53 protein-coding genes and 1 tRNA gene (1 of these 54 only partly in view) are annotated in these 51,899 nt (G+C 56.3%); 22 read left to right on the top strand and 32 right to left on the bottom strand.

Going from position 1 to position 51,899, the window contains the following annotated elements; translation table 11 throughout:
• The first annotated feature begins 404 nt into the window (after positions 1-404).
• A complete protein-coding gene (locus tag K5845_RS03730) occupies positions 405-665 on the top strand; it encodes a nucleotidyltransferase family protein (protein WP_287958408.1) in 261 nt (86 codons plus the stop codon).
• A gap of 1 nt (position 666) precedes the next feature.
• Complete coding sequence (locus K5845_RS03725) at positions 667-1,038, top strand: HepT-like ribonuclease domain-containing protein (RefSeq protein WP_287958407.1); 372 nt, start codon at positions 667-669, stop codon at positions 1,036-1,038.
• Positions 1,039-1,040: 2 nt separating this feature from the next.
• Here the strand turns inward: K5845_RS03725 and K5845_RS03720 are convergent, their stop codons facing one another.
• From K5845_RS03720 to K5845_RS03710, 3 genes are all read right to left on the bottom strand, one after another.
• The gene (locus K5845_RS03720; RefSeq protein WP_287958406.1) at positions 1,041-2,114 is read right to left on the bottom strand and encodes a hypothetical protein; all 1,074 of its coding nucleotides are present in this window, start codon (positions 2,112-2,114) and stop codon (positions 1,041-1,043) included.
• The gene (locus K5845_RS03715) at positions 2,107-2,412 is read right to left on the bottom strand and encodes a hypothetical protein (RefSeq protein ID WP_287958405.1); all 306 of its coding nucleotides are present in this window, start codon (positions 2,410-2,412) and stop codon (positions 2,107-2,109) included. The genes K5845_RS03720 and K5845_RS03715 overlap by 8 nt, the downstream gene beginning before the upstream one ends.
• A gap of 194 nt (positions 2,413-2,606) precedes the next feature.
• Positions 2,607-2,683 (bottom strand) — tRNA-Arg (locus K5845_RS03710).
• A 379-nt stretch (positions 2,684-3,062) separates the two neighbouring features.
• Between K5845_RS03710 and K5845_RS03705 the strand changes: the two genes are divergently transcribed.
• Positions 3,063-4,505, top strand: a complete 1,443-nt coding sequence (locus K5845_RS03705) for a mannose-1-phosphate guanylyltransferase/mannose-6-phosphate isomerase (protein ID WP_046477085.1) — start codon at positions 3,063-3,065, stop codon at positions 4,503-4,505.
• A gap of 17 nt (positions 4,506-4,522) precedes the next feature.
• Here K5845_RS03705 and K5845_RS03700 read toward each other — a convergent pair whose 3' ends face one another.
• On the bottom strand, positions 4,523-5,209 hold the full coding sequence (locus tag K5845_RS03700; RefSeq protein WP_046477087.1) for a response regulator transcription factor: 687 nt from the start codon (positions 5,207-5,209) through the stop codon (positions 4,523-4,525).
• 341 nt (positions 5,210-5,550) lie between these two features.
• Here K5845_RS03700 and K5845_RS03695 point away from each other — a divergent pair, with 341 nt between their 5' ends.
• On the top strand, positions 5,551-5,967 hold the full coding sequence (locus K5845_RS03695) for a L,D-transpeptidase family protein (RefSeq protein ID WP_244465008.1): 417 nt from the start codon (positions 5,551-5,553) through the stop codon (positions 5,965-5,967).
• 122 nt (positions 5,968-6,089) lie between these two features.
• Here K5845_RS03695 and K5845_RS03690 read toward each other — a convergent pair whose 3' ends face one another.
• The 3 genes from K5845_RS03690 to tesB all read right to left on the bottom strand — a co-directional run bounded on the left by K5845_RS03690 (position 6,090) and on the right by tesB (position 8,969).
• Positions 6,090-7,451 (bottom strand): ammonium transporter AmtB, encoded by a 1,362-nt coding sequence (locus tag K5845_RS03690; protein WP_046477089.1) that lies wholly within the window; start codon positions 7,449-7,451, stop codon positions 6,090-6,092.
• 19 nt (positions 7,452-7,470) lie between these two features.
• Positions 7,471-7,809 carry a P-II family nitrogen regulator gene (locus tag K5845_RS03685; protein ID WP_046477090.1) on the bottom strand — a complete coding sequence of 113 codons (339 nt, stop codon included), beginning with the start codon at positions 7,807-7,809 and terminating at the stop codon, positions 7,471-7,473.
• A 269-nt stretch (positions 7,810-8,078) separates the two neighbouring features.
• Positions 8,079-8,969, bottom strand: coding sequence for an acyl-CoA thioesterase II (gene tesB, locus K5845_RS03680; RefSeq protein WP_287958425.1), 891 nt, complete (start codon positions 8,967-8,969; stop codon positions 8,079-8,081).
• A gap of 133 nt (positions 8,970-9,102) precedes the next feature.
• On the opposite strand from tesB, the gene K5845_RS03675 reads away from it, so the two are divergent.
• Positions 9,103-10,341, top strand: coding sequence for an FAD-dependent monooxygenase (locus K5845_RS03675; protein ID WP_287958404.1), 1,239 nt, complete (start codon positions 9,103-9,105; stop codon positions 10,339-10,341).
• 26 nt (positions 10,342-10,367) lie between these two features.
• Here the strand turns inward: K5845_RS03675 and rimM are convergent, their stop codons facing one another.
• The 12 genes from rimM to mnmE all read right to left on the bottom strand — a co-directional run bounded on the left by rimM (position 10,368) and on the right by mnmE (position 21,837).
• Positions 10,368-10,916, bottom strand: a complete 549-nt coding sequence (rimM, locus tag K5845_RS03670; protein WP_287958403.1) for a ribosome maturation factor RimM — start codon at positions 10,914-10,916, stop codon at positions 10,368-10,370.
• Positions 10,917-10,956: 40 nt separating this feature from the next.
• On the bottom strand, positions 10,957-11,532 hold the full coding sequence (locus tag K5845_RS03665; protein WP_046477098.1) for a helix-turn-helix domain-containing protein: 576 nt from the start codon (positions 11,530-11,532) through the stop codon (positions 10,957-10,959).
• 1,300 nt (positions 11,533-12,832) lie between these two features.
• On the bottom strand, positions 12,833-13,783 hold the full coding sequence (gene coaA, locus K5845_RS03660) for a type I pantothenate kinase (RefSeq protein WP_046477112.1): 951 nt from the start codon (positions 13,781-13,783) through the stop codon (positions 12,833-12,835).
• Between the two features lie 35 nt (positions 13,784-13,818).
• On the bottom strand, positions 13,819-14,142 hold the full coding sequence (locus tag K5845_RS03655) for a phosphoribosyl-ATP diphosphatase (protein WP_046477115.1): 324 nt from the start codon (positions 14,140-14,142) through the stop codon (positions 13,819-13,821).
• Between the two features lie 160 nt (positions 14,143-14,302).
• The gene (locus K5845_RS03650) at positions 14,303-15,217 is read right to left on the bottom strand and encodes a ParB/RepB/Spo0J family partition protein (RefSeq protein WP_046477118.1); all 915 of its coding nucleotides are present in this window, start codon (positions 15,215-15,217) and stop codon (positions 14,303-14,305) included.
• Between the two features lie 42 nt (positions 15,218-15,259).
• Positions 15,260-16,093: a ParA family protein gene (locus K5845_RS03645; protein WP_046477121.1), complete on the bottom strand. Its 834-nt coding sequence runs from the start codon at positions 16,091-16,093 to the stop codon at positions 15,260-15,262.
• A gap of 5 nt (positions 16,094-16,098) precedes the next feature.
• A complete protein-coding gene (gene rsmG, locus K5845_RS03640; RefSeq protein WP_287958402.1) occupies positions 16,099-16,782 on the bottom strand; it encodes a 16S rRNA (guanine(527)-N(7))-methyltransferase RsmG in 684 nt (227 codons plus the stop codon).
• On the bottom strand, positions 16,779-18,650 hold the full coding sequence (gene mnmG / locus K5845_RS03635) for a tRNA uridine-5-carboxymethylaminomethyl(34) synthesis enzyme MnmG (RefSeq protein WP_046477123.1): 1,872 nt from the start codon (positions 18,648-18,650) through the stop codon (positions 16,779-16,781). The genes rsmG and mnmG overlap by 4 nt, the downstream gene beginning before the upstream one ends.
• A 304-nt stretch (positions 18,651-18,954) precedes the next feature.
• The gene (locus K5845_RS03630; RefSeq protein WP_280140611.1) at positions 18,955-19,209 is read right to left on the bottom strand and encodes a GrpB family protein; all 255 of its coding nucleotides are present in this window, start codon (positions 19,207-19,209) and stop codon (positions 18,955-18,957) included.
• 47 nt (positions 19,210-19,256) lie between these two features.
• Entirely contained in the window at positions 19,257-19,493 is a 237-nt protein-coding gene (locus K5845_RS03625; protein ID WP_287958401.1) for a GrpB family protein, read from the bottom strand.
• 77 nt (positions 19,494-19,570) lie between these two features.
• Positions 19,571-20,299 carry a 5,6-dimethylbenzimidazole synthase gene (gene bluB / locus K5845_RS03620; protein WP_046477125.1) on the bottom strand — a complete coding sequence of 243 codons (729 nt, stop codon included), beginning with the start codon at positions 20,297-20,299 and terminating at the stop codon, positions 19,571-19,573.
• Between the two features lie 182 nt (positions 20,300-20,481).
• Positions 20,482-21,837 carry a tRNA uridine-5-carboxymethylaminomethyl(34) synthesis GTPase MnmE gene (gene mnmE, locus K5845_RS03615; protein WP_046477127.1) on the bottom strand — a complete coding sequence of 452 codons (1,356 nt, stop codon included), beginning with the start codon at positions 21,835-21,837 and terminating at the stop codon, positions 20,482-20,484.
• A 69-nt stretch (positions 21,838-21,906) separates the two neighbouring features.
• Here mnmE and K5845_RS03610 point away from each other — a divergent pair, with 69 nt between their 5' ends.
• Complete coding sequence (locus K5845_RS03610; RefSeq protein ID WP_287958400.1) at positions 21,907-23,934, top strand: thioredoxin domain-containing protein; 2,028 nt, start codon at positions 21,907-21,909, stop codon at positions 23,932-23,934.
• Positions 23,935-24,057: 123 nt separating this feature from the next.
• On the opposite strand, the gene rho is transcribed toward K5845_RS03610, so the two are convergent.
• The 3 genes from rho to hemE form a co-directional block, all read right to left on the bottom strand.
• Positions 24,058-25,323 carry a transcription termination factor Rho gene (rho, locus tag K5845_RS03605; protein WP_046477132.1) on the bottom strand — a complete coding sequence of 422 codons (1,266 nt, stop codon included), beginning with the start codon at positions 25,321-25,323 and terminating at the stop codon, positions 24,058-24,060.
• Positions 25,324-25,573: 250 nt separating this feature from the next.
• Positions 25,574-26,110 (bottom strand): protoporphyrinogen oxidase HemJ, encoded by a 537-nt coding sequence (gene hemJ, locus K5845_RS03600; RefSeq protein WP_287958399.1) that lies wholly within the window; start codon positions 26,108-26,110, stop codon positions 25,574-25,576.
• Positions 26,110-27,171, bottom strand: a complete 1,062-nt coding sequence (hemE, locus tag K5845_RS03595; RefSeq protein WP_287958398.1) for a uroporphyrinogen decarboxylase — start codon at positions 27,169-27,171, stop codon at positions 26,110-26,112. The genes hemJ and hemE overlap by 1 nt, the downstream gene beginning before the upstream one ends.
• Before the next feature lie 414 nt (positions 27,172-27,585).
• Between hemE and K5845_RS03590 the strand changes: the two genes are divergently transcribed.
• The 5 genes from K5845_RS03590 to dnaQ are packed head-to-tail and all read left to right on the top strand — an operon-like array spanning position 27,586 to position 31,323.
• On the top strand, positions 27,586-28,440 hold the full coding sequence (locus K5845_RS03590; protein WP_046479983.1) for a pyruvate, water dikinase regulatory protein: 855 nt from the start codon (positions 27,586-27,588) through the stop codon (positions 28,438-28,440).
• Positions 28,433-29,044, top strand: a complete 612-nt coding sequence (locus K5845_RS03585; protein WP_287958397.1) for a Maf family nucleotide pyrophosphatase — start codon at positions 28,433-28,435, stop codon at positions 29,042-29,044. Before K5845_RS03590 ends, K5845_RS03585 begins: the two co-directional genes overlap by 8 nt.
• A gap of 53 nt (positions 29,045-29,097) precedes the next feature.
• Positions 29,098-29,928, top strand: a complete 831-nt coding sequence (locus tag K5845_RS03580) for a shikimate dehydrogenase (protein ID WP_287958396.1) — start codon at positions 29,098-29,100, stop codon at positions 29,926-29,928.
• Positions 29,928-30,557 (top strand): dephospho-CoA kinase, encoded by a 630-nt coding sequence (coaE, locus tag K5845_RS03575; protein WP_090227077.1) that lies wholly within the window; start codon positions 29,928-29,930, stop codon positions 30,555-30,557. Before K5845_RS03580 ends, coaE begins: the two co-directional genes overlap by 1 nt.
• Before the next feature lie 46 nt (positions 30,558-30,603).
• Complete coding sequence (gene dnaQ / locus K5845_RS03570; protein ID WP_090227074.1) at positions 30,604-31,323, top strand: DNA polymerase III subunit epsilon; 720 nt, start codon at positions 30,604-30,606, stop codon at positions 31,321-31,323.
• 19 nt (positions 31,324-31,342) lie between these two features.
• Here the strand turns inward: dnaQ and secB are convergent, their stop codons facing one another.
• Positions 31,343-31,861 (bottom strand): protein-export chaperone SecB, encoded by a 519-nt coding sequence (secB, locus tag K5845_RS03565; RefSeq protein ID WP_052743710.1) that lies wholly within the window; start codon positions 31,859-31,861, stop codon positions 31,343-31,345.
• A 144-nt stretch (positions 31,862-32,005) separates the two neighbouring features.
• Complete coding sequence (locus tag K5845_RS03560) at positions 32,006-32,530, bottom strand: FxsA family protein (RefSeq protein WP_046477148.1); 525 nt, start codon at positions 32,528-32,530, stop codon at positions 32,006-32,008.
• Positions 32,531-32,779: 249 nt separating this feature from the next.
• Between K5845_RS03560 and K5845_RS03555 the strand changes: the two genes are divergently transcribed.
• The 4 genes from K5845_RS03555 to K5845_RS03540 all read left to right on the top strand — a co-directional run bounded on the left by K5845_RS03555 (position 32,780) and on the right by K5845_RS03540 (position 35,810).
• Positions 32,780-33,526, top strand: coding sequence for a Tim44/TimA family putative adaptor protein (locus K5845_RS03555; protein ID WP_046477150.1), 747 nt, complete (start codon positions 32,780-32,782; stop codon positions 33,524-33,526).
• Between the two features lie 101 nt (positions 33,527-33,627).
• Entirely contained in the window at positions 33,628-34,779 is a 1,152-nt protein-coding gene (gene mltA, locus K5845_RS03550) for a murein transglycosylase A (protein WP_287958395.1), read from the top strand.
• Positions 34,780-35,427 (top strand): Smr/MutS family protein, encoded by a 648-nt coding sequence (locus K5845_RS03545; protein WP_287958394.1) that lies wholly within the window; start codon positions 34,780-34,782, stop codon positions 35,425-35,427. It abuts the gene before it with no gap.
• A gap of 92 nt (positions 35,428-35,519) precedes the next feature.
• Positions 35,520-35,810: a TFIIB-type zinc ribbon-containing protein gene (locus K5845_RS03540; protein ID WP_046477159.1), complete on the top strand. Its 291-nt coding sequence runs from the start codon at positions 35,520-35,522 to the stop codon at positions 35,808-35,810.
• A 105-nt stretch (positions 35,811-35,915) separates the two neighbouring features.
• On the opposite strand, the gene K5845_RS03535 is transcribed toward K5845_RS03540, so the two are convergent.
• Together K5845_RS03535 and K5845_RS03530 are read right to left on the bottom strand one after the other, a co-directional pair.
• Positions 35,916-36,434: an invasion associated locus B family protein gene (locus K5845_RS03535; RefSeq protein ID WP_090227065.1), complete on the bottom strand. Its 519-nt coding sequence runs from the start codon at positions 36,432-36,434 to the stop codon at positions 35,916-35,918.
• A 68-nt stretch (positions 36,435-36,502) separates the two neighbouring features.
• The gene (locus tag K5845_RS03530; protein ID WP_244465010.1) at positions 36,503-37,054 is read right to left on the bottom strand and encodes an RNA methyltransferase; all 552 of its coding nucleotides are present in this window, start codon (positions 37,052-37,054) and stop codon (positions 36,503-36,505) included.
• Positions 37,055-37,155: 101 nt separating this feature from the next.
• Here K5845_RS03530 and K5845_RS03525 point away from each other — a divergent pair, with 101 nt between their 5' ends.
• The 3 genes from K5845_RS03525 to K5845_RS03515 all read left to right on the top strand — a co-directional run bounded on the left by K5845_RS03525 (position 37,156) and on the right by K5845_RS03515 (position 39,632).
• The gene (locus K5845_RS03525) at positions 37,156-38,130 is read left to right on the top strand and encodes an NADPH:quinone oxidoreductase family protein (RefSeq protein ID WP_287958393.1); all 975 of its coding nucleotides are present in this window, start codon (positions 37,156-37,158) and stop codon (positions 38,128-38,130) included.
• Between the two features lie 199 nt (positions 38,131-38,329).
• On the top strand, positions 38,330-38,632 hold the full coding sequence (locus K5845_RS03520) for a hypothetical protein (RefSeq protein ID WP_139165291.1): 303 nt from the start codon (positions 38,330-38,332) through the stop codon (positions 38,630-38,632).
• 145 nt (positions 38,633-38,777) lie between these two features.
• Entirely contained in the window at positions 38,778-39,632 is an 855-nt protein-coding gene (locus K5845_RS03515) for a DUF2865 domain-containing protein (protein ID WP_076605283.1), read from the top strand.
• 11 nt (positions 39,633-39,643) lie between these two features.
• Here the strand turns inward: K5845_RS03515 and thpR are convergent, their stop codons facing one another.
• Together thpR and K5845_RS03505 are read right to left on the bottom strand one after the other, a co-directional pair.
• Positions 39,644-40,219, bottom strand: coding sequence for an RNA 2',3'-cyclic phosphodiesterase (thpR, locus tag K5845_RS03510; protein WP_046477168.1), 576 nt, complete (start codon positions 40,217-40,219; stop codon positions 39,644-39,646).
• A 100-nt stretch (positions 40,220-40,319) separates the two neighbouring features.
• Positions 40,320-40,982: an arylesterase gene (locus tag K5845_RS03505; RefSeq protein ID WP_287958423.1), complete on the bottom strand. Its 663-nt coding sequence runs from the start codon at positions 40,980-40,982 to the stop codon at positions 40,320-40,322.
• A gap of 156 nt (positions 40,983-41,138) precedes the next feature.
• On the opposite strand from K5845_RS03505, the gene K5845_RS03500 reads away from it, so the two are divergent.
• The 3 genes from K5845_RS03500 to K5845_RS03490 all read left to right on the top strand — a co-directional run bounded on the left by K5845_RS03500 (position 41,139) and on the right by K5845_RS03490 (position 45,374).
• Positions 41,139-41,831 (top strand): ABC transporter ATP-binding protein, encoded by a 693-nt coding sequence (locus K5845_RS03500; protein WP_082101020.1) that lies wholly within the window; start codon positions 41,139-41,141, stop codon positions 41,829-41,831.
• Between the two features lie 43 nt (positions 41,832-41,874).
• Positions 41,875-44,451, top strand: a complete 2,577-nt coding sequence (locus K5845_RS03495; protein ID WP_287958392.1) for an ABC transporter permease — start codon at positions 41,875-41,877, stop codon at positions 44,449-44,451.
• Positions 44,452-44,609: 158 nt separating this feature from the next.
• A complete protein-coding gene (locus K5845_RS03490) occupies positions 44,610-45,374 on the top strand; it encodes a Bax inhibitor-1/YccA family protein (RefSeq protein WP_046477173.1) in 765 nt (254 codons plus the stop codon).
• Between the two features lie 100 nt (positions 45,375-45,474).
• On the opposite strand, the gene K5845_RS03485 is transcribed toward K5845_RS03490, so the two are convergent.
• Positions 45,475-45,864, bottom strand: a complete 390-nt coding sequence (locus K5845_RS03485; protein WP_052743712.1) for a DUF2794 domain-containing protein — start codon at positions 45,862-45,864, stop codon at positions 45,475-45,477.
• A gap of 473 nt (positions 45,865-46,337) precedes the next feature.
• On the opposite strand from K5845_RS03485, the gene K5845_RS03480 reads away from it, so the two are divergent.
• The gene (locus K5845_RS03480) at positions 46,338-48,455 is read left to right on the top strand and encodes a M3 family metallopeptidase (protein WP_287958391.1); all 2,118 of its coding nucleotides are present in this window, start codon (positions 46,338-46,340) and stop codon (positions 48,453-48,455) included.
• A 60-nt stretch (positions 48,456-48,515) separates the two neighbouring features.
• Here the strand turns inward: K5845_RS03480 and K5845_RS03475 are convergent, their stop codons facing one another.
• The 3 genes from K5845_RS03475 to acnA form a co-directional block, all read right to left on the bottom strand.
• Positions 48,516-49,217, bottom strand: a complete 702-nt coding sequence (locus tag K5845_RS03475) for an adenylate/guanylate cyclase domain-containing protein (RefSeq protein WP_287958390.1) — start codon at positions 49,215-49,217, stop codon at positions 48,516-48,518.
• 233 nt (positions 49,218-49,450) lie between these two features.
• Positions 49,451-50,206, bottom strand: coding sequence for a DUF1223 domain-containing protein (locus K5845_RS03470; protein WP_090227047.1), 756 nt, complete (start codon positions 50,204-50,206; stop codon positions 49,451-49,453).
• 196 nt (positions 50,207-50,402) lie between these two features.
• On the bottom strand, positions 50,403-51,899 hold the 3' portion of the coding sequence (gene acnA / locus K5845_RS03465) for an aconitate hydratase AcnA (protein ID WP_090227439.1). Its footprint extends 1,212 nt past the window's final position; only the last 1,497 of its 2,709 coding nucleotides appear in the window; its start codon lies off the right edge, out of view; the stop codon is at positions 50,403-50,405.

Raw genomic sequence — 51,899 nt, 5'->3', positions numbered from 1 at the left:
CATGAGGCCCAGCGCCGCATTCAAAGCCGCCGACGTAGGATCGGTAGCGGCACCACGTAGGATCGGTAGCAAGAGAGCTTCCATCAACGTAGGTTCGGTAGCAGGCCTGCGTGCGTTCGGTAGCAATGCCAACGTAGGTTCGGTAGCAACGTTCACGTAGGATCGGTAGTCGCTCTATATAGAACAGAACATCTCAGAACACCGTCCGAACATTTTCCGGAACATTCTTCCAGAACCTTTTCCAGAATCCAGAACAGGCGCTGCGCGGCTTTCAATGAAAAATAAGGGAAGGGGATATTAGCCGCTCAAATGCTCAGCATGCTGAATTCTTCTGGACAGGCAGCCTAACTCCCCTCAAGATTCGAGACATGGACTCCCGCGAAGCCATCCGCAGACTGAGAACATTGGAACCCATCCTCAAGGCCGAAGGAGCGTCCGCCCTCTACCTATTCGGCTCCACCGCCCGCAATACTGCGCGCCACGATTCCGACGTCGATATCCTGCTCGAAACCCCGCCGCGCAAACGCATATCGCTGCTTGCGATCGCCCGCCTCACCCGCTTGGCCAGCGAAGCCATTCATGCCCGCGTCGACCTTATCCCAAAACAAGCGATCAAGCCGCACATCATGAAACGGATAGAGCCCACGCTCAAAAAAGTATTCTGACGTGATCGCCCGCCTACCCAATGAAGCCATTACCGACATCCTTCATGCCATCCGTACCCTGACCGCTATCACCGCCAAGCACGACCTAGGCACTTTCTCCAAAAACCAACAGCTCCGCTGGGCAGTCGAACGAGGCCTTCAAATCATATCCGAAGCTGCACGAAACATTCCGGCCGCACTTACCGACCGACATCCGCACGTCCCCTGGGCCGACATCCGAGGCATGGGCAATATCCTGAGGCACGATTACATGGAGATATCACAAACCGAACTCTGGAAAACGGTTCGCCAAGACCTCAAGCCCCTTCAAAAGGCGTGCGAAAGCCTTCACCGGACGACCATCTCTCCTCCCCGCAGCACCAAAAAAAAATAACCTCACCCTTTCATCGGAAGCCCAACATCCCGGAACTCGAGGTTCGACCCGCTCTGTTCCATCGGTATGCCAACCTCATGGGCCAGCGCCATCAGCTGCTCAACAAACACGCCCGCGCGCATCGCCACAAAGTTGTGGTCGCTGCACCAGGCCTCATAATCGTTGAACACCACATTGGCCGTCAGGCGTCCGCCGCGCACCGCCTCCAACCGTTCATCAGCCCAAACCGCGGCATCGCCCAGCGTCGTCATCCTGCGCCCAACATCCCTGTCACGGTGCCGCCACGGCGTCGTCACCGTGTAAAGCCCCAACCCACTTCCCAGCTCAAGCAATAATCCAAGCCCAAGCAGCAGCCCCGTCCGGATGTCGGCCTGCTCCACGGGAGCATCGAACCAGCGGAACACCCGGTCAAGGACATCCAGCTGCGGGTCCGCGCTTTGCACAGAGAAATCCAGCCCTCCCAGCGCCGCCTGCACCTCTCTAAGCCTTCCCCATGAAGCTTCTGCTTCCCGGGCCTGTTCCAGCGTCACCTGCATCCGCGCAATCTTCGCGCAGGCCACCCGCGTGGCGATCATGTTCTTCCGGCAGCGGTCCGAATGCACCTCCACGGTCCGCTTCCCCCGGCCGTAGGGTTGCGCATACGCAGCCTCAATCGCGTTTTCGACCTCCAGAGGGGTTCCGACCTGCCCGATAGCATCCAACCGCCCTTGAAGGCGTTTCTGTTCGGCCTGAAGGTTGTTGCGCCGGTCAATGATGCTTTGATTGTTCCCCGCGTTCGCAAGGCGGTGTTCGGCGGCAAGTCCGATCCCCGCATAAAAGGAACTCACGCTGGCCACCACAAGGAACACCCCCGCGCCCAAGGCTGCCAGCCAATCACGCTTGCCAACGGCCAAGGCGAAGCAGAACGGCATCAGGGCCTTCACGATGTCCGCGAGCCCCAATCCGAACCCGTAAAGGTGCCGTTCCACCTCATCCTGCCCGCCAAGGCGAATACCGAAGCGGTAGTTGAGCACCGCCGACACCGCCACCAGTCCAAGACTACCCACGACGCCCGCGAAAATCAGGCCATCAATCACCAGCGCCTTCGCGCCAGCCGCCGTGGGCCGAGGCCACGATCGCCTCCCAGGTGTCGACCCTGAAGCGCAACTTAAGCTCCGCGATCCTCTTGGCCGCGCCCTCTGCAATTTGTCCCTCACAGAATTTGTTGGTTGAACCTCCTTCCGCCAACTTGATCACCGCCAGCTGCAGCAGCAGCTCGTCCGGCACTCGCAGTTGTAGACGCTTCGATTTGCCCCGCTCCGAGACGACCGGAGGCGCGCGCTGTTCAACGCTGGCCCTCAGGGCCGCGAAACGTTCGCGAAGTGTTTTGGCCATGCTGCACCTCCACGGCCAACACAACCCCACGAACAGAACGCTTGCAACGCAGGCAGGCCGTAACCTACATTTCGACTGCAAACCACGGTAAGAGTACGGATTGTTACGGTAGGAAGGCGCTTCGTCCTGGTAGCCCGTTGGTAGCCCGAGCCCAGCGCCCACAAAATTGGCCAGCAAATTAGCCAATGAAATCATGGTGACCCCGACAGGATTCGAACCTGTGACCCTCAGATTAGGAATCTGATGCTCTATCCTGCTGAGCTACGGGGCCTGACCACGTCCTCGCCAAGATGACCAGATCTATGCGAGGTTCTCCAGCTCGATTAACCGTCTCACGCTGAGAACGTCAATAGAGCCAACAAACGTTAAACTAACATGCTTCGGTCTCGATCAAACAACCGTGGCTGCAAATGCTCGAAAAGTTCTCTAACTTCAGCGGTAATGGGTCCCGCTCTACCCACGCGCGTGGCCAAACCATCGCTCTGAACAAACGGAAATTAACTGCGCTCACACATTCGCGGTCATGTTCACCATCGTGTTAGAGAATTTTTTTCAGCTCGGTAATGTCAGGCCTGTAGAGTGGGCGTAGGGCTCGGTCACTCACCGCCCCTGCGGTTCCCCCAAATCTTAATCGGAAGGTGTTGAACGGTATGGCGACGATTACGCCAGTGATCCTATCGGGCGGTTCCGGCACGCGCCTATGGCCACGCTCGCGGTCCATGTACCCCAAGCAGTTCATCCGCTTCCTCAATGATCAAGAAACGAGTTTCCTCGGGGCAACCCTGCGCCGCCTTCCCGCGGAAGAAGGATTCGGCGCACCCATTCTCTCGTGCAACAACGACCATCGATTTCTGATCAAGGAAGAACTTGAATCTGCCGGGATAGAAGCCCAGGCCATCGTTCTCGAACCTGCTGCCCGCAATACGGCGCCAGCGATCGCCGCCGCGGCCCTTATCGCAATGAAGAATGATCCCGAGGCCATTCTCGCGGTCATGCCATCCGACCACATCATCGGCAATGAGACCGCTTTCCGTGAAAGTATATTGGCTGCGGCCAAGGTCGCCAAATCCGGTCGCCTCGTTCTTTTCGGAATTACGCCGTCCGAAGCGAATACGGGATACGGTTACATCCGCCGAGGCTCACCGTTCACGGAGTTCAACGGCGTGTTTCACGTCGACGCCTTCTTTGAAAAACCCGATAAAAAGACCGCAGAACAATACCTCGCTTCCGGCGACTACTTTTGGAACAGCGGCATCTTCGTTCTGCGGGCCGGGACGTTCATCAACGAACTCGCAAACCTCGAACCCGGCATTCTCAAAGCGGCAACCGCAGCTGTCCAGAATGCCGAAACCGATCTCGGCTTCCTCCGCCTTGAGGCAAAGGCATTCGCTTCGGCGCCCAGTATTTCGATCGACTATGCCGTCATGGAGAAAACCGATCGCGCCGCCATGCTGCCCATCGACGTCGGCTGGAACGACGTCGGCTCATGGTCGTCTCTGTGGGACGTCGCGCAACACGATGCCGACGACAACTACATCAATGGCAACGCCGTAACGGAAGGAACGCAAGGCTGCTTTATCCATTCCGACAAACCGATCGTGGCCACCCTCGGCGTTGAAAATCTCATCATCGTCGATACGCCGGACGCATTGCTCGTCGCTGATCGCACACGCGCTCAGGATGTATCGGGCATTGTCAAACGCTTGAAAGATGAAGGCCGCAAAGAGCACGAACAACACGTCCGCAACTACCGCCCTTGGGGTTTTTTCGAAACCCTGAGCTTAGCGCCACGGTTTCAGGTCAAGAAACTGCACGTCAAACCGGGCGGCAAGCTTTCCATGCAAATGCACCACCATCGCTCCGAACACTGGATCGTGGTGCAAGGCACAGCCAAGGTCGTTATCGGCGACAAGGAATCGCTGGTTCGGGAAAACGAGAGCGTCTACATCGTCGCCACGCAATGGCATCGCCTGGAGAATCCCGGAAAGGTCCCGCTGGAACTGATAGAAGTGCAGATGGGTAGCTATCTGGGCGAAGACGACATCATCCGTTCGGACGACATTTACAAGCGCTCTGCTGAGGAAACCAAATAGAGGGGGAAGCTCGTACCTCAGGGCACGAGCTTGTAACCGCCTGTTTCCGTCACGAGAAGCTCCGCATTGGACGGATCCGTCTCGATCTTCTGACGCAAACGATAGATATGCGTTTCGAGCGTATGCGTCGTAACGCCGGCATTGTAACCCCAAACTTCGTGCAGCAGCACATCACGGGTCACCACTTTCTCCCCGGCCCGATAGAGATACTTCAAAATCGAAGTTTCTTTTTCGGTTAGCCGGATCTTCGATCCCTTCGCGTCGAGCAGCAGCTTGGACGCAGGCTTGAAGGAATACGGCCCGATCGTAAACACCGCATCTTCGCTCTGCTCGTGCTGACGAAGCTGGGCGCGAATCCGCGCGAGAAGCACCGCGAATTTGAAGGGCTTCGTCACATAGTCGTTCGCACCCGCATCGAGACCAAGGATTTGATCCGCATCGGAATCATTTGCCGTCAGCATAACGATGGGGCTTTTAAAGCCGGTCTTGCGCAGTTGCTTAACCGCTTCGCGCCCATCCATATCCGGAAGACCAACGTCGAACAGCACAAGATCGTGGTGTTCGAACTTGGCAATTTCTATTCCGCGTGCCGCAGTCTCAGCGACACTAACCTCGAATTCATCGTGGAGTGACAGCTGATCTCTTAAGGAATCGCGAAGGTCATCATCGTCATCGACAATGAGGATCTTGCGGGCCGTGCTCATAATGAATGCTCCATATCAATGGATTGCTTCTATAAATTCTATCACCTGTCGTGCTGATACCATAGGGTTCAACCGCCGCATGCGTCCTGCGCCAATGCCGCAGGTTGTTGTCACTGTACGTAACCGGACAACCTGGGAAAACAATGGTTCGCCGTCGAATAGCTGGTTATCAGCCAACAGATCCAAGGCGCTGAAAATACCTGAAAGGATGGAACATCGAACCACATTTCCGTCAATTGACCGTGAACGTTAAGAATGCACATGCAGCAGTCGGCGTAGTTCAATTCGATAGTCGGCAATTTCCGTGTGCATTAGGCCGCAGCGGCCTCTCAAGCATAAAGATGGAAGGCGACGGTGCGACTCCGATAGGACGCTGGGCGCTACGCCGAGCCTATTATCGCGCCGATCGGATTCAACGCCCTATAACAGGCTTACCTTTGCAGGCAATTCGTCCAACCGACGGTTGGTGCGACGCTCCCTGTGACCCGAACTACAATCGCCCCGTATCCCACCCCTACAGGGCGAGCGCAGAACGTCTTTGGCGCCACGACCACCTGTACGACCTCATCATCGTCGTGGGCTACAATGACGTCCAACGAAGCCGTCGTCGAGGCAGCGCTATATTCATACACGTCGCGACACCGGACTTCGCGCCCACTGAGGGTTGCATCGCGCTCCGCCGGAACGACCTGATCCAACTCGTTGGCATGATGCGGCCGGGACAGGATCTTCACATCGGCCCTTATCACTGGCGCTAACTCCCAATCTTCGAAATGGCGATGTTGGGATGTTATAAAAAAATGACCCGGCATCGTCATGCCGGGTCAAGGCTAGAGCAGGATCGGGGAGGTCCCTGCCCATCAGTCTAGTGAAAGAGCACTTAGAGTCGTTGGCTGCCGACCCCAAACTCAGGGTACGCTTCCAGACCAATTTCCGCCTTGTCGAGCCCTTGCATCTCTTCCTCGAGCGATGCGCGGATGCCAATCGTGAATTTCAGGATTACCCAAATCACGAAGGACGCCAGGAAGACGAAGGCACCGATAGCAGCGACGCCGAGACCCTGAACGGCGAGGTTTGCTTCAGCGTTGGTCCAAGCGACGATCAGCGTACCCCAGATACCTGCGCAGAGGTGAACAGGGATCGCACCAACAACGTCATCGATGCGCAATTTGTCGAGCAGCGGAACCGTAAGAACGACAATCACACCGCCGACGGCGCCGATAACAACCGCCTGCCAGATAGCAGGAGCCAGTGGCTCAGCGGTGATGGACACCAAGCCAGCCAGGGCACCGTTCAGGCCCATGGTCAGATCGACTTTGCCGTAGATGATCTGCGTCATGAGAAGAGCAACCATGACACCCGCAGCCGCAGCCATGTTGGTGTTCACAAAGATGCGCGAAACGGCCGAAGCATTCTCAAGCGAACCAAGAGCAAGCTGAGAACCGCCGTTAAAGCCGAACCAGCCAAGCCACAGGATCAACGTACCAAGCGTCGCCAATGGCATGGAGGAACCAGGCATTGGGTTGACCTGACCGTCAGGTCCGTACTTGCCGTGCCGTGCGCCGAGCAGAAGAGCACCGGCCAGAGCGGCCCAGCCACCGGTAGAGTGAACAAGCGTCGAGCCTGCGAAGTCAGAAAAGCCCATGTCATCGAGCCAGCCTGCACCCCACTCCCAGGAACCCTGAATTGGGTAGATGAATCCCGTCAGGACCACGATGAAGATAAGAAACGGCCAAAGCTTGATGCGTTCTGCCAGCGTACCAGACACGATCGATGCCGTGGTGGCGCAGAACACCATCTGGAAGAACCAGTCGGATCCGGTGGCATAAGCGTTGGCGGTATCCGCGGCCGGATCAGGCAAGGAAACCGGCGCAATCGCACCAATGTAATTTGCAATGATCCATGACTCGCCAGGATACATCAGGTTGTAGCCGACGAGCCAAAACATGATACCGCCGATCGAGTACAGCGCGATGTTCTTGGTGCACTGCATAGCGACGTTCTTGGAACGGACAAGACCGGCTTCGAGCATTGCGAAACCAGCCGCCATGAACATCACGAGGAAACCGGCCATAAGGAAGAGCAGCGTGTTGAAGACGTAGTCAACGTTTGCCGCCGTAGCAGCAGTCTTAGGATCAGCGGCCGCAGCTGCGGCCTCTTGAGCCACACTTGGTTCGATCATCAGGCCCAGCAATCCGGCTCCGAGCAGTCCGGCTCCGAGCTTAGATTTAAAGAAGTTCATTCAGATTCCCTCCTGCTACTCAAAGCGCCGTCACATCGATCTCGCCAGTACGAACGCGAACGGTGTGATCGATGGGTGAAATGAAGATTTTGCCGTCGCCGATCTGACCGGTCTTGGCTGCGGTCTGCACAGCCTCAACCGCCTTCTCAACTTGGTCGGATGGGATAACGATTTCGATTTTGATTTTGGGAAGGAAACTCACAGCGTACTCAGCGCCGCGGTAGATCTCTGTATGACCCTTTTGTCGACCGTAACCCTTGACCTCGGTTACCGTCATTCCCTGAAGTCCAAGGTCGGTGAGCGCGGTACGCACCTCTTCCAGCTTGAACGGTTTTATTATCGCAGTCAGTAATTTCATGCTCGACCCCGTTTAACGGTTCTGAACCAGCAATATGAAATTGCGGTACGACGGTCGCACCCGCCGCGGACGACCGAAAGCCCAAGGGCCCTCAGCTACCGGATCGTTAAGACTCAAGAGCTGTGCCAGATTCGAAATTTCGATCTAAAGCGATGAAATCGTGTGATAATATTTGAGGCGCGCCCCGGGTGATGACGGATTGGCCACCACCATTATGATTAAATTTTACGCAAATGACCTAGATTGCATAAAATTTATGCACCACTTGATCACCGGATCGAGAAATTAGTTGATCGCCGGCGCATCAGACCTTCCTGCGCACTCGATGCAACTAAGACGCCTTCACGCGTGAACACCTGCCCTCTGCAGAAACCGCGAGCACCTGAAGCATTCGGGCTATCCTGCACATACAGAAGCCATTCGTCTGCGCGAAGCGGTCTATGAAACCAAAGCGCGTGATCCAGACTCGCTAACTGGACATCTGTATCAAACAAGGTTTTGCCATGCGCGATCAAAGCCGTATCGAGCAGGGTAAAATCAGATGCGTAAGCGAGCACCACCTGATGGGCCGCCGGATCTTCCGGCAGCGCCTCTGTCGACTTAATCCAAATCGACTGTTGCGGCGGCCGGGCGGTCTGATCGAGATAGCGGGAAATATCGACCGGACGCATGTCAAATGGCTGCGGCCGACTCCAATAATCTCGCATGGAATCAGGAATTTCGTTGATTCTGTCTGCGACTAACTCACTGGCGCTCAACAGCCTTTCGGGGCCAGGCACATCCGGCATTTCGGCGGCATGTTCAAAACCGTCCTCCGCCTTGTGGAAGGAAGCGCTCATTATGAAGATAACGGCGCCATGCTGTATGGCTTTGACTCTGCGTGTCGAGAAACTCCCACCTTCACGCAGCCGCTCGACATCATAGATGATGGGATGTTGCGGATCACCAGCCAGAAGAAAATAGCTATGTAATGAATGTACCTGCCGGGCAGGCTCAACTGTCCGGATAGCTGCGGTTAGCGCTTGCGCGAGCACTTGGCCGCCATAAACCCGTTGCCATCCCTCCCATAGACTCACGCCCCGGAAGAGATTGTCTTCAAGCCGCTCAAGATCGAGAATGGAAAGCAGCTCAGTCGTAATCGACCCTACGTCTTTGCTCATTGCGTCGGAATGGCTTACCCAAGGGGCAGAAGAGAGACAATATTCAGGTACCACAACCCTTTCGCACACGCCGGAACACGGGGCAAGCACGCCCTCACCAGAGACATCTAACACTGCGAACCTACGAGTCCCTATGACCCAACGCTACGACATCGTCATTTCCGGTGCCAACTACACCGCGCTGAGCCTTGCCTGCGCTCTCTCCCAAGCGCTGCGTGGGGACCTCTCTATCGCCATTCTCGATCGCAACCCGGGATCCGAAGATCCTGCGCGCCCCAACACGAGTCCACGCGCGTTTGCGTTGTCATCCGCTTCGAAACGCATGCTGGAGACACTCGGCATTTGGAGCAGCATCGCCGACAACGCACAGCCCGTCAGCGAAATTGAAATCACGGATTCAAGCCTCGAAGCCGGCATTCGCCCCGTCCTACTCACATATGACAACCACCTCGATGACGGTGAACCTGCCTCGTTCATTGTGCCCGACGCGTTAATCGCAGCATCGCTGCGCCAAGCGACAAAGGAAGCCAGGAACGTCGACTGGATATCTGGAGCTGAAGCAGCGTCGTTCGATGAAATTCCGGGCGGCCTCACTGTGACGCTCGCAGATGGCCGCACCTTTAACTGCAGCCTCCTGGTGGCAGCGGACGGACGGCGCTCGAAAATCCGCGACTTAGCGGGCATCGGGCTGATCTCGTGGGATTATAAACAGTCCGGTATCTGCACGACCGTCGCCCATGAAGACCCGCACAATGGCCGCGCCGTCCAACATTTCCTGCCGTCGGGGCCCTTCGCAATTCTCCCATTACCCGGCAATCGCAGCTGCGTGACCTGGACTGAGGAACGCCAGGAAGCCGATCGCCTCATGGGCATGGACGACACGTCTTTCTTGGATGAGCTTACCCGGCGTTTTGGTCACAAGCTCGGTGAACTCTCTTTAGTCGGAACCCGGGCTTCATGGCCGCTTTCGATGCATTTAGCCCGAGGTTTTATCGCACCTCGACTGGCGCTTGTCGGCGACACGGCGCGAGGTGTTCACCCGATTGCCGGACAAGGTTTAAATCTTGGACTTCGCGACGTGGCCGCTTTGGCTGAAACAATAACGGAAAGCGTCCGCGTAGGTCTCGACGCGGGTGACCAACAAGCGCTCGAGCGCTACGAACGCTGGCGTCGGTTTGATTCAACGCTCTCCACCGCAGCATTTGACGGCCTTAACCGCCTCTTCTCAAACGATACAACGCTGCTGCGATCTTTGCGTGAAGCCGGCCTCGGCCTCGTCGACCGTTTGCCTATTGCAAAAGCCGCCTTCGTCAAAGAAGCCGCCGGACTGACCGGCAATCCACCTCGACTCTTACAGGGCCAACCCCTTTAAGGTCACACGGGGCCGGAAATACGCACCTATTCGTTTTCGTCCGAATCCTTCGCCTCATTGGCGATCTCGAACTCCAACGGCCACGCGACGATAACTTTTCCGGCCGAAATATCGACTTCGGGTACAAAAGCCTCGCTGAAAGGGACGAGCTCCGTCCGACGCACGCCATTCAGCCGAATCTCCAGAAGATCGCCGGCTCCATAGTTTTCGACACCGACGACCTCGCCAAACTGAGCACCGTCGCGGTCGAACGCCTTCAGTCCCGCGAGATCCTCATAATAAAACTCGCCTGGCTCAGCATCGGGTAATTGCCCGCGATCAATCCACAGCTCGGCGCCTTTGAGGGCATCGGCGGCCGTCCGATCGCTCACGCCTGTCACACGCGCGATAACTCCTTTCGGCGTCACCCGCTGCACCTTGAGGCGTAATGCACGACCACCGTCGCAATCTGTGAGTTCGCCATAGTCCCCGATGGCTTCCGGCAGCTCCGTAAAAGAGTGAACCAGTACGTCACCGCGAATTCCATGTGCTCCGCGTATTCGCCCGAGCAACACTCGGCCAGCACTTTTCGTCATATCTCAATCTGCATTCTGAACCTTGTTCTGCCCCCGCACGCTAATTGGGCAGAGGCCCCAGGTACGTCAATTGCAATTCGACTTGTTCGCCCCTGACATCCACGATGGCATGTGAGGCTGGGGCCGCGCGATCAAACGCCCCGACAATATCGACCACGGCACCTCCTGGACCAGCACCGCCTCCCGTAAACAAAACTCCGTTGGGCGGCACCTGTAACCGAACGTGCATTTTATTCCGCTGCGTAGCCGCATCATATTCGTACGAGCCCGTAAATAATCCCCCTTGCCGGTCGGACCCTAGAATTTTCCCGTTCCTTAAAACAGCAAGCGCCGCGTCACTTTCCGCGATCTGGCAATCGTTTACCCGGCAGGTAAGGCTATAAATTCCTTCATCCAACATGCGCTTCCTCCCTTCCAGACGGGCAAACTCTTCCGCGAGGAGTTCCGGCGGCAATGCTAGTAGGACCCTAAGATACGCAGCCACCGGCCCTGGCAGCGAAACATCTCCCGTCGCCCACTGACTAACGGTGCGCGCGCTGACATCAATCAAACGAGCCAACTCGCTTTGGCGCAGACCAAGACGTTCCAGGATCGCCTTCAGGCCAGACTCAGACATACGACCACCGATAGATTAAATATCAATTATAGAGAAAACCTCTAATAAGATTGTGGCTCCAGGCCCTCGCAATTCGGGTCATAGCGAGATCGTTTCGGGCGAATAACGAACACCGACAACGAACTGCACAATATATCGGCAAAAATAAAACGTATAAGGATAAATGGACCTAGCTTGGCGTGCTCGCTATGTGTCTTCCGTCCCCCGGGCGGGATCTGCTCAACAATCACGAACCGAAGTTGCATATAGATTTTCGCCAGAGTTTCAGAGGCCTATCAATTTCGGATGCTATTTGGTCACAATTGTAGATGCGTTAAATGCGTTTTTTCTATTTAACGATTTATTTTCCTTGGTCCGAATTAGATTTTACGTGACGATCCGATAAACCGAATCGAAACACTGCACTCAAAAAGGTCTATCTATGTCCACGACAAAGACCCGACGCGGTCGACCGAAGGGGACTGGTATCGACGATCGCGTGCCTCTAATCCAGATCGCCGCACTAATTGCTGCGGATCCTGAACTGAAACCGACAACTGCAATTCGCCGAATTGGGGTTACGGAGCCATCCGTAATTCGGCGTCTTCGCGATAAGTTTAAAGTGTTTCTGGCTCAACAGAACGCTGAGTTAAATATCGCGAATAGCCAAACGGCGGCCGCACCTGCAGTAGCGGAAAGAACCGACGCACGATTGGCACACGATAAGCCCACACAGAAACAGGATAGTGAAAAGCAGTCGCTTTCAGCGACCGGCTCTAAAAAAAAGCCAGCTCTCCGGAAATCCATTCGATTCACATCGAAAACAAAACCACAAATGGGATTGGAAATCAGAGCCTGACACAGAACGTAGATTTCTGGGTTCCGGTGAAATCTACATCCCCATTCAATGGGTTTGCTGGTTATCTTCAGATGCTATCAAAAACCTTGGCGGCCCAAGCCGCTGTCACAACTTTCATCCTGCATAGCCCGTATGCACGTGCCGCGTTGCGCTATCAGGCAGCATATATGGAAGCACTAGCGAATACTCTTGCACCCCTTGTTGAAGGACAGTCCCTACGGCAACGGAATGCGCTTATTTCCGGCTGAGCATTTAATTACGGACATACTCTCATGCTCATCCAAGTCAGACCGCCGCGATGCGTTTCAGTTCACAGGCGTACGACGGTCTTTGATGGTGGAGGCGAAAGCTAAGCCATCTGTAACCAGTATCGAATAATCATCGCTGTGATGATATTCGATCCTCAGTCCCTTCTCTCGAAACTTAGGCCGTCCCCCAAGGCGGCCTATTTTCTTTTATGGGTCAGAGCTTCCTGAGAGCCACCGTTTCAATCCGATGGTCTGCAGCCTTTCGCAAAATTAATCGCGCCCGCGGGCGCGTTGGCAAAATGTTCTCTTCCAGGTTTTTCAGGTTGATGTTTCGCCAGATCATGAGGGCCCGTTCTTTAGCCTCTTCCTGACTCAACTGCGCGTAACGGTGAAAATAAGCACCAGGATCGCGAAACGCGGTCGCACGAAGCCGCATAAAACGTTTCACATACCAATGCTGAATCACATCAACGTCAGCATCGAGATAAATCGAGAAGTCAAAGAAGTCCGAAACGAACGGAATTGCAGATCCGTTCTTAGGCAACACAGCGGGCTGCAGAACATTCAATCCTTCAACGATCAGGATATCCGGGCGATCGACGATGATGTTCTGCCCGGGCAAAATATCATAGTGAAAGTGCGAATAAACCGGCGCCTCCACATGGGCCACGCCAGACTTCACTTCAGCCAAAAAGTTAAGGAGCAGCGGCAGATCGAAGCTTTCTGGAAAACCCTTTCGGTCCATCAGACCTAGCCGCTCCAGCTCGGCATTGGTTTTCAGAAAGCCGTCCGTCGTGACAAGATCGACGCGCGGATGGTGAGGCCAGCGCGCAAGCAACGCCTTCAACACACGCGCCGTAGTGCTTTTGCCGATAGCAACAGAACCGCCGACCCCGATAATAAAGGGAACCCGTGAGGCCTGCCGGCCCAAGAACGTGGTCGTGACGGAATCCAGTTCCTGCTGGGCGGCGACATACAGATTCAGCAGGCGCGACAACGGAAGATAAATCTCTTCCACCTCGTCCATCGACAGTTCTTCGATGAGACCCGAAAGCTGCGTAACCTCATGCGGCGCCAACGTCATCGGCGTATCCGCGCGCAGTCTTGCCCAATCATCCCTGGTAAAAGTCAGGTAAGGCGAAAACTGCACATCTGTATACGGCATCGGCTTGCTACTCGGAGACGTTTGGCGGCCTGAAATCAATTGCCTTTACGGCGCGCCTTTTCTTCGACGCCAGACATTCCCATACGGCCCTCAAGGACCGCCAAGACGTCCGCAATCGCCACCGATCGGCTCTCGAGGAGCACCAGGAGATGATAGATTACGTCTGCTGCTTCGGATCTTAGCGCGGCATCACTTTCGCCCAAGGCCGCGATCACCGTTTCAACCGCTTCCTCGCCGAATTTCTTAGCACAGCGCGGCGACCCCTCGTCCAGCAACTGCCGAGTATATGATTTATCCGCGCTTGCCGTCCGCCGTTGTCGAATCGTAGCGGCAAGCCGCAACAGAACATCGTCATTCATTGCCAATTCCGGTTTCACTCAGCTTGGACCAGCTGACAGAGCCACGTTTAAGCTGTCGACGCCGACTGCATCGAACAGCCGCCATCAGGCCCTTCTGAACCCTGTCGGCAGTTGCAACGAAGACGTTTAATCTTGTTATGGCGTGCTGCCAAGACCAGCTTTAGCCGTTCATACTCGCAAGTCGCATACGGATATACTCGAGTTGATCAAAATTTCCGTACTTGATCACAAGGTTACCGCTCTCACCGGACCCGCGCTTGATTTCCACCTTAAGACCTAATGAGTCCGTAAGTTCCTTCTCAAAAGCACGCGTATCCGGATCCTTTTCGCGGACCTTTCGCTGTGAAGACTGCTGTGCGTTGTCAGGAGTGCCCTGCACAAGCGCTTCGACGGCGCGGACGTTCAAATCATCCGCGATGATCCGCTCCGCAAGACGCTCCGCATCGTTCCGTCCGATGAGCGCACGGGCATGGCCAGCTGTAAGCTTTCCGAGTTGCACCAGCGCCTGAACGCTTTCCGGCAAACGAAGCAACCGCAAGGTATTTGCAACATGACTGCGGCTCTTGCCGATGATGTCTGAGAGTTGCTCCTGCGAGTAATTGTACCGCTCCGTCAGCTCCCGATAGCCCATCGCTTCTTCGATCGCATTGAGATCCGCGCGCTGTACGTTCTCAATAAGCGCGAGCTCCAGGACTTCTTTATCGCTCAGCTCCCGAATGATGACCGGCACACGATGCAGACCGGCCAGCTGTGACGCGCGCCAGCGGCGCTCGCCTGCCACGATCTCATAACGGCCCGGAGCCATAGGATCAGGACGCACCAGGATCGGCTGCACGAGACCCTTTGCCCGGATAGAGTTCGCAAGTTCGGCGAGCTCTTCTTCACGGAATTCACGCCGAGGATTGAGTTTCCCGGCCCGAATTTGGTCAAGGCCCAGCGTCCGTTGCTCACCCTCGGCAGGGGCCTTCAGCGGCGTCACCTCCGGCACAGGCGAAGGAGAAGACGCAGCGGCGGCCTCTCCGATCAGCGAAGCAAGGCCTCGGCCCAGTCTGCTTTTGTGCACGGGTGCGTTCATCGCCTTCAGTGTCCTCTCGGATCTAACAGTCAACGGCCCGCGTCATGCGGCCCGGTAGTGTCTCTCACGTTCGATGATTTCGCTTGCCAAGCGAATATACGCCTGACTGCCAGCGCAATCATAATCGTATAATATCAAAGGCTTGCCATGAGACGGTGCCTCAGCAACCCTAGTATTTCGCGGGATTAGCGTATCGTAGACTTTTGATCCGAAGAAGCCCCGCACGTTCTCCACGACCTCTTTCGACAGGGAGGTCCGGGCGTCGTGCATCGTCAGGACAACGCCCTGGATCTCCAACACCGGATTGAGTGTCGCTCGGATCTGATCAATGGTCGCTTTGAACTGAGAGATGCCTTCGAGAGCGAAGAATTCGCACTGAACGGGCACCAACACCGCATGAGCCGCTGCCATCGCGTTCAAAGTAAGAACGCTAAGAGAAGGCGGACAGTCGATAAGCACGTAAGAATAACGCTCATCTTCCGGCAGCGACGGGAAGCTTGCCAGCATCTGCGCTACAGCGTTCTTAAGCCGGAATGGCCGATCCGACTCTGAGATGAGCTCTGCCTCCAGCCCTACGAGATCGGCATTCGCCGGCACAATACGTAAACCGGGGATAGCCGTCGGCAGCGCAGCATCTGTGAGGCGCGCTTCACCAACGAGAACATTGTAAGATGTGTTGATCCTCGCCTGAACGTCGATACCTAACCCCGTCGAGGCATTCCCCTGCGAATCGAGATCGATAACGAGAACGCGTTCGCCGATTGCGGCAAGCGCTGTGGAAAGGTTGATCGCCGTGGTGGTCTTACCCACCCCACCTTTTTGGTTGGCGATAGCGAGAATCCGAGGACCCGTTCCTCCAGGGATAGCGCCAGTCACTGGATTTACCCTTTCGATTTGGCCTTCAAATGTTCGATCACAGCAATGCGCCCCTCTGGATCCGTGAGGCTTTGCTCCAGCCGAACGTCGAACTGCCAGTCCTTGCGAGCCGCCTCGATCTCTCGCTCCACGTCGCGGCCTTTCGGGAACAGCCCAATCGTGCCGTCGTTGAAAAAGCGGTACGCCAATCCGAGCAATCGCTCGAGTGGCGCCAACGCGCGAGCCGTAACGACTTCAACTGGCTCGAAATTAGCCTGAGTCGATGATAACTCGATTCGCCTGGGAACGATGTCCACAGCTACAGAGGTCCTCCGGGCGATTTCCCCAAGGAAAGCGGCCTTGCGGGCATCACTTTCTATGAGTCGCACAATAGAACCCGCCTCTGCTCCTCGTTTACCGTGGATCAGGATGGCAATAACCAACCCCGGGAAACCTGCACCCGACCCCAAATCAACCCACGACGTGACATTCTCAGGAGCCAGCTTCAGCAATTGCGCAGAATCCGCAAAATGGCGCTGCCAAACTGAATCCAGAGTACTCGGCGCGACGAGGTTGATCGTTTTTTGCCAATGTTGAAGCGTATTGGCGTATGAATCAAGTAACTCTAGTGTTTCACGTGAAATATCAAAGTATTCTATAAATTCTTCTGGACCAGAGATGTTTATTGAACTCATATCATTCGGCGTCATGCCGACTTCCGTGATGAATATTTTTTAAGATTAGCTGCTAACAACATCAAAGCAGCTGGAGTCATACCGTCTATCCGTCCTGCTTGAGCAAGATTCAGCGGCTTATACTTGATCAGTTTCTGTCGGGCTTCATTAGAGAGCCCTGGGACGGCGTCATAATCAAACCCGTCTGGAATACGAACCGCCTCATCCCGCCGGAGACTGGCAACATCCTCCTCCTGACGCTGCACATAGGTGTGATACTTGGCGTCCACAGCCAACTGTCCGGCAATCGCAGCATCCAAGCTGGCAATCTCGGACCAGATCGCACCTAACCGCGCGACGTCAATTCCCGGCATCGATAACAGCTCGAACGCTGAGCGCCGGCGGCCATCCTGATTGATTTCCAACCCATGATGCTTCGCTGCGCTGGGCGTCAACGACAAACGCTCCAAGAGCGCACGCCCATCAGAAAGGGCTTCCACCTTGTCTAGGAACACCGCCGCACGTGACGCGGAAACGCATCCTACAGCAACACCTAACGGAGTCAGACGCTGGTCAGCGTTATCAGCCCTGAGCTTTAAGCGGAATTCCGCACGTGACGTGAACATCCGATAGGGTTCGCTCACACCGCGTGTCACCAAATCATCAATCATCACACCCAGGTAGCCATCCGCCCGTGAGACAGTAATCCCATCGCCACCGCCAGCCCTTCGCGCAGCATTGATGCCCGCGATAAGTCCCTGCGCCCCAGCCTCTTCGTAGCCCGTGGTCCCGTTGATTTGCCCTGCCAGGAACAATCCCGGCAGCAGCTTCACTTCAAGGGTCGCCTGCAAACTACGAGGGTCAACGTAGTCATACTCAATCGCGTATCCCGGCCGTTTGATCTGGACCTTCTCCAATCCCGGCATGGTCTTCAGGAAGGCGTCCTGCACCTCAACCGGCAGAGACGTCGAAACTCCATTGGGATAAACCGTATCGTCGTCGAGACCCTCTGGCTCCAGAAACACCTGGTGGGTCGAGCGATCGGCAAACCGAACGACTTTGTCTTCGATGGACGGGCAATAACGCGGCCCGACACTCTTGATATCGCCGGAATACATCGGCGCGCGCGATAGGTTCGCCCGGATAATCTCATGTGTTTTGGCTGTGGTGTACGTAATCCCGCAGCGGATTTGCGGTGTGGTGATCTCATGTGTCAGGAACGAGAACGGTACGGGCGGATCATCCGCCGCCTGCATCTCGAGCCCGCTCCAATCGATCGAAGAGGACGCCAAACGCGCCGGCGTTCCTGTCTTTAGCCGCCCAAGTTGCAACCCAAGCCCGTAAAGGCGCTCCGAAAGCTTGAGTGCGGGCGCATCCCCGACGCGGCCTGCCGGAATCTTAGTAGCCCCCATGTGAATGAGCCCATTGAGGAACGTGCCCGTCGTCAACACCACTGCTCCGCAGCGCAGCGTCTCGCCCGTGCCCAACACGACACCAGCCACCGCGCCGTTCTCGACCAGCAGGTCCTCAACGCCACCTTCAACAACCGATAGGTTCTCTGTTTCGTCGATCGCAAACTGCATAGCCCGGCGATAAAGCGCCCGATCCGACTGGGTCCGCGGTCCCTGAACAGCGGGTCCTTTTGAGCGGTTGAGCAAGCGGAACTGAATACCGGAAGCATCCGCCACGCGACCCATCAAACCATCAAGCGCATCGATTTCCCGTACCAGATGACCCTTGCCGAGGCCACCAATCGCAGGATTGCAGGACATCTCGCCGATCGTCGCACGCTTATGGGTAACCAGGGCCGTCTTCGCGCCCATGCGTGCAGCCGCAGCCGCGGCTTCACAGCCGGCGTGGCCGCCGCCCACGACAATAACGTCGAAGTCTGCAACGCGTGTCATATTCAGTTTTAATCCAGCTGGTGTTGCGTCCGCAGTCTATAAGAACAGCGAGGCGGCACGTCAAAATTTTACGTATATTCGGGTCTGCCTAAGTATGGATTCACGTGAAACATTGGCCAATACATGACCCGATACAAGACTTACATGATTCACGTGAAACAGTTTGAGTGGCGCGCAAGACTAGACACTCAGAGCACTTAAGCCTGCCGAACGTTGACCCATTCACAATTCCGAAGCTCGACCGTATGGCTTGCAGGTCGAGAAGCAGAACGCTCTCACTGATAAATCCGTGAGAGCGTCAAGATCAGGGCCGGGTGTTCACGTCCAGTCGAACATGCGCAAGAGCCTCAGCCTCGACCCTGCGCACCCACCCGGCCTTACAGTCCCCATATGCGTGAGAGTCATTTGGATTGAGCGCTTGGCAACGCAACTTCTCCTGATTATACGCACGCGCAATTTCAGGATGCTCTAGAAGATAATCTCGAAAAGCTAGATGCCGCGGGATCTCCGCAGATCCCTGACCATAGCAATGGAGCTGCACAAGCCGTCGCCCGGTCACTAGGTCGGATTTGGTACAGTAACGCCGGCCGAGAAGACCGAGCTCCCCTAGCCTAACGCTTCAATTTCTCGCTGGCGATCATCCAACTCTCTCAAGCTTGTCACGACCGGCATCAGATCAAGAACGTGTTTGGCATGAATCCCGGGGATAGCAGTCGAACCGATATGGTGGACGATCTGAACGCAGTGACCCGCAGCGGCCGTAAAGGTCTGAGACTCTCTATCCGCATCCCGCGCCCACCGAGGATCGTGGGATATCAACTCGACCTTGAACGGCGGTGGCATTGATTATCTTTCTTGGACGCAACCATCGAACAACCGACGGCTTCCAGCGACGAGTTTGAAGCAGCTATCCGTTTCTCTCACTCAGCTTGATCATCGGACTTAGCGCATGAAGAAGCACCCCATCTGTCTTCATAGACAAGACTATCGAGATCCATACGGTTCTGCCATCCGCGAACCTGGAGTTCCGGCTCGGAAAAGAGACCCTCAACTTTCCCGACGCACAGATAAGCCACGATACGGATGTTCTGCGGGATATTCAGAACCGCTTTGACCTCATCCTCTTTCAGGATGCTCACCCAGCCGACACCGATCCCCTCTGCACGCGCCGCCAACCATAGGTTCTGGACCGCACACACCGTACTGAACAGATCCATGTCTGACATATGCGTCGTGCCCAGTACGACAGGCCCGCCACGCTGCCGGTCGCACGTCACGCAGATGTTGAGCGGCGCGGTCCGGATGCCTTCGAGCTTCAACGACCGATAATGCTTCTGCCGCTCGGATGGAAACATGGCAGCGGCTTCTTCATTCGCCTCAGCAAAAATGTCGCCGATACGGTCCTTCACAGCCTTGTCGCGGATCACGAGGAAGTTCCACGGCTGCATAAAGCCAACGGAAGGGGCATGGTGGGCCGCAGTCAGAATGCGCTTGAGAACATCGTCCGGCACGACATCGGGCAGGAACTCCCCCCGCACATCACGACGCGTAAAGATCGCCCGATAGACGGCATCGCGCTCTTCCACGGTAAATGGTGAGGCAGATTGGAGTTCAAAGGGAGATTCAGTCTCGTCGTCCTTGGTGGACATCAACTCTCCTCGGCAATGCCGGTTGTTCTGTTAGTGCTCCCGCACCTTACCCCCATCCATCAGACACAGCGAGAGCAGGCTTCTGTTACTGCAAATACTAACGAGATCCGTTCGATACATCGCTGCGTGAACAATTCGGATGATTCACGTGAAACAAAACCTCGCACACGCAAGTAGTCTCGTCACTTACCGATACAAAATCGCGCAAAGACCGCGTCCAAGACATCCTCAACGTCAACACGACCAGTAATACGCCCCAGCGCATTTGCAGCGAGGCGAAGTTCCTCTGCCCGGAGCTCGGCCAGGTCGTCCGCCTCATCCCGATTGAACATCTCCAAATGCCGTAAGCACGCTTCGAGATGCTGTCGGTGTCGGGCCTGCGTAACGACCGGCTCCTCTCTTGGCGCGATACGCACACGCGCAGCATCGGCAATTCTCTTAATAAGCTGATCAACGTTCCATCCCGTTTTGACCGAGATCGGGAGAGCCTCCTCTGTCCCAACCGTCCCGCCTGCACCCTCAAAGAGATCTGCCTTGTTCCAGACGATGATGGTGTCGGCCGCGCGCTGGGCCAAGATCGGTGGCCGCTCGCCGGCAGGCAAGCTTGCATCCTCGATCCAAACGATGAGATCGGCTTCTTCGGCCCGAAGCAGCGTTCTCCGGATCCCTTCGCGCTCAACGGCATGAGCGGTGTCACGAAGACCTGCTGTATCCGTGACAATGATGGGCAAGCCATCGAGATCAAGTCGGACTTCGATCACGTCACGGGTCGTTCCCGCTTCTTCGGACACAATAGCTGCATCGCGCCGTGCAAGACGGTTAAGCAGACTGGATTTCCCGACGTTTGGTGCACCGGCCAACACCACCCTAAATCCTTCTCGAAGGATCTCTCCGCGATGTCCATCATCAAGATGCTGAGCAAGGGCTGCATGCAATGTCTCGACGACGACGCCCGCCCGCACCATCGACGAGGAACTCACGTCTGCCTCATCTGAAAAGTCGATAGCAGCTTCGACGAGTGCCAAAGCCCCGATGAGATCGGCCCGCCACCCCTCGTAAAGCTCAGACAGTCCTCCGGCTGCTTGGCGGAGCGCCTGAACACGCTGCGCTTCCGTCTCAGCATCGATCAGGTCCGCGATGCCCTCTGCTTCGGTGAGGTCGATCTTTCCAGCCGCAAACGCCCGGCGCGCGAATTCTCCTGGATCAGCCAAACGGCAGCCATCGATTGTCCCGATCGCCGCAAGCATTGCCTGGACGACAGCACGGCCACCATGCACTTGAAGTTCCGCGACATCTTCACCGGTAAACGTCCCAGGCGCCGGCATCCATAAGACGAGGCCCTCATCGATCGCCTCATCGGCTCCCGGTCGAAAAAACTGTCGCAAGGCGGCGTACCGAGGCCGCGGAAGCCCTCCCGTAAGCACCTCCACAACATGACCCGCAAGTGCTCCGGATACCCGAATGACCGCGACACCGGCACGACCCGGTGCACTCGAAAGAGCGTAAATCGTTTGCCCTGAGGTTGCGTGAATGCTCATGAAGCTTGATTACTCAAAGAAACGTGCCTGACCACAACGCCATTTGCCAAAGAATTCCGAGGTCCCATCATGAGCCGCAACCGCCTGGCAGACGAAACCAGCCCATACCTCCTCCAGCACAAGGATAACCCTGTGCATTGGTGGGCGTGGGGACCTGAAGCGTTGGCGGAAGCCAAAGCAACGGGAAAACCAATCCTGCTCTCCGTCGGATATGCCGCATGTCACTGGTGCCATGTGATGGCCCACGAGAGCTTCGAAGATGACGAAACCGCTGCGGTCATGAACGAGCTGTTTGTGAATATCAAGCTCGACCGTGAGGAACGTCCCGACATCGACGCCATCTACATGTCCGCGCTCCATCATCTCGGCGAACAGGGCGGTTGGCCACTGACGATGTTCTTGGACACCAATGCACGGCCCTTCTTCGGCGGAACATACTTTCCAAAAACACGTGGCTACGGCCGACCTGCATTCGTAGACGTGCTGCACAACATCTCCCGCATCTATCACCAGGAACCGGAGAAGGTTACGCACAACGCCGACATCATAACCAACGCACTACGCGCGCCGCCAGCCCAAGGCCAGGCAATGATCGTTGGAGACCAGCTCATCAACGAACTGACATCTCGTCTTGTGGGAGCTGTTGATCCTTTGAACGGCGGTCTCACAGGTGCCCCCAAATTCCCGCAATGGAGCATCTTTTGGCTGCTCTGGCGTGGCGCAATCCGCTACGGCAACGAAACAGCCGCAAAGGCCGTCGAAAACACGCTCGTCCATATTTGCCAAGGCGGCATCTACGATCATCTCGGCGGCGGGTTCTCCCGCTACTCAGTAGACGAGCGCTGGCTCGCTCCGCATTTCGAGAAGATGCTCTACGACAATGCGTTGCTTGTAGACGAACTGACGGAGTGCTTCCGCGAAACGGGACGCCCGCTGTTTAAGCGGCGCATTGAAGAAACCATCACATGGCTCCAGCGCGAGATGATCGCGGAAGGTGGCGGTTTCGCTGCTTCTCTCGACGCCGATTCCGAAGGCGAGGAAGGCAAATTTTACGTCTGGTCTGCTGATGAGATTCAGTCCGTGCTCGGCCCCGAGGACGCCGCTGTCTTCTGCGCGACCTACGACGTTTCGTGCGACGGCAACTGGGAAGGCCACAACATCCTCAACCGTCTCAAGCGCCTCGACGATCTCAGCGACGACGAAGAGGCACGTCTTGCCGCCATGCGCGAGAAACTATTAGCGCATCGCGTCGGCCGCATCCGGCCAGGTTGGGACGACAAGGTACTTGCGGACTGGAACGGCTTAATGATCGCGGCACTCGCCCGCGCGGCGCAGGTATTCGCACGTCCCGATTGGCTCACGACCGCTGAAACAGCCTTCGAATTCATCTCGACGAAGATGGCTCCGGATGGCCGGCTGCGCCACTCTTATCGCGACGGAAAGCTTGGTGCGACGGCGACCGCAAGCGACTACGCCAACATGGTCTGGGGCGCTCTCCGTCTGTTCCAGGCCACCAATGCGCCGAAATACCTCGAGGCCGCACAAACCTGGACCGACACACTGCACCAGCACTACTGGCTGCCCGCTGAATCCCGATATGCGACCACAGCGGATGACACTGATGACGTTCTTGTACGCCTGTCCGGCGGCACCGACGACGCGATGCCGAACGCCAACGGCATTCAGGTCTCAAACCTTATGCACCTCAGCATGCTCACCGGTGATGATCGCTATCGTGAACAGGCCGCGATGATACTTGAGAGCTTCTCCACCGACATGCATCAGAACTTGGTCGGACACACCGGCCTGCTGGCTGCCGCGCTGGATGTCATCAACCCGCAGCAGGTCGTAATCGCGGCAGAGACACCGGACGGGCCAATGGCGAAAGCCCTCCACAGCGTCTCCCTTCCTGGCGCCCTTGAGCACATCATCAACGATGTGGAACCAACATCCACGTCACCATCAGTCATGGGCAAAGCCGCACGTGACAGACAGCCAACGGCCTACGCGTGCATCGGTCCTCAGTGCTCCGCACCCCTGACCGATCCGGAAGAATTTCTCGGGCTTCTGAAACAACAGCGCGCCGCCGTCGGATGACGGGGCGCGCTGGAGAGTATCGAAAGATGAAATTCTGTGGACACCGAGTCTAAACCAAGTCGTTTCACGTGAAACCGGAGTCCTTACAACTTGACTCCTGAGTCGCGTGAATCTTGGAAGACTTCAAGTGTTCATAGAATTGAAGAAGTCACCATTGGTCTTCGTCTGCTTGAGTTTATCGATAAGGAACTCGATCGCATCCATGGTACCCATGGGGTTGAGGATACGACGCAGGACGTAGACCTTTTTGAGCTGATCCTTCGCGATGAGGAGATCTTCCTTACGCGTACCGGAGCGAGCAACGTCGATCGCAGGGAAGACACGTTTGTCGGAAACCTTGCGGTCGAGAATGATTTCCGAGTTACCTGTGCCCTTGAATTCTTCGAAGATAACTTCGTCCATGCGCGAACCGGTATCGATCAGCGCTGTCGCAATAATCGTAAGCGATCCGCCCTCTTCGATATTACGGGCGGCACCGAAGAACCGCTTCGGACGTTGCAGCGCGTTAGAATCGACGCCGCCGGTCAGCACCTTGCCCGATGAAGGAACGACCGTGTTATAGGCGCGGCCCAGGCGGGTGATGGAGTCCAGAAGAATCACCACGTCCCGCTTATGCTCAACGAGACGTTTAGCCTTTTCAATAACCATTTCAGAGACTTGGACGTGCCGTGACGGCGGCTCATCGAAGGTCGAGGAAATAACCTCACCTTTCACAGAGCGCTGCATGTCCGTGACTTCTTCCGGACGCTCGTCGATCAACAAAACGATCAGATAGCATTCGGGATGATTGGTGGTGATCGAATGCGCGATGTTCTGCAGCAGAACCGTCTTACCGGTACGAGGCGGCGCTACAATAAGAGCGCGCTGGCCCTTACCGAGGGGCGAGACGATATCGATCACACGTGCCGAAAGATCCTTAATCGTCGGATCTTCGATTTCCATCTTCAACCAGGACGTTGGATAAAGAGGCGTCAGGTTATCGAAGTGGATCTTATGTTTGGTCGCTTCAGGCTCTTCAAAATTGATCTTCGCAACTTTCAGAAGAGCAAAGTAGCGCTCCCCTTCCTTCGGACTGCGGATCTGGCCTTCGACTGTATCGCCGGTTCGCAGCGCAAAGCGCCGGATCTGAGACGGAGATATATAGATGTCATCGGGACCAGGCAGATAGTTCGCGTCTGGTGAGCGGAGGAAGCCAAAGCCATCCGGAAGAACCTCCACAACCCCCGTCCCCATGATCTCGATGTCTTGGGCCGCAAGCTGCTTCAGCGTCGCGAACATCAGCTCCTGCTTGCGCATGGTGCTGGCGTTTTCAACGCCCATTTCTTCGGCGAAACTTAACAGTTCCGGTGGTGACTTGAGCTTCAGATCCTCAAGTTTCATTTGTTCCATTGGGGGAAAAGACTCCGAGACTAGCATCGGCATAACGGAGAGGTAGGAGAAGGAAATAAAGCCGAGCTATATTGGCAGGTGGGATGGGTCATTGGAGCGCGCAAACCACGTTCGCGCCGCGTGTTGATCGGGTCATGGAGAATAACGGGATCAACTCATACCCGGGCCTTGAAGGCCCTGAAAATATGGGATGCGCGTTTTTATAACAGACTTGAACGGCCCCGCATAGGGCCAAACTGCATCTCCACTCTCAAAATGGCTTGACAATAACCATGATGACAATGCCGACCATCAACAGCGCCGGCACCTCATTCATGATCCGCCAGTGGCGGGCACAACGCTCGTTACGATCTTCCGCAAACGCGCGTAAAGCCGATGACAAATAGCCGTGCACCCCTGAGAGAACAAAAACGAGCGCAAATTTGACGTGAAACCAAGGCGCCATATACCAGCCACCCTGCCACGCCAACCATAACCCAAGAATCCACGTAATAATCATCGCGGGATTAATGATCAGCGTTAGTAATCGGCGCTCCATAACCTTGAAGGTCTCGGATTGCTGTGTCCCGATCTCTGTTTCTGCATGATAAACAAAGAGACGCGGCAAATAGAGCATCCCGGCCATCCAGGAAATCACAGCCATCACGTGGACGGCCTTGACCCAATCGTAAGCTGCGTCACCAAGAAGAAGCATTGCTGCAGCCGTGGCCAGAACGGTTACGCCTAACGCAATCCCTGCTCGGATACCGGGATCCCCGTTCCCTTTTGACGCTGAATTGTCCGTCATCACGCAGCCTGTCGCACCAGTTCGACGAGACGCGCCACATGCTCCGGCGGCGTTTGCGGCACGATTCCATGCCCAAGGTTGAAGATGAACCGTTTACCCCGCATAACCGAGAGTGTCTCCGCAACGCGTGCCTCAAGCGCCGATCCGCCGGCTACCAGCAGCAACGGATCCAGATTGCCCTGTACGACCGCATTAGTTTCCGCTGCAAGTCGGGCCATATGCGCCAACGGCATCGACGTGTTGCAGCTAAGGCCGTTCACCTGGGTTTTCTCCACGAAGTTAGCGCTGGCCACATCAGCACCGCGCGGAAATCCGATGATCGGAACATCCGGGTGCAACTGACGAAGTTTGGCGACGATAGCCTGAGTCGGCACAACGACCCAACGCTGGAACTCGTCATCGGGAAGACTCCCCGCCCAACTGTCGAAAATCTGTAGAACATCTGCCCCGGATTTCACCTGGCCGGACAGATAAGTAACTGATGAATCAATGAGAATATTGATCAATTCACCGAATAACGCTGGCTGTTGATAGGCCAGTGACCGGGTCGCGGCTTGGTCAACCGAGCCTCGCCCTCCGACCATGTAGGTCGCCACCGTCCACGGCGCACCGCAAAAACCAATCAATGCCGTTTCGGAGGGCAAATCCCGACGCAACCTCTGAACGGTTTCCCAAACGATCGCGAACTTCCCAGCCGTTTTCGCAGGATCAAGCTTAGTCAGTCCAGCCGCATCTGTGATCGGATCAAGCCGCGGACCTTCGCCTTCAACAAACGAAACCTGCTGCCCGAGTGCATCGGGAACGACGAGAATGTCCGAAAACAAAATCGCTGCATCGAAACCATATCGGCGAATGGGCTGCAATGTCACTTCGCAAGCGAGCTTTGGCGAGTAACAAAGATCCAGAAAGCCTCCTGCTTGAGAACGCGTCGCCCGATATTCTGGCAAGTACCGTCCTGCCTGACGCATCAACCAGATGGGAGGGGGGGACACCGCCTCGCCAACGAACGGTTTCAAAAACCGTCGTAAACTGGCGCGAGCTGCCAGGGTTTGAACAGACATGCTTCTCCCTTCAGATTCTAAATCAATTTTTGAAGGTTTCTATTTTGACTCTTAGGAATGCGGATATCGGGGATATCCCAGGTTTCCCACAAGAAGCGCAAGATAGCTCGACCATGTACGATGTTGACCGCAACATCTGGTCACGTCACGTGCCAATGGGCACTAGAGGAAGAAACCTCATTGATTGTCAATTATTTAAGAATACTCATCCTTGACCGCCCACTAGGCAAAGCCTGTGAATAGGGTTGGGATATCCATGAAAGGCATGGGAGACGGTGGGTATTTCGGCGCGTTGTCGAAAAGTCGCTGAGCTCCACATCGATTGTGGGTATCGTCGTGGACAATACGCCGGTTATTCTGGAGTCCACGATAGGCCCGCCAGGACCGCTATTTCTGTTCAACGCTTTTCCACATATGGCAAACGTGACTCCGAGCTACTACCACCTGCATCTCGTATCAGATGCAACTGGTGAAACACTGACGACCATCGCTAAAGCTGCTGCGGTCCAGTACGCCCAGGTCCGGCCGATCGAGCACGTGCATCCGCTCGTTCGTACCCAGCGCCAGCTTCAGCGTACGTTGCAAGAGATCGAGCAGGCCCCGGGCATCGTGCTCTACACCGTGGTCAATCAGGACCTCGGGGTCATCCTTGAGGAACACTGCAAGAAGCTGAAACTGCCCTGCTTGGCGGTATTGCAGCCCATCATGCAGGTCTTCGAATCCTACCTTGGCGCGCCGACAACTCCAACCGTTGCCGGTCAGCATGTGCTTGATGCCGATTATTTTCGGCGGATCGACGCCCTTAACTTCACGATGGCGCATGATGACGGCCAATTGCCCGCGGATATCAATCAGGCCGACGTCATTGTCCTTGGCATCTCACGGACCTCAAAAACACCGACGAGCATTTATCTGGCCCAACGTGGCTACAAGACTGCAAACGTGCCGATTGTGCCCTCGATTCCTCTGCCCGCGGTATTAAGTGAACCGCATACCGCTCTCGTCGTTTGCCTTGTCGCGCAAGCTGATAGGATCTCAGAGGTGAGACGGAACCGGGCAATGCTGCTAGCTGATCGTGACCTGGGCGACTATGTCGATCGCGATATGATCTTGGCTGAGATTGCGCATTCACGCCGAATTTGTGCCAAGCATGGCTGGCCCGTGATTGATGTCACCCGCCGCTCTATTGAAGAAACGGCCGCGACCATCATCAAGCTATTGCACGACCGCCGTACCGGCTGGGCAAAGAAGGAGACCGGCGATGCTTGAAACATCGCAACTCATACTCGCGTCCGGAAGTCGCGCGCGTTACTCGTTGCTCAAATCAGCAGGCGTAGCTTTCACGGTTATCCCGGCGGATATCGATGAAACGGCCGTCAGGGAAACCCTGACGAGCGACAATCCGGAAATCGACCCCGTCGACGTCGCGGATGTCCTCGCGCGTGTCAAAGGCGAGGCTGTCTCCGCTGCCAACCCCGACAGCTTGGTTATCGCTGCAGACCAAGTCCTGGCCTTAGGACCGGAAATCTTCAGCAAGCCAGCCGATTTGGAGGACGCGCGCGAGTGTTTAAAGAAATTGCGTGGTCGAACACACCAGCTTCACTCGGCCGTCGTCCTTGCTGAGAATGGCGAAGTAACCTGGGCGCACGTCGAAACAGCGGATATGACGATGCGCAACTTCTCGACCACGTTTCTCTCGGAGTACCTCGTGAAGGCGGGAGAAGCTGTGTGCCACTCCGTCGGCGGTTATCAGCTCGAAGGCCAGGGCATCCAGTTATTCGAAAAGATTGATGGCGATTACTTCACCATCCTCGGGTTGCCACTTCTTCCGCTTCTTGCGGAGCTCCGTCAGCGTGACGTCCTGACGAGCTGAAACGGAACAACAAGACAGTTGGGGAGGGCAGCGATGATCGCGGCTGCAGACGTATGAAGCGAGCCTGTGTCATCGGTTGGCCAATAGAACACTCTCGGTCTCCGCTAATCCACGGTTACTGGCTAAATAAGTATGGCGTCTCGGGAGAGTACACGAAGGTCGCTGTTCACCCCGATGAGGCTGCAGCATTTCTGTCGGGACTGGCAGACAACGGTTTTGCCGGCTGCAACGTCACTGTTCCACTGAAAGAGATTGCCTACAAGGCAGCCGACCGGCGCCTGCCATCCGCTGATGCGGTCGGGGCCGCCAATACGGTCTGGCTGGAGAATGGGCAGGTGTGTGCTGAGAACACCGACACCTACGGCTTCATGACTCATCTCGCGCAGTCGGCGCCCGATTGGCAGAAGGGCTCTGGACCGGCAGTAATCCTCGGCGCCGGTGGTGCCGCGCGCGCCATCGTCCACGGCTTGCAGGAGGCGGGCGTTGACCACATCGTCGTCTTTAACCGCACAGCGGAACGGGCGAAGGCGCTAGCACGCGATTTCGGATCATCCGTCGAAGCCCGGGAATGGGATGCACGCGTTGATGCTCCTGCGTGGGCGCGCTTGATCGTCAACACGACCACAATCGGTATGAAGGGTGAGGGAGATCTGGGCCTCGATTTCAAGTCGGCCGCAAAGAGCTGCGTCGTCGCCGATATCGTCTACGTACCGTTGGAAACCGGACTTTTGAAAACTGCGCGCGAACACGGGCTGACGGCCGTTGATGGGTTGGGAATGCTCTTGCATCAAGCCGTGCCAGGGTTTGAGCGCTGGTTTGGCGTTCGCCCTGAAGTCACCGATGATTTGCGCGCCCGGATCATCGCGGATTTGGTAGGGCCCTGATGCTGATCATCGGACTGACAGGCTCTATCGGAATGGGAAAGTCCACAGCCGCCGAACGTTTTCGACACAACGGCGTCGCCGTGTTCGACGCGGATGCCGCTGTGCACGAACTCTATCGGGGTCCTGCTGCACCATCGATAGAAAGAGCTTTCCCTGGAACAACGGAAAACGGCGTTGTGGATCGTCAGAAACTCGCTGCCGCTTTGCTTGAGGCCCCAGAAAAGTTCCGCCAGCTCGAAGATATTGTCCACCCGATGGTTCGCGAGGTGGAACGACAATTTCTGCGCGATCAGGTGCAGGCTGGTGCCGAACTTGCCGTCCTCGAGATTCCGCTCCTGATCGAAACCGGTGCTGACAACATGGTCGATGTTGTCGTTGTTGTAAGCGCGGAGCCCGACACACAACGAAAGCGCGTATTGGATCGGTCCGGTATGTCCATCGAAAAGCTGGAACAGATTTTAAGCCGTCAGGTGCCTGACGCGGAAAAACGAAAACGCGCCGATTTCGTTGTGGATACGAACGGTCCAATAGAGAGCGCTCAGTCGGCCGTCGATGCTATTGTCCAGAAGTTGCGTGAGGATAAGGGGCGAACCTACGCGCACCAGGCTTATCACCGCCATTGGTCGTGAACGTTAGTCTGGTCTGTAATGGTCGGACTGCGGGGGACTTCAACCAATGCAACGCGAAATCGTTCTCGATACCGAAACGACGGGTCTCGACCACGCGCGTGGTGATCGCATAATCGAAATTGGCTGTATCGAACTTCTCAATCGCATACCTACAGGGCGCGAATTCCATTGCTTCATAAACCCTGAGCGGGACGTTCCAGCAGAAGCAGAGGCTGTGCACGGTCTATCGACGGCGTTCCTGGCCGACAAGCCCCTATTTGCTGCTGTTGCCGATGAGTTCATCGACTTCATTGGCAACGATGTGCTTGTCATCCACAACGCCACCTTCGACATCGGCTTCCTGAATATGGAGCTCGAGCGATTGGCGAAGCCGCGGATCAGCCACGACCGTGTAGTTGACACGTTGGCCCTGTCGCGTCGCAAACACCCAGGTGGCGTTCACAATCTTGACGCGCTCTGTAAGCGTTATGGCATCGACAACTCCAAGCGCACGAAACACGGCGCGCTTATGGACTCGCTCCTGCTGGCAGAGGTCTATGTCGAGTTACTTGGTGAACGGCAGGCTAATCTGCAACTTGGCCGCAGCAATGCCAATGGCGCGTCGGCTTCAGCCGCGAGCGGCGGAGCCGTTGTAGCCGCCAAGCGTCCAGCCCCTTTACCATCGCGGCTGACTGCCGACGACGTGGCGGCGCATCGCTCGTTCATAGAAAGCCTGGGAGAAACGGCGCTATGGCGCCGCTATCTCAATGGCCAGACCGAGACTTGAGGGGGCTGTCAGCCCCAGATCAAGCATGACCCTTCACAGCGCCGCCTTCTTCTTTGGCACCGGCTTCCTGCTTGCGCCGCATAAAGAGGCTTGCGAAATCGATCGGGTCGAGCAACAGCGGCGGAAAGCCACCTTCCCGCGTCAGATCAGCTACGGTTCGACGAAGGAACGGGAAGATCAGCGTCGGGCAATTGATAAGCAAGAATGGCTCGAGGGCCTCGTTCGGAATGTTCTTTAGGCGGAACAGCCCCGCGTAAACAATTTCCAACTGGTAGATGGTACCCATCTTGTTGGTGGCGAGTGCTTTGAAGTCGATGGCGCTCTCGTAGAGCTCGTCGCTGACACGCTTGGCGTTGACGTTCACCTCAAGCTGCATATTCGGGCTCTCACCGGGCCCATCAATGAGCTTTTCAATATTTGGGTTCTCGAAGGAGAGATCCTTGATGTATTGGGCAGCGACTTGAATTTGGACGCCCGCAGTCCCCTTTTGTTCCGCAGGTGCAGCATCCTGGGACTTACCGTTTGTGGAATCCGTCATAATTGTCTCGATTCATTCACGATGAGATTGAAGTGCACCGTCGAGCGGCTGGCAGAGGTGGCTAACACAGGCTGCCCATATGCCGCAATCGCACAACACACCGCCTAATGCACGATCTTGTGTTAAGGCACAAACGCGGCGCTCTCACGTTTTAGATTTTGGGTCGGAATCGTTATCGTCGAGGCGTTTGAATTCGCCTTCTATGACAACGCCATCCCCCGAACGTGCGCGAGAGCTATCAGGCTCATCCGCTGTGTCCGGAGGCGGACGCTCGCCAAAAACCATGACGTGCAGATTGCCCGATTTCACCATCTTTCCAATTATCGCCCGCGCGATAAGCCGCCGCAAAAACGGTACAAGCAACACGAGGCCGATCGCATCTGCGACAAGACCAGGGCTGATTAGCAAGAAACTCGCGATGAGCAAAAAAGCCCCGTCGATAACCGGCTCGATGGGTGTGCGTCCTGCCGCAAGTGCGTCGTTGGCGCGCATGAGCACGCCGAGACTCTGTTGACGCAAAACAGCGAAGCCTAGAATAGCCGTACCGATCACGATCATAACGGTCGGCAAGACACCGATAAGCTGCCCAACCTTGATTAACACCGCGATCTCGATTAGCGGAATCGCAATGAAAATGAGCAAAAGGATGAAGCGTGAAGGTGAAAACATGTACCGCGGCCAACAGTTTTGGTCGATGTTGTTTGTGAGCCTTTACCGCAAACCAGATAATTCTGACGTCAATGCAGTTGGCTTCGCCATCTTTGTGCCCTAAGTTGACAGGGATACCAACCCAGATTGAACGGCGCGTTAAGCGGGTCGCCGGCTAGGTTGCGGCGAACGACTAGCCAGAGCGTTGGCGCAGCCCCACATATCCCTAGGTCACTTGATCCCAACCGCCGCCTGGAAAGCTAAAGACACATGTTTGGCGAGATTGATCCTATCACGCTTATTTCGCTGATTATCGCGGTCGTTGCGATTCTTAAGTTGCGCAGTGTTCTCGGACGTCGCACAGGCGATGAAGAAAACCGCATCGAGAGAATCCGCGCTGAGCATCGCGAAGCTGCCGCCGCTTCCGATAAAGTCGTAACACTACCGCGGCGTGAAGACGCTGAGACCTATCAGCCTGCTGAAGGCGATGGCCGAAACGCGGTCGCCGAGGTTGAGGCGAAGATCCGCAGCTCTTATCCCGATAGCGATCAGTCCCTGCAGCAAGGGCTGCTAGAGATTCTGAAGCAGGACTCCGATTTCGACCCACAGCAGTTCTTGCAGGGCGCTAAATCAGCTTACGAAATGATCGTAGTAGCGTTTGCTGAAGGCAATCGCCGCATGCTGAAGGATCTTCTCGATCCGGACGTATACGATGGTTTTGTCGCAGCTATTGCGGATCGCGAAAGCCGTGGTGAACAGGTCGACCAAAGCTTCGTTGGCATTGAGAAGGCCGATATCGTTGAGGCAGAAGTGCGTAATGGCGCGGCCAACATTACGGTACGGTTTGTGAGCCAGCTTATTTCTGCGACTCGTGATCGCGCCGGGGCGATCATCAGCGGTGATGATCGGCGCGTTAAGGACGTCACCGATATCTGGACGTTCAGTCGGGACATTTCTTCAGCACGTGCACGTGCGAACCCGAACTGGAAATTGGTCGCAACTCAGGCTTCAAATTAAAGCTTGTGACGCGGCATAATTTTCACGTGAATCAAGAGACGACCGCGATACGGATCGTAGAATGCGCTCTTCAGAACCCTTTCAAAAAAGGGTAATGGCAGATGGGTGCTCCGCGTATTTCGTTCGAACCTGAGACTTTTGCAGAACTTGAAGGCTGGGCAGGCGACGACCATGCTGCGGCCTTCGTTGCATTCTGTAAATCAGCCCCCCGCGTAATCGAACGCGCCACCGCCACTTCAACGAACAGCCGTCCGCAGCCTTCAGAAGCTTTGCTCAAAGCTTGCCGCCGGGCCTGTGAGCTAAGTCGGGTAAATCAGGGGAGCGTATCAGGGGATGTTGCGCGTCAATTCTTCGAAGAAAACTTCACACCCTACCGTCTGAGTTACGAAGGTGCGCCAGGAATCCTGACGGGCTACTATGAGCCTGAGCTCTCCGGCGCCCGTCGACGATCCGATAAATTTTTCGTTCCGGTCTACGCCCGTCCTGATGACCTTGTAAATCTCATTGATGAGGCGGAGCGCGGAGCCCGCGCCGGTGAACGAACTCACGCACGTCGGACTGCTGAAGGTCTCAAGCCCTACTTTACGCGCGCGGAAATCGATCAAGGCGCGTTGGAGGCGCAGGGTCTCGAGTTGCTGTATGTCGAAGATCCCATCGACCTGTTTTTCATGCAGGTGCAGGGATCCGGACTGATCCGATTCGAGGATGGCAGCACTGTCCGCCTTACCTATGCTGGTAAAAACGGTTTCGACTACACGTCGATTGGCCGCTTTCTCATCGACAACGGCCTCTTCCCAAGTGAGGACATGACGCTCCAGGCGTTGATTGATTGGTTGAAGGCCGATCCGATCCGCGCCCGGGATGTTATGTGGAAGAACGAATCTTATGTGTTCTTCAAGGAGCTGGGGCCAGTCTCGGAATCCGCCACTCTCGGCGTTGACGGTATTGCGCTTAGTCCGGGCCGCAGCATTGCAGTCGACACGGCGTTTCATGAGATCGGTACGCCGATTTTTGTCCGAGCACCTCGGCTAACACATGCGGACGACTCTTCAACCGGCTTTAACCGTCTCATGATCGCTCAGGACGTCGGCTCGGCCATCAAAGGTCCTGAACGCGGCGACCTGTTCTTCGGAACAGGATTGCAAGCGGGCCAACGGGCGGGTCAGACCAAGCACGAGGGCCGATTTATCGTACTGCTGCCCAACGGGCCGAGAGCCGCAAGGAGCACGTCTGAAACGAACGCGACACCTTGAATGACAAAGCGCCGGTTACGATCCGACAAGAACAAGCTTCTTTCTGAAGAGGATATAGCGCTTTGGCGTCACACGACCGAGCGTCTTGATCCCTTACGCACCGGGAAGAAGTCGAGGGTGATCTTCGGGACGAGCGTCGAACTTCGCTCAAGCACGGCATCTGCTCAAGCGGAGAACAGCCCGGCAGATGTCAAGTTAGATCGCACGCAGATTAAAAAAGCCCCTCACCCCAACAAATTACATCGTCCCTCGCCAACGCCCCCATCTAAAACCCCACACCTCGCTCAATTTGATCAGCGTGCCGCGCGTCGTATTCGCTCAGGGCGAACAGAGATCGAAGCACGCATTGATTTGCACGGTATGAGGCAGCACGAAGCCCACTCGGCTTTGCGCGCGTTCTTGCTCGGGTCGCATGCACGCGGTTTGCGCTGGGTACTCGTCATTACAGGTAAGGGGGGCAGTTCTGAACGTGATGATCGGGACATTACCCACTGGAATACGCCAGAACGCGGCGTGCTCAAAAGAAACGTGCCTCGATGGCTGTCTGAGCCCGACATGCGATCCCTGGTTGTCAGTTATACGACCGCGTCGCTTTCTCACGGAGGCGAAGGCGCACTGTACGTCCAGTTGCGCGCGAAAAGGCGATGACTGGGTGTTTGGATTCAATCGCCTCTTACAAACTTGAAGTGTGAGGAACGCTGCCCACATAGGACCAACGCATCAAAAGGAGAAGTTGCCCTATGAAGTGCCCGATCGATGATACCGAACTCAAAATGACAGAGCGCCAAGGCATCGAGGTGGACTACTGCCCAAAATGCCGGGGCGTGTGGCTGGACCGTGGAGAGCTCGACAAAATTATCGAACGTTCGGGCGAAGGGGAACAGCTTGTGAAGCAGGTCACGGAGCCACGGCATAGGGACGGCGATAGGTATCGCGAGGAACGCCGGGACGATCGGCACTATGACTCCGGTGACCGGCACTACGGCAAGAAGAAGAAGTCATCCATATTGAGTGAGATTTTCGATTTCTAAGCGAGGATTGAAAAAGCCACGGAGCGGACTCGTCCGAACTCCGTGGCTTTGAAATTTGAGGTCGCCTCAACGTGCTGGCGCAAGCAAGGCTGCTAAGTTAGCCCCTTATGGGCATTCGGAAGCAAGACCCTGAAGCGCATTTGAAATGCCCATAAGGGAATAGTTGTCGGCAGTCGCTGTTCCCTTCTCGGACGTCGCCTCAACTTTCATGATGGTGCCGCGCTTCATCGCGTCGATGAGTTTCAATTCTTGCGTCGGATCAGCGACAAACGCTTTGTCATCCTTTGCAAATAGATCGAACTTGGCACCACCGATATCGACCGTGACAGTGCTACCCTTCTTGATCGGATAACCGAGTCGGATACTGACTTCTGACTTCACACCGTCCTTGGGCCAGGCGGATATGTAAAAGAACACAGCGTCCCGCTTGGAATCGACCGGTGAGCTTTCCTTGGGTTGTGACGCGGCGAAGCAAATTTTCTTCTGGGCCTCTTCGTGAGAGAATAGGCTCCAATCTCTAAAAGTCTTCACCAGATTGGCGGCGGACGCGGCACTAGTGGCGGCAACTAAAATCGCCACGGCAATGGCGGGCGAAACAGTCCATCTGCTGTCTGGTAAAAACATGAGTCTGATCAGCGTCCTCTGCATTTAATTCCCCACCCAACCCATATAGAAAAAATAGGCGGGTCTTGTCACCCTCGTACCGGATTGGAGCAGCGCCCTTGCAAATTTGCAACGCTCGCGCTGTCTGGCCCTCCCTCACTCAGCGGCCGATCTGCGAACCGCGCCAAACACCTAACGCGATCATACATCACAATCGCACCGGCCATTGCGACATTGACACAGAACCGCGTCGGGATCTTGACGACGTAGTCGCATCTTTCCAGGAGTTGGGGAGAGAGTGAACCCATTTCCGGGCCAAGAACGTAGGCAGCCTGCATTGGATGTCGAAAGCTGGGCAGGTCGATGGCGTCATCGAGCAATTCGACTCCGACAAGTTTGCAGCCCGAGGGCAATGCCATTTCATCGAGACTGCGCCAATTGTAGTGTGGCAGGTGCGCTTGGCCCTTCGAGGTGTCTGCGCGCGCCTCGAGAGCCTGATAGGTGGCGCCCACCGTAAAGGTGAAGCTCGCTCCAAATCCGTGCGCGGAACGCATCAAGTTGCCGAGATTGAGAGCTTTCGACATACGCTCAGCACCGATCGCGAAATAGCCGCGTGGCGTCGGCGGCCAGTTTGATGTCATGGTTTTCTCTTGCGATAAGAACGGGGTGGGCATCCAATCACGCGTCGCCGATCTGACGGCGGAATACATTGGCTGTCCGGGTTTCAACTAAGAGGTTTCACATGAGGGCACTGTTGTGCAAGTCCCTTGACGGTCCGGCAGCCCTGGAATTGGCTGACCTACCTGATCCAATCGCGGCCAAGGGGCAAGTTATCGTTGCGGTACGCGCAGCGGCCCTCAACTTTTTCGACACGCTCATCACGAGGGGAAAATATCAGCACAAACCTGATCTGCCGTTCTCACCGTCAGGGGAGATTGCGGGTGTGGTGGAGGCTGTAGGCGAGGGCGTCAGCGGATTGGTACCGGGAGATCGAGTGGCCGCATATCTCGGATGGGGCGGCGCGCGAGAGAAAATTTCCGTTGCAGCCGAACACCTTGTCCACATTCCAGACGGTGTGAATTTCCAGACGGCCTCTGGTGTCGCAATCACATATGGCACTGCGCTGCACGGGCTGCGAGACCGCGCTAAGGTGCGTTCCGGCGAAACGGTCGCTGTACTGGGAGCATCCGGTGGCGCCGGCCTAGCGGCCGTCGAAATTGCCAAACTTCTCGGAGCTCGGGTCATCGCGGTCGCATCGTCGCCCGAAAAACTCGAGATTTGCCGTCAACACGGCGCCGACGAGACGCTGTGCTACGCCGACACGGATTTGAAAACTGGCCTGCGCGAACTCACGAATGGCATCGGTGTCGATGTCGTTTACGACTGCGTTGGCGGCCCGTATGCAGAACCAGCGATCCGCGCCATGGCTTGGGAGGGCCGCTTTCTCGTCGTAGGTTTTGCCGCGGGCGAGATCCCTCGACTCCCACTCAATCTTTTGCTTCTGAAGGGATGCGCGGCGTTAGGTGTTTTTTGGGGTGAAGCAGTTAAGCGTGATGTTACACGCCATCGCGAAAATCTCAGCCAACTCCTGAGATGGGTGGCTGATGGAAATCTAGCACCTCGAATTGGCGCCGTTTTTCCCCTGGAACGTGGAGTTGAGGCCTTGCAGCTCATCGATCAGCGTAAAGCGGCAGGAAAGATTATACTTGAAATATAGTTCATCAAATAAGGTTTACCCTTAAGCAAGGTGAAGAGCCGTTGCGGCACTCGCCGCAAAAAATTGTTAGCTGCGATACGCAACCCATTGGCAACTCGATCGTTGCTTAACTCAAGGAAAGATCGCATGCGGGCTGCCGACGTGTTTCCGGTTGCGATCAGATTCAGGCAGTGATTCTATTTTCGCTCCAGCGTTGACGATGTTTAACCTCTTCCAGTTTTTGCAAAGCAATTTTCTCAAGGTGTCTTTTGTCACCCTGCTCGTCGGGACCTTATGGGTTACGTTTGCTGTTACCTATGCATTGTTCCGCGATACAACCAATCCCACCACAATGGCGGCCAAAGCATCGATCGTGACGGTTCAAGCCACAGCAACTAAGCCTTCTGAAAACTCGGCCGATGGTTACCAGTTCTGGTTTAGACAGCGCACATCGAAACCGTTCACGGTGCCCGTTGAACAGGCGTTTGCGCAGCCACCATCTCGCCAACCCGCCTCAAAATAAAAGACTCCGCCAGCGGATAGTTAGCGTTCCTCTCGGCCACCCCATCCTTCAGTTCACAAATTATTTGGGATCGCGCACGATGATACGCGGACGATCTCGTCCCTAGCCTAGGAGACGGGCATCCTTGGAGTGTTCGGGGTTGGGTATGCGTTGGACTTTGCGCGGCGCGGGTTGGGTTGCCGTTTGTACAGTAACCTTGGTTGGGCCGGACGCGCACGCCCAATCACTACTGCAAAACCTCTTTGGATTTGCCTCTGGTCCGCAAAAGCCAACCGTTTACCGTTCATCTCCTCGCAACAGCCACCCGACGTGGCAATCCGATTATGACATCCGGGAATCTCAGATTAGCCCAGCGCGGTACCGCACGATGTGCGTGCGCATGTGCGACGGGTACTACTTCCCCATAAGCTCGTCCACCATGCGGGGCGCCTTCCACCGTGACGCGGCGAAATGTAAATCGAGCTGCGGAGACGACTCCCGCCTCTTTTATATGCCGGCGAGTGACCCCGACCCAGAGCGCATGGTTGACCTAACCGGCCGCTCCTATGCCACTCTGCCAACCGCATATGTCTATCGTAAACGCCTTATTGATGGGTGTTCCTGCCGGCCTATGCCGTGGTCGTCGAGCGAGCGGTTACGTCATCTGCGCTATCGCTACGAGGCTGAGATGGCCAAGATACAAGAAACACGGCCACTAACTTTAGCGAAGGTTCAATTGGAGCCGTCGGAACCTAGCATCACGGAGAGCGAGAAGTCTGAAGAGACGATCACGGCGGACGCTGGCTCTGAAATGGAAGCTGAAGCGTCACCGCTTCAAAACACCCGCACCGCCGCAAACCCAATCGTCTCACGTGGCCAGCCAAAACACTCACGGCGCCGACCCTCAAACAGAGATCACAAGCGCAACCCGTCAAAGCCTGCGTCCAGCCAGTTCAACGGCTGGGGAAGTGGAACATCGGCTTATACGTGGCCCGGCGACGCACCTCGGAGCTATCGCTGAGCGCCTATTGCCTAGCCGGGCCCATAGGCCATCAACCCCTGGGCGTTGCCACCGCCAAATAGGGGAAAGGTCTCCTCGACAACATATGGACCACCCCCGACCTTTGGCTTCGAGGAAAACAGCGTGAAATGCGTCACGAGGAAGGGTTCCGAGCGATAGCCGCCGAAGTGTTCGAGATACCGAGCAACGACTTCGGGACGGGTGGACTTCAACCGCGCGATCGTAACGTGGGGTTTGAACTGACGACCTTCGGGCGGGAGACCGGCAGACCTCGCAGCGCGTTCATGAGCACGCGCGAGTTGTTCCAGTTCCGGACCAGCTTCGATGCCGGCCCAAATCGATCGCGGCTCTTTTCCACCGAACGTACCGAGCCCGGAAATGCGGGCATGAAAAGCGTTCACGTCGATGCCCGCAAGCATATCGGCGAACTCGCTCGCGGTCCGATTGTCGATGTCGCCGACGAACCGCAGCGTGATGTGCATGTCGTCGGTATCGATCCAGCGAGCGCCGGGAAGAGGTTGCTCCATATCGGCGAGATCGTCGCGAAGATCTTCAGGGAGTTCGATACCGGTAAAAAGACGAGGCATGGGTGTAACCCTCCGCTGTCATATGACAACTTTTATGTAGTGGTTTTTACCTGAACGGCCTCTGACTCCACCTCTTGAAAAAAATGGGAAACGCAGCGTCTCACCCAGACTTCGCTTCCGCAATCAGTTCTTCAACCTTTGGCAGCATGCGCCGGACGATTTCCGCCACACCTTTGCGATTGGGGTGCATTCCATCGTCAAGACTAAGCGCAGCGTCAGTCGCTACGCCTTCGAGGATGAAAGGATAGTAGAGTGCACCATACGTCTTCGCCAATTCTGAGAATATGGGGTCAAACGCATTCGAATACGCTTCGCCCCAGTTCTTTGGCGCGATCATGCCGGCAATCAGAACCTTGATGTCGCGTTCGCGAAGCTTCTCAAGGATCTGCTCAAGGTTCTTTCGCGTTAATTCGGGGTCTATGCCTCGGAGGGCATCGTTGGCCCCGAGTTCAAGGATAACGGCGTCGGTGTCCGTCGGGATTGCCCAGTCAAAACGTGCAAGCCCCGCGGCCGTCGTGTCACCTGAGACGCCGGCATTCTCCACAACGACCGAGTACCCACGTTTTTTCAAGGCAGCTTCAAGCTGAATAGGTAAAGCCGCGGACGGCTCAAGCATGTAACCTGCGGTCAGGCTGTCGCCGAAAGCCACAATCTTCAAAGGCTTGTCGCCTGCCCGGGCAAGTCCCACATCCAACGCCATGAACACCGTCAGTCCTATGGAGATAATCGCAAGCCAAGCTCTTATGGGAGCGACCCCGGACATCTCACCAAAGTGTGCGCGAAATCTCGACTTCATCACGATAGCGCCTCAACCCTCATCCATTGGCATTCAAACCAGCGTTACGACGTGGTTGGCTTGCTGACATCCACAGCATTGCCGCATTACCATCGGCCGGACTTTTCTGGAGGTTCCGTACACGTGCCTGCTCCCATTGTCTCATTGGACAACGTTCGTCTCAGTCTGACCAGTCGCGCCGGTGCTGTCGAAATCCTCCGCGGCATCACGCTGGATCTGACACCGGGCCAATCTGTGGCGATCCTGGGGCCGTCCGGATCTGGCAAGACATCGCTGCTGATGGTACTAGCCGGCCTCGAACGCGCGACCAGTGGTCGCGTCGTCGTGTCGGGGCAGGATCTTTCCAAACTCGACGAAGACGAGCGCGCGCGTCTGCGCGGCACTGAAATCGGCATCGTTTTCCAATCCTTCCACCTCGTTCCGACGATGACGGCGCTTGAGAATGTTGCACTCCCGCTCGAATTCCAGGGATCGCCTGATGCGGCCTCCCGTGCCCGCGAGTTATTGGGTGAAGTTGGACTTGGGTCTCGCCTGCAGCATTTTCCAGCCGAGTTGTCCGGTGGTGAGCAACAACGCGTCGCGTTGGCCCGCGCTTTATCCACCAAGCCCCGCTTGATTCTCGCTGACGAGCCGACCGGAAATCTGGATGGCGAAACCGGACGGCACATCATCGAGCTTCTCTTTGGACTGCACGGTCGTTCCGACGCCACCCTCATCCTGGTGACTCATGACGAACGATTGGCCGAACGCTGCCAGCGTACTCTCCGCATGACCGATGGCATCATTTCCGCGGATGATCTGAAGGACGCGGCCTGAGCATGGCCGGCTCAAGTGTTGCCTCTGCGGCGAAGGAAACAGCATGACGGCAGTCGAAGTGGCGCAATCCACCAATCGTGAACGGCGTTCGGTTCTTCCGCTGCCGCTGCGCTTGGCTGGCCGGCAGATGCGCGCTGGGTTCGATGGCTTCATTATCTTCATGCTGTGCGTCGCGCTGGGTGTCATGGTGATCACGGGCGTTGGAACGCTGGCGGACTCGCTCAATCTGGGTCTTGAGCGCCATGGCCGCACGATCTTGGGCGGCGACATCGCCATCTCCAGGATGCACACGCGTGCGAATGCCGAGGAACGTGCGATCCTTGATGGGGTGGGTAAGATCAGCGAAACCGCGACAATGCGGATCATGGCGAAATTGCCCGATGGCAGCGATCAGATGCTTGCGGAGCTCAAGAGCGTCGATGGAGCCTATCCGCTAGCGGGACGTCTTGAGCTTAGCGGAGGTGCATCTCTTCCAGATGTATTGCGCGACAATGGCGCCGCCGTGGAACCCATCCTGCTCGAACGACTTGGGCTGAAAGTCGGCGACAAGATTACGGTGGGCCAAGCGCAACTTGAGATTCGCGCTTTCATTGAGAAAGAGCCCGAAGGACTAGTCGATCGCCTCACGTACGGGCCGCGCGTACTTGTGTCCATCGCGACATTGCAGAATACCGGCCTCATACAACCCGGTGCCCTGGTGCGATGGCGCTACGCCCTGGCGCTGGGCCCGGATCGTGAAACACCGAAAGACCTAATGGACGCGCACGAAGCACTCAAGGCAGGACTATCGAATGGCGGCTTTACGATAGGGGATCGACGTGATCCGTCGCCAGAGATCCGCAAGACATTGGATCGGCTGAGGCAATTCCTGACGCTCCTCGGCTTGGCCGCTTTAATTGTGGGCGGCGTCGGTATTGCCAATGCGGTCGCTCAATTTGTGGACCGCAGACGCCGCACCATCGCGACGATGCGGGCGATAGGTGCCACGAGCCGTCAAATCTTTGCGGCCTTTCTGGCGCAAATCCTGGCTATCGCCGCAATCGGCATCGCCATTGGGCTGGTTGCCGGCACCCTGATTCCCGCTGTGCTCCAGGCACAATACGGGCACTTGCTACCGTTACCCACGGAACTCACGGTCTCACCCATGAGCCTTGCGGCTGCTGCGGGCTATGGCTTGCTGGTCTCCCTTCTATTTTCAATCTGGCCGTTGGGTCGTGCCGAACAGATTTCTCCGGCTGTCCTGTTCCGCGATGAGGTGGGCAACACGGGTGGACTGCCGAGCCTCGCCATCATGATCGCGACGGGCGGACTGGCGCTGGCACTCGCCGTTATTGCGATCTTGAGCGCGGACACGTCCAAAATCGCAATTTATTTTTGCGCTGCGTTGGTTGTTGTTTTGTTGGTTTTTTATGCGCTCGGCTTAGCCGTAACATGGGCGGCAGGGAAAATTCCCCGATCAAAATTGCCGGAATTGGCAATTGCGATTGGGAATATCGGAAGTCCTGGCGGATTGACCCGATCGATTATTCTTTCTCTTGGAGCGGGACTTTCATTACTCGTAGCAGTGGCACTGACTGATGCCTCATTGGTCGAGGAATTGAACGGAAAGCTTCCTGAAAATGCACCCGACTATTTTGTGCTGGATATTCCCAAGACCGAAATCTCTACTTTTCGCGACAACATTCTAGCTAAAGTACCCAGCGCCACGGTCAAGGAAGCACCGATGCTGCGCGGCCGGCTGATCAAACTCGGCGACCGTCCTGTAGAAAGCATCAAGGCGCCACCGGATGCGGAGTGGGTTTTGCGCGGTGATCGCGGCATCACCTATTCCACAGAAGTCCCGGACGGTTCGCGTGTAACGGCGGGTGAATGGTGGCCAGCTGATTATGGCGGAGAGCCGCTTGTCTCCTTTGAAGTCGACCTTGCGAAGCTCTTGAACTTGAGCATCGGCGATACAGTTACGGTCAACGTCTTGGGCCGCAACATCACAGCCCGTATTGCAAACCTGCGCGAACTGGATTGGGACAGTCTCTCAATCAATTTTGTGATGGTGTTTTCCCCAAACACGCTGGCTGGCGCGCCAAACAACATGCTTGCGACGATTGCGTTGCCCGACAATGTCGACATCAAGCAGGAAGCCGCGTTGGCCAAATCGGTAGCGCAGTCGTTCCCGACAACCACCGTCATCCGAGTTCGTGATGCCATCACGGCATTTAACGACGTCTTCGAAAAGATCATCACCGCGATCCGTATCGCGAGTGGTGTTACTCTATTGGCAGGCGCTCTCGTACTCGCAGGCTCTCTGGCTACAGCGCAACGTCGCCGCATTCTAGAGGCGGTGATTCTTAAGGCGTTGGGCGCCACGCGCCGTCGGATCCTGCTCGCTCATGCGATAGAGTATATGCTGCTCGGTCTATTGACAGCAGGATTTGCTATTGTGCTTGGCACGATGTCGGCGGAATTGGCACTCAGCCAAGTGATCGATGTGCCGTTTTTCTTCTCGTTCCAGGCAGTTTTGGAAGCTATTGGGCTCGCATTGGGCTTAATTCTGATTTTCGGCGGTCTGGGGACTTGGCAAGTCTTGCGGGCACGACCTGTGCCCTATTTAAGGTCTCAATAGCACTGAGGTCGTGAAATATACCTTGCCGATCCGTAATTCGATCACTAAGTCAAACTGCAAAAATACTCTTTCGGCTCCTTGAAACGGCGAGCGGAACACGACATATTCCAATCGCAAGCCGAAAAATAATACTCGCACCGGCCATAGGGAATTAACAGATGACCGAATACGAAAACAGGTATGCACAGGCAGCGACCGCTACGACGCGAACAGGCGCGGCCGTAGACGAAGGGCTGCGCTCTTACATGCTGGGTGTGTACAACTACATGGCCGCTGGCGTTGGCCTGACCGGCGTAGTTGCTTACCTGGTCTACACCCTAGCCGTTGTCACGGGGGCTGATGGCAAAGTCGCAGGCCTCACGGAGTTCGGTACGGCTCTTTATGCCTCGCCGTTGAAGTGGGTCGTAATGCTGGCGCCGCTGGCTTTTGTCTTCTTCCTTGGCTTCCGCATTCAAAAGATGAGCATCGGCGCCGCGCAGATGACGTTCTGGGCGTTCGCAGCCATTATGGGCGTGTCGCTCTCCTCGATCTTCCTGGTCTTCACCGGCCAGTCGATCACGCAGGTGTTCTTCGTCACAGCAGCAGCTTTTGCCAGCCTCAGCGCTTGGGGTTACATGACCAAGCGTGACTTGAGTGGTTGGGGCTCATTCCTGATCATGGGCGTTGTCGGCATCATCATTGCCGCGATCGTCAACTGGTTCCTGCAGTCGAGCGCCTTGGCTTTCGCCATCTCTGTTATCGGTGTTCTCGTCTTCGCAGGTCTGACGGCCTATGACACGCAGCGCATCAAGGACGAGTACCTCGCTATCCGTCACGACTCTACGATGGTCGCGAAGGCTGCCATCATGGGCGCGCTCAGCCTTTACCTGGACTTCATCAACATGTTCATGATGCTGCTCCAGCTCTTCGGCAATCGCGAATAAGCGGCATAAGCTACCAATTACACCGAAACAAAAGAAGGGCTCCGACATTAGTCGGGGCCCTTTCTGTGTTGTACCTCTCGAAACGTGTTCGAGAATTAGCTCAGCGCACGACGCGCATGCGGTTCGTTTCCAGAACATCGAGAACGCGTCGCAGATCGTGTCCGCGCTTCAAAATCACACCGGTGGCCGCGATAACGCTATACGCACCCTGCTTGCGTGCCAGCTTCGGAACCTTTTCGATGCGGAGGAGTGGCCACTCGCTAGCTTTGCGGAAGATAGAGAAGACCGCCTTCTCGCGATTCATGTCGATCGCATAGTCTCGCCACTCACCGGCAGCGACCTTACGGCCGTAAACCGCGAGTATTTCTCTCAATTCGTGTCGATTGAAACAGGTCGTCGGGGGAACCTTGTCGGGCCCGGCGGCGATGGCACCAGCGGCTGCATCGTTCGCACGCGGGCGGAGGATTGTTATCGGTTCTGAATCGCTCAAAACGCGCCTCCCTTGTCACAGAGTAGTCATGATCGCCGTATTACGAGCCTATTGCAAGTATTGAAGCAGCCTCTCAAAGGGACGTTCTGGCTAGCCGCATCTCGGAGGATTCGCACACGGAATGACCTTTTATTGGTCAGATTCACGTCGCGGACCGGCCAATCTGAGGCCGCAAATCAAGGGCACATTATCAACCGTTGCGTCTGGGTTCGATCCGCGGGATACGGCTTCGGAACTCTCAGCCCCCCAGCCCCCGGAGTTTACTCGCCGGATCGGACCTGATGACAACGTCTCTCCTAGTTGCCCATTCCCAAAAAGAAAGGCCGGTTCCCCCAACCGGCCCTTTCTACTTTCTGGCCGCCCCTCCTTATTTTTCCGAAGTGGCCATCCGCGTGGCGCACTCCTATATGAGTATCCGGCAATCGGCTCTTGAGCCGAGCCGACGTAGTGATCCGACACAGGGAATTCGGCGAATGAGTTCAGCCACGAACGGCACGGGCAGCTTGGCTGCGTCCGCAATCAACCGCGATCAGAACGACAATCCTCTTCTGAAAACCTGGATCACACCCTTCGGCCTGCCGCCATTCTCGGAAATCGAGCCACGCCATTTTGCTCCGGCATTTGAAGCGGCCATGCACGCGCACGCAGAAGACGTCCGGACGATTGCAGAAAATCCAGAGGCACCAACGTTTGCCAATACTATTGCTGCCATGGATCGCAGCTTCCTGCCGCTCGAACGCGTCGCCGACGTCTTTTTCAATCAGGTCAGTACTTGCGCCACGCCGGATCTGCAGGCGACCGAACGCGACATTGCCCCTGCGCTTGCGGCCCATAGCAGCACGATATTCCTGAACAGCAAGCTGTATGAGCGGATTAAGGCGCTCTATGACGCGAGGGCCGAACTCGATCTGACGCCCGAAGAAGCGCGTGTGCTAGATCGTTACAATACGTGGTTCATACGCGCGGGCGCAGCTCTCGGATCGAAAGAGCGAGAACGCGTTGCGCAAATCGATCGCCGCCTCGCTGAGCTCGCCACCCAGTTCAACCAAAATGTCCTCGCCGATGAGCAGTCTTGGCATCTGCCTCTGATGAGTGATGAAGATCTGGCTGGTCTGCCCCCCATGGCAAGAGCGAACGCGCGCCGTGCCGCAAAGGATTTGGGCCTCGCTGGAGACAATGCCCACGCTATTACCCTTGGCAGATCCAGCGTCGAAGGCTTCTTGACGTTTTCGGATCGCCGCGATTTGCGCGAAGCCGCATTTCGCGCGTGGATCGATCGTGGTGCCGGCGGTGGAGCGACGGACAATAGCGAGACGTTGGCGGAGATCGTTCGTCTGCGCACCGAAATAGCTCGGCTTAAGGGTTATCCAAGTTTCGCTGACTACGTGCTCGCCGATACCATGGCGAAATCGCCAGAAGCGGTGCGCGGTCTGCTGGACCGCGTGTGGCCTGCAGCCAAGAAGCGCGCGATGGAAGAGCGCGACGCACTCGCCGAACGCGCACGATCCGAAGGCGGTAATTTTGCCATTCAGCCATGGGACTGGCGCTACTATGCCGAGCGTGAACGCAAAGTCCGCTATGACTTGGATGAGGGCGAACTACGCGCATACCTCAAGCTCGACAACGTTATCGCCGCCGCCTTCGACACGGCTGGCCGTCTGTTTGGTTTGAAGTTCACAGAGCTGCCGGATGCTCCGCGTTTTCACCCCGACGTGCGCGTCTTCGAGGTCACCGATAAAGACGGTCTCCATGTTGCTATCTTCATGGCGGATTATTTTGCGCGATCGGGCAAGCGTTCGGGCGCCTGGATGACGGATCTACGGGCGAGCCACAAGTTGGACGGCGAGCCGGTTCGGCCGATCATTGTCAATGTAATGAATTTCTCGCGCGGCTCCGATGACGAACCAACGCTGATCTCCATGGACGATGCCCGAACGCTCTTCCATGAGTTTGGCCATGGCCTGCACGGGATGCTGTCTGACGTCACGTATCCATCGGTGGCAGGCACCAAAGTCGCGCGTGACTTTGTTGAACTGCCCTCGCAGCTCTATGAGCATTGGTTTGGCGAGCCTGAGGTTCTGGGCCGGTTCGCTTTGCACTATCAAACCGGCGAGCCCATGCCGCAGTCTCTGATCGACAAATTGAAAGCAGCACAGCAGTTCAATCAGGGCTTCGCGACAGTCGAATACACGGCCTGCGCATTGCTGGATCTCGAAATGCACGCGCTAGAGGAACAGGGCTTATTCCAGCCCGCCGAATTCGAGCGTGATGCATTGGACCGCATCGGTATGCCGGGCGAGATCGTCATGCGCCATCGCCTTCCGCACTTCACACACATCACCGGGGGCTATGCCGCAGGCTACTACAGCTACCTGTGGTCTGAGGTCATGGATGCGGACGCTTTCGCAGCGTTCAAGGAAACCGGCGACATCTACAACCCTGATGTTGCCGCCCGCCTGAAATCGGCGATCTACGCCGCAGGCAACTCCCAGGATCCGCATCAAGCCTACATCGATTTCCGGGGCCGCCCGCCTGAGATCGATGGTCTGCTTGAAAAGCGCGGTTTGGTGAACACCGAATCTGTCGGCTGATCTTATGAAGGCGGAGATCGTCAGGATCTTAAAGGGCAGGGCGCGCTGTTCATAGGCATCTCAGTGCAGCGCGCCTTCGCCATCCAGAACCCAAGTCTGTCGTTTGCCCAGGCCGCGTATCTGGGTGCTTCCTCGCGCACGTGTGAAGAACGATGAACCGAGCTGCTTGTTGGCTTCTTCGGACAAAAGGATTTGACCGGACGGAGCCATTTTTTCGAGCCGCGATGCGTGGTTCACAGTATCGCCCCAGATATCGTAGGCGAACTTATTGAAACCGATGACACCGGCCATCACGGGCCCCGCCGCAATACCGATGCGCAGTTTGATAGTCACGCCCGTCCGTTTGCTAGCGCGTTCTGCGGCGGTCTGCATGTCGAGGGCTAGGCGTGCGAGCCGTTGGCAGTGGTCTGCTGATGTCCGGGGTACGCCCGAGACCGCCATATAGCCATCACCCATCGTTTTTATTTTTTCGACGCCATGCAGCGTCGCGAGCTCATCAAATTCCCGGATCAACTGATTGAGGAGTTTAATCGTCCGTTCCCCACCAAGTCGCTTCGAGATACCGACAAACCCCGTGATATCAGCAAACAGTACAGACGCATTATCGTAAGTATCGATGATCGGCTGGCCGGGGGCTGCTTTAAGACGTTCAATAACGAAATCGGGCAGGATCTTTGCGAGGACGGCCTGGGTTTCGGCCAGCGCTTGTTCGACGCGCATGAGGCGCTCAGCGGATGAAGAGACGGGAGCTGTAAACGACATAACGGGCCTCACGTGCGCTAGGGACACTGATGTGTCGCGCCGTGCGCACAAAAGGTTCAAAGGAGATCGAAAATTTCCTCTTAGGGTTCCACCGGGATGCAGCCCAACACCTCTGGCTTGAGGATCAACCCTATACGGAGCGCTTGGCCTGAGCTGTTACAGCCGGAACACGCGATGATTATCGGATCTGGTCTGCCGAGCGGTTGCTCACGGACGGAACCCTACCAGCCGGACTATTTTTCAGGCCACTGAGCCGCCCCGAGGATAGGACCACCTGGGCCCTTTTGAACAAGCGCCACGCAGCGCTCTGTCTGTCGCCAAAGAACGGACTTGCGTGAAAGCCGAATTTCATCGGGCTCGCCATTCCACATGCCCACCGCCGACATTTCACGTACAACATTGAAATACGTCAGATTGCGTCCGGAATTCTCGCCTCGGCCGACCTCGACCTCGCCCTTCTTTTGAACGACAGCGAGCCATACCGTCGCGTCGCTCACCGGATTGCCATCTTTCGCGGACCCAATGCTTATGACTAGGGCATCGCCATCGCTCACCATTCGCACCGGGACGGTAAATGGCGACTGATCTTTAAGCTTGTTAAGCGCTCGGTCGATCTCATGCTGCTTTGATCCGACCACATGCATCCGGCCATTAACGACAACCTGAGGCGTATAAACGGCGCCGTCGCCTCGCGCGACCGCATAATCGCGTTGTCGCTGAGTGTTACGCGGATTTGAGAACGTGTCCTTCCAGCCAAGATAGTCCCAATAGTCGACAGGTAAGGTCAGTGCGATGACCTCCGGCCGGTCAACGTAGGTTTTGAGGAGTTTGTCTGCGGGCGGGCAGGACGAACAACCCTGGCTCGTGAACAACTCCACGACGCCGACAACCGCTGCCGTCTTTGGTTCAGCACGTACCGGACCGCCCAACGAGGCTGTCATCAGAACACTGAGACCGACATACGCGAACGATGTCTGTCGCGAACGCATCAAAATCAGAACCCCTCTCTAAACTTGCTCCAAGGATCTGAGCCACTATTGGCAGTGCGCCCTTCAATGAAAAGTAACGAATGGGTGACGCTCACGGGTCAGTACAGATCGGAATACAAGCGGGTCGTTATAAATCCTTAGAGTTAAACAAATCGGCACCGCTTCTTATCGATGCGGTGCCGAAGATTCCTAAAGCTTAAGCAGCTTTGGCAAGATTGCGTAGTACGTAGTTAAGAATGCCGCCGTGCCGCACATATTCGAGTTCGTCGAGTGTATCGATGCGGCAAAGGATGGGTACGTCCTGCGTGCTACCGTCGCTTGCGGTCACGCGCGCATTCATTTCCTGGCGCGGTCTGACGTCCGTGAGGCCCTCAATGGTAACGGTTTCGTCACCCTTAAGACCGAGTGAGCGCCACGATTGCCCAGCAGCGAACGTAAACGGCAATACACCCATTCCGACGAGGTTGGAGCGGTGGATACGTTCGTAAGACTGCGCGATGACCGCCCGAACACCGAGCAGCTTTGTGCCCTTGGCAGCCCAGTCACGGGACGAGCCGTTGCCGTATTCCACACCAGCCATGACCACCAAGGGTACCGACTCCTGCGCATACCGCATCGCCACGTCATAGATCGACATAACGTCGCCGGACGGATAGTGAACGCTGAAGCCGCCTTCGCGGACACCTCCTTCGGTAGCTTCCAACATGAAGTTCTTGATGCGGATGTTCGCAAACGTACCGCGCATCATCACTTCGTGGTTGCCGCGACGCGTACCGTACTGGTTAAAGTCGGCTGGCCGCACCTGGTACTCGAGAAGATAAGCGCCCGCCGGGCTGTCTTTCTTAATCGAGCCGGCTGGTGAAATATGGTCTGTGGTGATCTTGTCGCCGAACAAGCCGAGAATTCGCGCGCCTTTGATGTCCTGAACCGGTTCGGGTTGCGGCGTGATGCCTTGGAAGTAAGGGGGATTGCGCACGTAAGTGCTGTCCCCGTCCCAATCGTAGGTCGTACCGGTGCTGGTGGCGATGCCCTGCCAATGTTCATCGCCCTTGAAGACGTCGGCATATTTGCTCTCGAACATCTCACGCGTGACGTTCTTGCTGATGACGTCCTGGATTTCATGGCTCGTCGGCCAGATGTCTCGCAGATAAACGGGTTCACCGTCTGACCCAGTACCTAGCGGCTCCTCGGCGAGGTTCTTTTGAACGCTGCCGGCGAGAGCATAGGCCACGACCAGCGGTGGCGAGGCGAGGTAGTTCGCTTGGACGTCGGGGCTGACGCGACCTTCGAAGTTGCGGTTCCCGGACAAGACGGCCGCCGCGACGACCCCGTTCTCATTGATCGCGTTCGAAATGGGTGCAGCGAGCGGTCCGGAGTTACCGATGCACGTGGTGCACCCGAAGCCAACAAGGTTGAAGCCGAGTTTGTCGAGGTAGGGCTGGAGTCCAGACTTATCGAGATAAGCCGCAACGACTTGGCTTCCCGGTGCCAGCGAGGTTTTGACCCACGGAGCAACGCTCAGCCCTTTTTCAACGGCGTTGCGAGCCACGAGACCGGCTGCGATGAGAACGCTTGGGTTCGACGTATTGGTGCAGCTCGTGATAGCTGCGATCACCACGTCGCCGTGGCCGACAGTGTAATCCTCACCTGCAACGGTGACGCGACGGTCTAGCTCGCCTGGACGCTTGTATTC

The organism is Filomicrobium sp. (assembly GCF_025698805.1).
GTDB lineage: Bacteria > Pseudomonadota > Alphaproteobacteria > Rhizobiales > Hyphomicrobiaceae > Filomicrobium > Filomicrobium insigne.
The sequence above is the reverse complement of the archived record's forward strand: the minus strand, read 5'-3'. Positions and strand labels throughout refer to the sequence as shown.

Coding starts and splice junctions, on each gene's coding strand:
- K5845_RS03715 (WP_287958405.1), bottom strand. CDS start 2,412: ATGGCCAAAACACTTCGCGAACGTTTCGCGGCCCTGAGGGCCAGCGTT.
- K5845_RS03705 (WP_046477085.1), top strand. CDS start 3,063: ATGGCGACGATTACGCCAGTGATCCTATCGGGCGGTTCCGGCACGCGC.
- K5845_RS03700 (WP_046477087.1), bottom strand. CDS start 5,209: ATGAGCACGGCCCGCAAGATCCTCATTGTCGATGACGATGATGACCTT.
- K5845_RS03695 (WP_244465008.1), top strand. CDS start 5,551: ATGGAAGGCGACGGTGCGACTCCGATAGGACGCTGGGCGCTACGCCGA.
- K5845_RS03690 (WP_046477089.1), bottom strand. CDS start 7,451: ATGAACTTCTTTAAATCTAAGCTCGGAGCCGGACTGCTCGGAGCCGGA.
- K5845_RS03685 (WP_046477090.1), bottom strand. CDS start 7,809: ATGAAATTACTGACTGCGATAATAAAACCGTTCAAGCTGGAAGAGGTG.
- tesB (WP_287958425.1), bottom strand. CDS start 8,969: ATGAGCAAAGACGTAGGGTCGATTACGACTGAGCTGCTTTCCATTCTC.
- K5845_RS03675 (WP_287958404.1), top strand. CDS start 9,103: ATGACCCAACGCTACGACATCGTCATTTCCGGTGCCAACTACACCGCG.
- rimM (WP_287958403.1), bottom strand. CDS start 10,916: ATGACGAAAAGTGCTGGCCGAGTGTTGCTCGGGCGAATACGCGGAGCA.
- K5845_RS03665 (WP_046477098.1), bottom strand. CDS start 11,532: ATGTCTGAGTCTGGCCTGAAGGCGATCCTGGAACGTCTTGGTCTGCGC.
- coaA (WP_046477112.1), bottom strand. CDS start 13,783: ATGCCGTATACAGATGTGCAGTTTTCGCCTTACCTGACTTTTACCAGG.
- K5845_RS03655 (WP_046477115.1), bottom strand. CDS start 14,142: ATGAATGACGATGTTCTGTTGCGGCTTGCCGCTACGATTCGACAACGG.
- K5845_RS03650 (WP_046477118.1), bottom strand. CDS start 15,217: ATGAACGCACCCGTGCACAAAAGCAGACTGGGCCGAGGCCTTGCTTCG.
- rsmG (WP_287958402.1), bottom strand. CDS start 16,782: ATGACGCCGAATGATATGAGTTCAATAAACATCTCTGGTCCAGAAGAA.
- mnmG (WP_046477123.1), bottom strand. CDS start 18,650: ATGACACGCGTTGCAGACTTCGACGTTATTGTCGTGGGCGGCGGCCAC.
- K5845_RS03625 (WP_287958401.1), bottom strand. CDS start 19,493: ATGCCACCGCCGTTCAAGGTCGAGTTGATATCCCACGATCCTCGGTGG.
- bluB (WP_046477125.1), bottom strand. CDS start 20,299: ATGTCCACCAAGGACGACGAGACTGAATCTCCCTTTGAACTCCAATCT.
- mnmE (WP_046477127.1), bottom strand. CDS start 21,837: ATGAGCATTCACGCAACCTCAGGGCAAACGATTTACGCTCTTTCGAGT.
- K5845_RS03610 (WP_287958400.1), top strand. CDS start 21,907: ATGAGCCGCAACCGCCTGGCAGACGAAACCAGCCCATACCTCCTCCAG.
- rho (WP_046477132.1), bottom strand. CDS start 25,323: ATGGAACAAATGAAACTTGAGGATCTGAAGCTCAAGTCACCACCGGAA.
- hemJ (WP_287958399.1), bottom strand. CDS start 26,110: ATGACGGACAATTCAGCGTCAAAAGGGAACGGGGATCCCGGTATCCGA.
- hemE (WP_287958398.1), bottom strand. CDS start 27,171: ATGTCTGTTCAAACCCTGGCAGCTCGCGCCAGTTTACGACGGTTTTTG.
- K5845_RS03590 (WP_046479983.1), top strand. CDS start 27,586: ATGGCAAACGTGACTCCGAGCTACTACCACCTGCATCTCGTATCAGAT.
- K5845_RS03585 (WP_287958397.1), top strand. CDS start 28,433: ATGCTTGAAACATCGCAACTCATACTCGCGTCCGGAAGTCGCGCGCGT.
- K5845_RS03580 (WP_287958396.1), top strand. CDS start 29,098: ATGAAGCGAGCCTGTGTCATCGGTTGGCCAATAGAACACTCTCGGTCT.
- coaE (WP_090227077.1), top strand. CDS start 29,928: ATGCTGATCATCGGACTGACAGGCTCTATCGGAATGGGAAAGTCCACA.
- dnaQ (WP_090227074.1), top strand. CDS start 30,604: ATGCAACGCGAAATCGTTCTCGATACCGAAACGACGGGTCTCGACCAC.
- secB (WP_052743710.1), bottom strand. CDS start 31,861: ATGACGGATTCCACAAACGGTAAGTCCCAGGATGCTGCACCTGCGGAA.
- K5845_RS03560 (WP_046477148.1), bottom strand. CDS start 32,530: ATGTTTTCACCTTCACGCTTCATCCTTTTGCTCATTTTCATTGCGATT.
- K5845_RS03555 (WP_046477150.1), top strand. CDS start 32,780: ATGTTTGGCGAGATTGATCCTATCACGCTTATTTCGCTGATTATCGCG.
- mltA (WP_287958395.1), top strand. CDS start 33,628: ATGGGTGCTCCGCGTATTTCGTTCGAACCTGAGACTTTTGCAGAACTT.
- K5845_RS03545 (WP_287958394.1), top strand. CDS start 34,780: ATGACAAAGCGCCGGTTACGATCCGACAAGAACAAGCTTCTTTCTGAA.
- K5845_RS03540 (WP_046477159.1), top strand. CDS start 35,520: ATGAAGTGCCCGATCGATGATACCGAACTCAAAATGACAGAGCGCCAA.
- K5845_RS03535 (WP_090227065.1), bottom strand. CDS start 36,434: ATGTTTTTACCAGACAGCAGATGGACTGTTTCGCCCGCCATTGCCGTG.
- K5845_RS03530 (WP_244465010.1), bottom strand. CDS start 37,054: ATGACATCAAACTGGCCGCCGACGCCACGCGGCTATTTCGCGATCGGT.
- K5845_RS03525 (WP_287958393.1), top strand. CDS start 37,156: ATGAGGGCACTGTTGTGCAAGTCCCTTGACGGTCCGGCAGCCCTGGAA.
- K5845_RS03520 (WP_139165291.1), top strand. CDS start 38,330: ATGTTTAACCTCTTCCAGTTTTTGCAAAGCAATTTTCTCAAGGTGTCT.
- K5845_RS03515 (WP_076605283.1), top strand. CDS start 38,778: ATGCGTTGGACTTTGCGCGGCGCGGGTTGGGTTGCCGTTTGTACAGTA.
- thpR (WP_046477168.1), bottom strand. CDS start 40,219: ATGCCTCGTCTTTTTACCGGTATCGAACTCCCTGAAGATCTTCGCGAC.
- K5845_RS03505 (WP_287958423.1), bottom strand. CDS start 40,982: ATGTCCGGGGTCGCTCCCATAAGAGCTTGGCTTGCGATTATCTCCATA.
- K5845_RS03495 (WP_287958392.1), top strand. CDS start 41,875: ATGACGGCAGTCGAAGTGGCGCAATCCACCAATCGTGAACGGCGTTCG.
- K5845_RS03490 (WP_046477173.1), top strand. CDS start 44,610: ATGACCGAATACGAAAACAGGTATGCACAGGCAGCGACCGCTACGACG.
- K5845_RS03480 (WP_287958391.1), top strand. CDS start 46,338: ATGAGTTCAGCCACGAACGGCACGGGCAGCTTGGCTGCGTCCGCAATC.
- K5845_RS03475 (WP_287958390.1), bottom strand. CDS start 49,217: ATGTCGTTTACAGCTCCCGTCTCTTCATCCGCTGAGCGCCTCATGCGC.
- K5845_RS03470 (WP_090227047.1), bottom strand. CDS start 50,206: ATGCGTTCGCGACAGACATCGTTCGCGTATGTCGGTCTCAGTGTTCTG.